Origin of the sequence: Micromonospora sp. NPDC000121 (assembly GCF_042899165.1) — a bacterium.
Taxonomy (GTDB): domain Bacteria; phylum Actinomycetota; class Actinomycetes; order Mycobacteriales; family Micromonosporaceae; genus Micromonospora.
Genome location: NZ_JBIAZP010000017.1, coordinates 1 through 57671, shown reverse-complemented (window position 1 = coordinate 57671; position 57671 = coordinate 1). Strand labels below are relative to the sequence as shown.

Annotated in this window: 36 protein-coding genes (1 of these 36 running past the window's edge); 17 read left to right on the top strand and 19 right to left on the bottom strand. The window is 68.8% G+C overall.

Features of this window, described 5'->3' with window-relative positions; translation table 11 throughout:
- On the bottom strand, nucleotides 1-5191 hold the beginning of the coding sequence (locus ACFY23_RS30765; protein ID WP_350819531.1) for an amino acid adenylation domain-containing protein. 8966 nt of this gene lie to the left of the window's left edge; 5191 of the gene's 14157 nt are visible here — the first part of the coding sequence; its start codon is at nucleotides 5189-5191; its stop codon lies off the left edge, out of view.
- 887 nt (nucleotides 5192-6078) lie between these two features.
- Here ACFY23_RS30765 and ACFY23_RS30760 point away from each other — a divergent pair.
- The 3 genes from ACFY23_RS30760 to ACFY23_RS30750 all read left to right on the top strand — a co-directional run bounded on the left by ACFY23_RS30760 (nucleotide 6079) and on the right by ACFY23_RS30750 (nucleotide 10069).
- Nucleotides 6079-7263, top strand: a complete 1185-nt coding sequence (locus ACFY23_RS30760) for a hypothetical protein (RefSeq protein WP_350678804.1) — start codon at nucleotides 6079-6081, stop codon at nucleotides 7261-7263.
- A gap of 39 nt (nucleotides 7264-7302) precedes the next feature.
- Entirely contained in the window at nucleotides 7303-9171 is a 1869-nt protein-coding gene (locus tag ACFY23_RS30755) for an AMP-dependent synthetase/ligase (protein WP_350678802.1), read from the top strand.
- A 418-nt stretch (nucleotides 9172-9589) separates the two neighbouring features.
- Nucleotides 9590-10069, top strand: a complete 480-nt coding sequence (locus ACFY23_RS30750; RefSeq protein WP_350678800.1) for a hypothetical protein — start codon at nucleotides 9590-9592, stop codon at nucleotides 10067-10069.
- A gap of 67 nt (nucleotides 10070-10136) precedes the next feature.
- Here ACFY23_RS30750 and ACFY23_RS30745 read toward each other — a convergent pair whose 3' ends face one another.
- Complete coding sequence (locus ACFY23_RS30745) at nucleotides 10137-10508, bottom strand: hypothetical protein (protein ID WP_350678798.1); 372 nt, start codon at nucleotides 10506-10508, stop codon at nucleotides 10137-10139.
- 275 nt (nucleotides 10509-10783) lie between these two features.
- Between ACFY23_RS30745 and ACFY23_RS30740 the strand changes: the two genes are divergently transcribed.
- The 6 genes from ACFY23_RS30740 (at nucleotide 10784) to ACFY23_RS30715 (ending at nucleotide 16078) form a co-directional block, all read left to right on the top strand.
- A complete protein-coding gene (locus ACFY23_RS30740) occupies nucleotides 10784-11719 on the top strand; it encodes a hypothetical protein (protein ID WP_350678796.1) in 936 nt (311 codons plus the stop codon).
- Nucleotides 11716-12159, top strand: coding sequence for an ABA4-like family protein (locus ACFY23_RS30735; RefSeq protein ID WP_350678794.1), 444 nt, complete (start codon nucleotides 11716-11718; stop codon nucleotides 12157-12159). The genes ACFY23_RS30740 and ACFY23_RS30735 overlap by 4 nt, the downstream gene beginning before the upstream one ends.
- Nucleotides 12160-12168: 9 nt before the next feature.
- Nucleotides 12169-13434, top strand: a complete 1266-nt coding sequence (locus tag ACFY23_RS30730; RefSeq protein ID WP_350678792.1) for a histidine kinase — start codon at nucleotides 12169-12171, stop codon at nucleotides 13432-13434.
- Complete coding sequence (locus ACFY23_RS30725; protein WP_350678790.1) at nucleotides 13431-14057, top strand: response regulator transcription factor; 627 nt, start codon at nucleotides 13431-13433, stop codon at nucleotides 14055-14057. Before ACFY23_RS30730 ends, ACFY23_RS30725 begins: the two co-directional genes overlap by 4 nt.
- A gap of 123 nt (nucleotides 14058-14180) precedes the next feature.
- Nucleotides 14181-14687 (top strand): SigE family RNA polymerase sigma factor, encoded by a 507-nt coding sequence (locus ACFY23_RS30720; RefSeq protein ID WP_350678788.1) that lies wholly within the window; start codon nucleotides 14181-14183, stop codon nucleotides 14685-14687.
- Nucleotides 14684-16078, top strand: a complete 1395-nt coding sequence (locus ACFY23_RS30715) for a hypothetical protein (RefSeq protein WP_350678786.1) — start codon at nucleotides 14684-14686, stop codon at nucleotides 16076-16078. Before ACFY23_RS30720 ends, ACFY23_RS30715 begins: the two co-directional genes overlap by 4 nt.
- An 87-nt stretch (nucleotides 16079-16165) precedes the next feature.
- On the opposite strand, the gene ACFY23_RS30710 is transcribed toward ACFY23_RS30715, so the two are convergent.
- Entirely contained in the window at nucleotides 16166-17089 is a 924-nt protein-coding gene (locus ACFY23_RS30710; RefSeq protein ID WP_350819533.1) for a hypothetical protein, read from the bottom strand.
- Between the two features lie 888 nt (nucleotides 17090-17977).
- Here ACFY23_RS30710 and ACFY23_RS30705 point away from each other — a divergent pair.
- Nucleotides 17978-18382 (top strand): G5 domain-containing protein, encoded by a 405-nt coding sequence (locus ACFY23_RS30705; RefSeq protein WP_350678782.1) that lies wholly within the window; start codon nucleotides 17978-17980, stop codon nucleotides 18380-18382.
- Between the two features lie 443 nt (nucleotides 18383-18825).
- Here ACFY23_RS30705 and ACFY23_RS30700 read toward each other — a convergent pair whose 3' ends face one another.
- The 5 genes from ACFY23_RS30700 to ACFY23_RS30680 all read right to left on the bottom strand — a co-directional run bounded on the left by ACFY23_RS30700 (nucleotide 18826) and on the right by ACFY23_RS30680 (nucleotide 26208).
- Entirely contained in the window at nucleotides 18826-19224 is a 399-nt protein-coding gene (locus ACFY23_RS30700) for a hypothetical protein (protein ID WP_350678780.1), read from the bottom strand.
- A gap of 80 nt (nucleotides 19225-19304) precedes the next feature.
- The gene (locus ACFY23_RS30695; RefSeq protein WP_350678778.1) at nucleotides 19305-19451 is read right to left on the bottom strand and encodes a hypothetical protein; all 147 of its coding nucleotides are present in this window, start codon (nucleotides 19449-19451) and stop codon (nucleotides 19305-19307) included.
- Between the two features lie 91 nt (nucleotides 19452-19542).
- A complete protein-coding gene (locus ACFY23_RS30690) occupies nucleotides 19543-20055 on the bottom strand; it encodes a hypothetical protein (RefSeq protein ID WP_350678776.1) in 513 nt (170 codons plus the stop codon).
- Entirely contained in the window at nucleotides 20045-21853 is a 1809-nt protein-coding gene (locus tag ACFY23_RS30685; protein WP_350678774.1) for a RyR domain-containing protein, read from the bottom strand. The genes ACFY23_RS30690 and ACFY23_RS30685 overlap by 11 nt, the downstream gene beginning before the upstream one ends.
- 140 nt (nucleotides 21854-21993) lie before the next feature.
- Complete coding sequence (locus ACFY23_RS30680) at nucleotides 21994-26208, bottom strand: HEAT repeat domain-containing protein (protein WP_350678772.1); 4215 nt, start codon at nucleotides 26206-26208, stop codon at nucleotides 21994-21996.
- A gap of 301 nt (nucleotides 26209-26509) precedes the next feature.
- Between ACFY23_RS30680 and ACFY23_RS30675 the strand changes: the two genes are divergently transcribed.
- Entirely contained in the window at nucleotides 26510-27466 is a 957-nt protein-coding gene (locus ACFY23_RS30675; protein WP_350678770.1) for an SCO2521 family protein, read from the top strand.
- Between the two features lie 6 nt (nucleotides 27467-27472).
- On the opposite strand, the gene ACFY23_RS30670 is transcribed toward ACFY23_RS30675, so the two are convergent.
- The 6 genes from ACFY23_RS30670 to ACFY23_RS30645 form a co-directional block, all read right to left on the bottom strand.
- Nucleotides 27473-28450, bottom strand: coding sequence for an SCO2522 family protein (locus tag ACFY23_RS30670; RefSeq protein ID WP_350678768.1), 978 nt, complete (start codon nucleotides 28448-28450; stop codon nucleotides 27473-27475).
- Complete coding sequence (locus ACFY23_RS30665; RefSeq protein WP_350678766.1) at nucleotides 28435-29364, bottom strand: SCO2523 family variant P-loop protein; 930 nt, start codon at nucleotides 29362-29364, stop codon at nucleotides 28435-28437. The genes ACFY23_RS30670 and ACFY23_RS30665 overlap by 16 nt, the downstream gene beginning before the upstream one ends.
- A complete protein-coding gene (locus tag ACFY23_RS30660; protein ID WP_350678764.1) occupies nucleotides 29365-31206 on the bottom strand; it encodes an SCO2524 family protein in 1842 nt (613 codons plus the stop codon). It lies immediately after the preceding gene.
- Nucleotides 31207-31445: 239 nt separating this feature from the next.
- Nucleotides 31446-32162 (bottom strand): SCO2525 family SAM-dependent methyltransferase, encoded by a 717-nt coding sequence (locus ACFY23_RS30655; protein WP_350819535.1) that lies wholly within the window; start codon nucleotides 32160-32162, stop codon nucleotides 31446-31448.
- Between the two features lie 506 nt (nucleotides 32163-32668).
- Nucleotides 32669-33313, bottom strand: coding sequence for a hypothetical protein (locus tag ACFY23_RS30650; RefSeq protein WP_350678760.1), 645 nt, complete (start codon nucleotides 33311-33313; stop codon nucleotides 32669-32671).
- Between the two features lie 684 nt (nucleotides 33314-33997).
- A complete protein-coding gene (locus ACFY23_RS30645; RefSeq protein ID WP_350678758.1) occupies nucleotides 33998-34378 on the bottom strand; it encodes a VOC family protein in 381 nt (126 codons plus the stop codon).
- 501 nt (nucleotides 34379-34879) lie between these two features.
- Between ACFY23_RS30645 and ACFY23_RS30640 the strand changes: the two genes are divergently transcribed.
- Nucleotides 34880-35251 carry a metalloregulator ArsR/SmtB family transcription factor gene (locus tag ACFY23_RS30640; RefSeq protein WP_350678756.1) on the top strand — a complete coding sequence of 124 codons (372 nt, stop codon included), beginning with the start codon at nucleotides 34880-34882 and terminating at the stop codon, nucleotides 35249-35251.
- Between the two features lie 25 nt (nucleotides 35252-35276).
- Here ACFY23_RS30640 and ACFY23_RS30635 read toward each other — a convergent pair whose 3' ends face one another.
- The 3 genes from ACFY23_RS30635 to ACFY23_RS30625 all read right to left on the bottom strand — a co-directional run bounded on the left by ACFY23_RS30635 (nucleotide 35277) and on the right by ACFY23_RS30625 (nucleotide 37792).
- Nucleotides 35277-35699, bottom strand: a complete 423-nt coding sequence (locus ACFY23_RS30635) for a hypothetical protein (protein WP_350678754.1) — start codon at nucleotides 35697-35699, stop codon at nucleotides 35277-35279.
- A gap of 122 nt (nucleotides 35700-35821) precedes the next feature.
- Complete coding sequence (locus tag ACFY23_RS30630; RefSeq protein WP_350678752.1) at nucleotides 35822-37483, bottom strand: alpha/beta hydrolase; 1662 nt, start codon at nucleotides 37481-37483, stop codon at nucleotides 35822-35824.
- A gap of 6 nt (nucleotides 37484-37489) precedes the next feature.
- Nucleotides 37490-37792 (bottom strand): type VII secretion target, encoded by a 303-nt coding sequence (locus tag ACFY23_RS30625; protein ID WP_350678750.1) that lies wholly within the window; start codon nucleotides 37790-37792, stop codon nucleotides 37490-37492.
- Between the two features lie 718 nt (nucleotides 37793-38510).
- Here ACFY23_RS30625 and ACFY23_RS30620 point away from each other — a divergent pair.
- Both ACFY23_RS30620 and ACFY23_RS30615 read left to right on the top strand, forming a co-directional pair.
- On the top strand, nucleotides 38511-41879 hold the full coding sequence (locus tag ACFY23_RS30620) for a helicase-related protein (protein WP_350678748.1): 3369 nt from the start codon (nucleotides 38511-38513) through the stop codon (nucleotides 41877-41879).
- A complete protein-coding gene (locus ACFY23_RS30615; RefSeq protein WP_350678746.1) occupies nucleotides 41880-44924 on the top strand; it encodes a UvrD-helicase domain-containing protein in 3045 nt (1014 codons plus the stop codon).
- A gap of 201 nt (nucleotides 44925-45125) precedes the next feature.
- On the opposite strand, the gene ACFY23_RS30610 is transcribed toward ACFY23_RS30615, so the two are convergent.
- A complete protein-coding gene (locus ACFY23_RS30610; protein WP_350678744.1) occupies nucleotides 45126-46145 on the bottom strand; it encodes an endonuclease NucS domain-containing protein in 1020 nt (339 codons plus the stop codon).
- 365 nt (nucleotides 46146-46510) lie between these two features.
- On the opposite strand from ACFY23_RS30610, the gene ACFY23_RS30605 reads away from it, so the two are divergent.
- The 3 genes from ACFY23_RS30605 to ACFY23_RS30595 all read left to right on the top strand — a co-directional run bounded on the left by ACFY23_RS30605 (nucleotide 46511) and on the right by ACFY23_RS30595 (nucleotide 56658).
- A complete protein-coding gene (locus ACFY23_RS30605) occupies nucleotides 46511-47269 on the top strand; it encodes a family 10 glycosylhydrolase (protein ID WP_350678742.1) in 759 nt (252 codons plus the stop codon).
- 1400 nt (nucleotides 47270-48669) lie between these two features.
- Nucleotides 48670-51531 carry a hypothetical protein gene (locus tag ACFY23_RS30600; protein WP_350678740.1) on the top strand — a complete coding sequence of 954 codons (2862 nt, stop codon included), beginning with the start codon at nucleotides 48670-48672 and terminating at the stop codon, nucleotides 51529-51531.
- Between the two features lie 21 nt (nucleotides 51532-51552).
- A complete protein-coding gene (locus ACFY23_RS30595) occupies nucleotides 51553-56658 on the top strand; it encodes a hypothetical protein (RefSeq protein WP_350678738.1) in 5106 nt (1701 codons plus the stop codon).
- 178 nt (nucleotides 56659-56836) lie between these two features.
- Here ACFY23_RS30595 and ACFY23_RS30590 read toward each other — a convergent pair whose 3' ends face one another.
- Nucleotides 56837-57232, bottom strand: coding sequence for a hypothetical protein (locus tag ACFY23_RS30590; protein ID WP_350819537.1), 396 nt, complete (start codon nucleotides 57230-57232; stop codon nucleotides 56837-56839).
- Nucleotides 57233-57671: the final 439 nt, after the last annotated feature.

Sequence of the window (57671 nt, the reverse complement as noted above, 5' to 3'; positions counted from 1 at the left end):
CCAGCGGCGCGAGCATCTGCCAGATCGAGATGTCGAAGGTGAGCGGGGCGTTCTGGACCACGATGTCGTGCGCGGTCAGCCCGAGCTCATCGACCTTCGCCTCCAGGTGGTTGGCCATGCCGGCCCGGTGCACCATCGCACCCTTCGGGCGGCCCGTGGAGCCGGAGGTGAACAGGACGTAGGCGAGACCGAGATCGTGTCGGGGTACCGCGTTCGCGGGGCCGCCGGCGGCCTGACCGACGAGGTTCAGCACCCGCACGTCGCATCCGGACAGCGCCACCACGCGCTCGGCGTACTCGTTCAGCGTCGGGTCGGCGAGCACGATTCCGGCGCCGGTGTCGGCGAGCAGCGCGGCGTTGCGGGCCTCGGGTGCGGCCGGGTCGAGCGGCACGTACGCGGCACCCGCGCCGAGCGCGCCGAGCAGCGCGGTGATCACGCCGGTGCCACGCGGCGCGAGGACCGCGACCCGCCCCTCCGCAGGGGTGCCGGCCGCGAGTAGCTGGCCGGTCACCGCGTCGGCCCGGCCTAGCAGGTCGCGGTAGGTGACCGGTCCCGCCGCGTCCTGCACCGCCACCGCGTCGGGCCTGCTCCGCGCGTGCGCACGCACCGCCTCGACGACGTCGGTGAGTTCGGTCGGGCAGCCGGTGTCGTTCCAGGCGTGCACCACGCGCTCGTGCTCGGCCGGCGCCAGAAGCGGCAGCGCGCCGATCGGGCGGTCCGGCGTGGCCGCCGCGGCGACGAGCAGCCGCACCAGCCGGTCGGCGAGTGCCTCGGCCGCGGCGGGTTCGAACCGGTCGAGGCTGTACTCGACGCCGATCGTGACCCCGCCCGCGGGCAGCTCCCGCGCGTTGAGGGACAGGTCGTACTTGGCCACGCCGGCGTCGATCACCGACACCTCGGCGGTGAGGTCCGGCAGGTCCGGCGGTGCCGCCGAGGAGCTGTCGAGGGCGAGCATGACCCGGAACAGCGGGTGCCCGCCGGCCACCCGGACCGGGTTGAGCAGGCTGACGAGCGTCTCGAACGGCAGCCGCTGGTGCGCCAGGGCGTCCCGGCCGGTGTCGCGGACCCGCCGGAGCAGCTCGCGGAACGTCGGGTTGCCCGCGGTGTCCGCCCGCAGCACCACGGTGTTGACGAAGAGCCCGACCAGACCGGCGACGGCGTCCTCCGTGCGCCCGGCGACCGGGATGCCGACGGGGATGTCGGTGCCGGAGCCGAGACGGGTCAGTAGCGCCGCGAGACCGGCCTGCAACACCATGAACAGGGTGGCGCCCTCGGCGCGACCCAGGACGAGCAGCTCGCCGTGCGCCGCCGGATCCAGGCAGACCATCGCGGTGGCGGCGCGGCCGGTGGGTTCGGCGGGCACCGTGCGGGCACCGGGCAGGTCGATCTGTTCGGGCAGCCCGGCGAGGGCCTTGCGCCAGTAGCCGGCGTCCCGGGCCGCGACGCTGGCCGGGTCGGCCACGTCGCCGAGGACCTCGTGTTGCCAGGCTGCGAAGTCGATGTAGCGCACCGGAAGCGGCGGCCACGACGGCAGCGCGCCGCTCACCCGCGCCCGGTAGGCGTACGCCAGATCGGTGACGAGGGGCCCGATCGACCCGGCGTCCGCGGCGATGTGGTGCAGCAGCACCAGCAGCACGTGGTCGTCGTCGGCGACCGTGAACAGGCGCGGTCGCAGCGGCGGCTCCGTCGCCAGGTCGAAGGGGTGGGCGGCGGCCTCGGCCAGGGTGGCGGTCAGCTCGTCGTCCGGCACGGCCACGGCCTCGGGCAGCGCGACCGCGGAGGCCGGCAGCACCCGCATCCACGGCTCACCGCCGTCGTCCGGGAAGACCGTCCGCAGCGGCTCGTGTCGCTCGGCCACGTCGGTGACCGCGGCGCGCAGGGCGGCGACGTCGAGCCGACCCCGAAACCGCACCAGCAGAGGGATGTTGTACGCGGCGCTCGGCCCGTCGAGCTGGTAGATGAACCACAGCCGCCGTTGGGCGGACGAGACGACGCCGGCACCGCGCAGCGCCGCGACCGGCTGTCGAGCGGGCCGGCCGTCCAGACGCGCGGCGAGTCCGCGTACGGTCGGCGCGTTGAACACCGCGTCGATGCCGACGTCGACGCCGAACTCCTCGCTGATCCGCCGGACGAGCTGCGCGGCGAGCAACGAGTGCCCGCCGAGCCGGAAGAAGTCGCTGTCGACGCCGACCTCGGGCACCTGCAGCACGTCGGCGAAAACCGCGCACAGGGCCGTCTCCCGTTCCGTGGCGGGGGTGGCCGCCGTCGAGGCCGGGCGGTCCGCGTAGGGCTCCGGGAGGGCCTTTCGATCAACCTTTCCGCTGGGCGTCAGCGGGAAGCTGTCCAGCTCCACGAGTACGGCCGGAACGAGGTGGGCGGGAAGTTCCTCGGCGAGCGCGGCGCGCAGCGCGTCGGTGTCCAGCGGGCGGCCGTCGGCCGCGCGCAGGTAGCCGACGAGGCGGGGGCCGGCGCTGCCCGGCCAGAGCGCGACGGCGGCCTGCCCGACTCCGTCCAGCCGGCTCAGGGCCGCCTCGATCTCGCCGAGCTCGATCCGGTGGCCGCGCACCTTGACCTGGTCGTCGACCCGGCCCAGGAATTCCAGCGTCCCGTCGGGGCGCCACTGCGCCAGGTCGCCGGTGCGGTACATCCGGCCGCCGCGTCCCGCCTCGCCCGCGAACGTCGACTGTTCCGCCGCACCCGCGAACGGGTCGGCGACGAAGCGCTCCGCGGTCAGGCCGTGGCGGCCCAGGTAGCCGCGGGCCAGGCCGATGCCGCTGACGTACAGCTCACCGGGGACGCCGTCGGGCACCGGCCGCAGCCGGGCGTCCAGGACGTACACCGCGGCGTTCCAGATCGGGGCGCCGATGGGCGCGTCGGCGCTCATCGGCTCGCTCATCGTGGCGCAGACGGTGGTCTCGGTCGGGCCGTACCCGTTGACCATGCGCCGGCCGGGTGCCCAGCGGGCGACCAGGTCCGGCGGGCACGCCTCCCCCGCCACCAGGATGGTGACGCGGCCGGGGACCTCCGCCGGGCGCATCACGGTCAGCGCCGACGGAGGCAGGATGACGTGCGTGATGCCACCGTCGGCGAGCAGGGACGTCAACGGTTCACCGGGCCGCAGCCGCTCCTGCGGTGCCAGGACGAACGTCGCCCCGCCCAGCAGGCCCATGCACATCTCGGGTACGACGGCGTCGAAGCTCGGCGAGGCGAACTGGAGCACCCGGTCGCCCGGCGTGACGACCAGGCGCTCGATGAACGCGCCGGCCAGGCTGGCCAGCCCGGCGTGCGAGACGACCACACCCTTGGGCAGGCCGGTCGAGCCGGAGGTGTAGATGACGTACGCCGGGTGCGCGACGCCGGGCGGCGTGGGCGCCGGTGCGCCGGGGGCGGCGGCGAGCAGGCCGTCGGTGAGCGCCACGTGCGGCACGCCGACCCGGTCGGCCAGGTCGCCCACGGGACCGGTGGTTGCCGCGGCGGTGATGACCGCGGCGGGTTTCGCGTCACGCAGCAGGTACTGGATCCGCGCCGTCGGGTACCGCGGGTCGATCGGCAGGTAGGCGGCGCCGGCCTTCATCACGCCGAGGACCGCGACGACGAACTCGGCTGACCGGGGCGTGACGACGGCGACGACGTCCTCGGCGCCGATGCCCTGGGCGGCCAGCAGGCCGGCGAGACGGTCGCTCCGCTCGGCCAGTTGCCGATAGGTCAGCCGCGTGCCCTCGTACTCGACCGCGGGCCGGTCACCGAACCTGTCCACCGCGTCCGCGAAGAGCTCCGGGAACGTCCGTGGTGGCGCGGGGCGGCGGGTGCGGTTACGACGTACCAGGATCTCGTGTCGATCGGCGTCGTCGAGCAGCGGCACGTCGCCGACGGCCGTGCCGTGCTGCTCCGGGTCGGCGACGGCGGTGGCGAACCGCTCCAGGAAACCGATCAGTTGCCGGTGCCGGACCGCGAGCGTCGCCTCGTCGTACAGCGCCGGGTTGGCGTCGCACTCGACCTCGATCGGGCGTCCGTCGTCGCGGTCGTAGACGGTGACGACCAGGTCCTCGATGAGCCGCCGGGACATGTTGTACGCCGTGCTGGTGGCCGTGCCGAAGCGCAGGTCCGGCCCGAGGGGGATGACGTTGACCATCGGCCCGAAGTACCGGTGGTGCCCGGTCGGCAGCGCCAGCTCGCGGCGCAGCTCCTCACCACGGAAGCGCTGGCGTTCGAGCACCTCGCGGATGCGGATCCGGGCCTGCGCGACGAGGTCCGCCACCCCCGTCGACGGAGTGATCTCCAGCCGTAGCGGCAGCACGTTGGCGAGCATGCCCGGCGTCGTACGGCCGGCGCCGCCACGCCGCACGGCCACCGGAAAACCCAGCACCACGCTACGGGCGCCGGTCAGCCGGTGCAGGTAGGCGCCGATGGCCGCGATCACGATGCGGGCCGCGCCGACCCCCGCCGTCTCCGCCGCCCGGTCCAGGGCGGCCTGTCCCGGCGAAGAGAGCCGGTCGCGGTGACGCACGAACTCCGCCGACCGGTGCAGCTTGCGCGTGGTCATCGCCAGCGGCGGCGGTGTGTCGGCGAGTTGCTCCAACCAGAACCTGCGATCGGCCAGGTAGGCGTCGGAGTCTTCGTACTCCCGCTGTTCACGGTGCAGGTCGAGCACCGAGCCGAACGGCGAGGGCGGCACCGGCCGTTCCTCGACGAGCGCGGTGTAGACCTCCGCGACCCGTCGTTCGAGCAGGGCGCCGCCGGCACCGTCGATGAGGATGTGGTGGTAGGCGTGGTACCAGAACCACCGGTCAGGCGCGACGGCGAACAGCGCCTGGGTGAACAGTGGCCCGCGGGTGAGGTCGACCGGCCGGGTCAGGTCGACCCGCATCCATTCCTCGGCCGCCGCGCGCGGATCGGCGGCGCCACTCACGTCGACCCGGTGCAGTGTCCACTGCGGACATTCGTGCACCGATTGTCTCGGCCCGTCGGCGGTCTCGGTGAAGCGCACGTGCAGCGCGTCCGCCTCGCCCACCACGGTACGCAGCGCCCGCTCGAAGACCTCGGGATCCACGGCGCCGTGTATCTCCAGGTACTCACTGGCCCGGTAGATTGCGCTCTCCGGCTCCAGCCGTTGGGCGAACCAGATCCCGGACTGGGCCGAGGACAGCGGAAGGCTGGTCGCCGGCCGGCTGGCTGCCGCCGAATCCTCCATACGAAGCACTAATCTACCCCCGTAAATCTTCTAACCGTGGGTAATTGCCATGCGGCAGGCAAGCAGGGCGCCAGCCTCACGACCTGCGAAGGTCGGGGTTACTCAGCAATTTCGTCGACGAGCGGAGAGCATTCCCGCGCCGCCATATAACCGGCCGTTAACGCTGGGTGAAGAATGCGGAAATCAGTGGCCGGAACCCGCTGGCAAAAAATCCGGCAGGCCGACGCGACCGATCAGACCAGGAGGGCCTGACGTCGGTTGCGGACGACGCCATGCACGGCCGGCAGCCGCGAGCGACTTCCCACAGGCTGCCTCGACGCAGAGTTTGCGCAGGCCAGCACGCTCAGCACGCATCCGTCTCGGGATCACACACAGGTCGCGCCGCTGACGGCGACGCGACATGAAAAGCCCGGCGCCAGCTCCCCTGGGGTGTGCGCCGGGCTGCCACAGCCATGTTGATCACGTACAACGTCCCCCGTTTCGCTTGCTGGCAGGCGGTCGGATGATCATGGTCATACGATGACCGCCAATGTTCTGGAGATCAGTACAACCGACGCCGCTGTGGAGCGTCAAGGCCTAATGACGCATCGGAACGCGTTTATTTCGAGCAACTCACTGAGACGTCCATCCATGCTTGACGCAGGCCCGAGGCGCACCTAGGGTTGTGCCCACACATCCTCCTGCGTCTATGGCGCCGTCGGCTGTTGCGGCTCGTTAAGCGTGGCGCCCCGCAGGATTACCGGGTGTTTCGGCCGCACTTCGTCACCCACGTCGGGTGATGCGACCGGCCGACCGGCGACCGCATTCTGTCCTGCCCGCCCGCCGCGGCCTGCGACACCGCCCCCCACATCACGACACCCTTCCGTACAGGGCTTTGAGGAGGATCAGTGCAGAACGAAACAGCATCCGATCTGCTTGCGCGGCACGGCGTGGACACCGAGCGCGGCTTCCTGCCGACCGAGGATCCCGTGCGGCGACTCCCGGAGGCCTATCAGGCATGGGAGGACATGGCCGTCGAGATTCCGAAGCTGCTCAGCGCCGGCCGGGTGCACGAGTGGATCGAACGGCTGCCCGAGCTCGACATCGCCGATCTCGACCGCAACGAGCTCAACCGGGCGATGCTCCTGCTCTCCTACCTCGGACACGCCTACGTCTTCGGCGGCGAGGAACCGCGCCACCGACTGCCGGCCTGCGTTGCCAAACCGTGGTACGAGACGGCGACGAAGCTGGGCCGCCCGCCCGTGCTGTCCTACGCCTCGCACGCGCTCTACAACTGGCGCCGGCTGGATCCGGACGGCCCGATCGCACTCGGCAACATCGTGCGGCTGGAGAACTTCCGCGGCGGGCTCGACGAGGACTGGTTCGTCCTCGTGCACGTGGCCATCGAGGCGTCGGCGGGCCCGGGCATCTGCGCGGCCGCGCTGGCGCAGGACGCCGCGGCGGCCGGTGACGTGGCAGCCGTTGCCACGCACCTCGACACCGTCGGCCAGACGCTGGAGAACATGATCGCCATCCTGCGGCGGATGCCGGAGAAGTGCGACCCGTACGTCTACTACCACCGCGTACGCCAGTTCATCTTCGGATGGATGGACAACCCCGCACTGCCCGACGGTGTGGTGTACGAGGGCGTCACCGCCTACGGCGACCAGGGACAGAAGTTCCGTGGCGAGACCGGCGCGCAGAGCTCCATCATCCCGGCGCTGGACGCCGTGCTGGGCATGGACTACAGCCAGGACACCCTCGGCGCGCACCTGATCCAGCTCCGCGACTACATGCCGCCGTCCCATCGTGCGCTGATCGAGGAGTTCGGCAAGCGGACGTCGGTGCGCACCTTCGTCCTGGAGCACGCCGACGACGCGGCGCTCGTGGCCGCCTACGACCGTTGCATCGAGGGGGCCACCGAGTTCCGCCGTCAGCACATGGAGTACGCGGGAACGTACATCCGTGGCCAGCAGCAGAACTCTTCGGCCAACCCGGTCGAGACCGGCACCGGAGGCACCCCGTTCATGCGTTACCTGGCCCAGCACGTCACCGATGCGCACCAGTACCTCGTCGGCACCCCGGCGAACTGATCTCCCTTCCATCGGACACTACTGACCGGAGCCCACCACATGGTCCCTGGAACCCGTGTCGACGTCCGGGCCACCCCGGACACGGCGGCGGTCGCTGCTCGATGCGCGGCCGCCGCCGATGGTCTGACCGTGCCGGCGCTGGTGCAGCGCAACGCCGACGCGTTCGGTGACCTCCCCGCACTCAGCTGCCTGGGGCAGGAGGAGACCCTCACCTGGGCCGAGCTGCACCAGCGGGTGACCGTACTGGCCCGGGGCTTCTCGGCCCTGGGCGTGCAACCAGGTGACCGGCTGCTACTCATGATGGGCAATCGGCCGGAGCACTGGCTGGCCGACCTCGCGGCCGTACACGCCGGCGCGGTGCCGTGCAGCGTCTACCCGACGTCGAGCCCGGAACAGCTGCGCCACGTCGCCCGGCACAGCAGGGCTCGCGCCCTCGTCGTCGAGAACGCCGCCATGCTCGACAAGTGGAGGGGCCTGCTGGGGGACCTGCCCGACCTGCGGCTAGTCGTCGTCGTGGACGCCCCTGCAGACGAGCCGGGGGTCGTCGCCCTCCATCAGGTCGCCGCGGCGGGGGACCAGGCGCACCGCGCCGACCCCGCCGCGTTCCGGCGCACGTGGAGCGCCATCCGGCCGGAGGACCCGGTGACCCTGCTCTACACCTCGGGAGCCACCGGTGACCCCAAGGGCGTGGTGCTGAGCCACCACAACGTCATCTACCAGGCCGCCGTCCTGGAGGAGGCGGTCAGCCTCACCCCACACCCGCACACCGTCGCCTACCTTCCGCTCGCGCACATCGCCGAGCGGATGCTGAGCATCTACCAACCCGTCTACCGCGCCGCTCACGTCACCGCCTGCCCCGACCAGTCGCAGCTCACCGCCGCGCTGCGCGCGGTCCGTCCGGTCCAGTTCTTCGGCGTACCGAGGGTGTGGGAGAAGATCGCCGCCGGAGTGCAGGCGCAACTGGCGGCCGCCGACGCCCCGGTCCGCGCGGCCTACGAAACCGCGAGCACGGCCGCCCGGACGGCCTTCGAGCATCGCGCCGCCGGCCGCCCCGTCCCGCCCGACCTGGCGGCGCAACTGGCGGCTCTCGACGCGAAGGTGCTCAACCCGATCCGCGCCAAGCTCGGCCTGGACCGACTGCAATGGGCCAGCAGCGGCGCCGCGCCCATCCCGGTCGACATCCTGTTCTCACTTGCCGGGCTGGGCATCGACGTCCTCGAGGTCTGGGGCATGACCGAGACGACCGCGACCGCGACGGTCAACGTCCCGGAGGCGTTCCGCCCCGGCACGGTCGGGCGTCCCAACCCCGGCATGGAGCTTCGACTGGCCGCCGACGGCGAAATCCTCGTGCGCGGTCCGCTGGTCTGCCTCGGCTACCTCGGCGACGATGGCGAGGTGGAGCCGCTGACGGACGCCGACGGCTGGTTCGCCACCGGCGACGTGGGCACCCTGGACGACGACGGCTACCTCGCCATCACCGACCGCAAGAAGGAACTCATCATCACCTCCACCGGCAAGAACGTCCCGCCGACCCGCGTGGAGAACCTGCTGCGCCTGCACCCGCTCATCGGGCACGCCATGGCCGTCGGCGACCGCCGCTCCCACATCACCGCCCTCGTCGCCCTCGACTCCGAAGCCCTCTCCGCCTGGGCCGTCCGGCACCACGCCGACCCGGCGGACGTCGCCGCGCTGTCCGAGGACGAGCGGGTCAGGTCGGAGATAGCGGCGGCGGTCGCGGCAGCGAACGCCAAGCTCGCCCGGCCCGAGCAGGTCAAGGCATTCAGAGTCCTCCCGTCCCCCTGGACCCCCGAGTCCGGCGAGCTCACCCCTACCCTCAAACTCCGCCGCCGCGTCATCACCGACCGCTACGCCAGCGACATCGAGGCGCTCTACGCCGACAGCCGGTGAAACGTACGAGACAGTCGTCCTCACCGGGACCAGGGGCGCCGCGGCATCTGGTCGTGTTGATCGGGCGCGAGTAGTCAATGCGGGCGCTCGGCTGGGTCTCCCAGCCGAGCGTTTGCGTGGGCGGCGGTCGAGTTGGTCGGCGACGGCGGCCGGATGCCGCTCCGAGAGGGGACGACGCACAAGATCCAACCGGTCGGATTGTGGGGCCAGCGGTTGAGTCGGCTGCCGTACTTCGGACTATGCGGCCCACCTGAACGGTCAGTCTGGTGAGGACGGTGTAACAGGCGCCCACGTTCACTGCGCTTGTGCTGGCAGGGGTGGAAGTCGCTCCGGCGACGCAGCCGGGGCCAGACCCGCGTACCCGGGCGGGATCTTCATCACGCGCCAGAGCGGCACGTCTGGGTGGAAGGGGCCAATTGTGCATGATCTTTCTGCGATCGCCCGAGAGCGGGAGGTGCTCTCCGCCGTCGCCGATGCGATCGCAGCCGCGGCGGTCGGCAGGGGTTTGCGTGTGGCCGTCACGTGCCCCGATTCCCACCTCACCTTCGTCGGGCAGCTCACGCGGGCGCTGCACGCTCGCGGTCTGGTATGCCGCTGCCTGGTGTCGAAGCCGAATCCATCCGTCGGCGGCTCGCCGTCCGAGCACGGAGAGCCCGAGCCGACGCTTGCCGTGATCACCAGCGAACCGTTCGCGCAGACCGACGCTGACGTGCAGCGTGTGAACATCGACGTGACCGCTGGCGCGTCGGCACCCCGAGGGGTCGGCAGTCACGGCAAGGCAGGTGATGGAAACACGGATGCCGACCAACAGCCCGACGTCGTACTCGAATATCCCGAGCCAGGTCGGCTGATCCTCCGCCATATGGCGCCCCACCTGTCTCGCGCCGTGGCCGCGTAGGTTCGCCGGATCAGGCAGAGCCCTGGCCGCCACCTACGTCCGACGCCGGGCGACGAGGTGGTGCCGGCTACCGGCCGTGCTCCTGCGCGAGTGCCTCGACCGTCGACTCGATCTGCGCCTCGGTGTGGGTCGCGTTGACGAAGAGGCGCAGCCGCGCTCCGGCGGCAGCCGCACGGGGGCGGGGTGGGCGGGCCCGTCCGCCAGCGCCGTGACCGGCACGGGTGTCGTCGACGTGCCGTCCGGCGCCACCCCGGCCGTCCCGGTCGGAGGGCGTCGAGGGTGTCCACCGGGCCGCACCGGCGCGGCGGCTCACCGCGTCGCGCAACTGGCCCCGGGTGAGGGTCACCGACGTCGCGTCGTCCCGTCGGTAGATGTGCGCGGGACGGTCGTCACCGGCGTACGAGTCGACGACGTCCGCCACCCAGCGCGGGCCCCGCATGACAGCTTCCCCCCAGTCCACCGGCACCCGCCCGGCTGGGGACGAGCAGCGCCAACCGGGTGCAACACGGTCAATCATGCGAACGGACGGCCCCAGAGGCTGGTCGGTTGCCGAGGGCAGATGGGCGCGCCCGCGTTCCGGCCACGCCGCGTTCATGCCCGCCGGGCGCGGGAGACGCGCCTCCTACCCAGGGAGGAGACGCGCTCCGACCGTCGGCCGCAACCCGGGCTCGAGGTCGGGCGAAGTCAGCCCGGCCCCGCAGCAGCATCTGCGGTATGACAACCACACTTCGTCGGGCCGCGCAGTGGAACCGCCCACTGATGATCTTCGTCTGGGCGATGGCCGCGCTCGCCGTCGTCTCCGCGGTCGGCATCATCGCCGATTCGCGAGTCCTCACCGGCGCGCCGGCCTGGCTCAAGCCGTTCAAGTTCTCGGTGTCCTTCGTGCTCTACGGCACCACCCTGGCCTGGATGCTCTCCCTGCTGCCGCGGCGCAGCCGGGTCGCGGAGTGGGCGGCCACCGTCGTCGTCGCCATGTCCGTAGTGGAGATGGCGATCATCGTCGGGCAGGTGCTGAGAGGCACGACCAGCCACTTCAACGAGACCAGTCCGCTGAACGCCACCCTGTGGCAGCTGATGGGTGCGGCGGTCATGGTGCTGTTCGCCGCACACGTCGTCATCGGGATCGCGGTGCTGCGGCAGCCGATCGCGAACCGGGCCGGCAAGACCGCGATCGGGTGGGGACTCGGCCTGACGCTGCTCGGCATGCTGGTGGCGATACCGATGGCGATGCCCGACCAGGCCCAGAGCATCGAAGGGATTGCCGGGGCGCACAGCGTGGGCGTACCGGACGGTGGGCCGGGGCTGCCGCTGGTCGGGTGGAGCACCACCGGCGGGGACCTGCGTATCGGGCACTTCGTGGGGCTGCACGCGCTGCAGGCGCTGCCGATCCTGGCCATGCTGCTGAGCCGGTTCCTCGGCAGGCGACTCGACGAGCGCACCCGGGCGCGGCTGCTGGTCGTCGCGGGCGGCGCGTACGGCGCGCTCACGCTCCTGCTCACCTGGCAGGCGCTGCGCGGGACGCCGCTGCTGCGGCCGGACGCGCTCACCCTGACCGCTGCGGCGGCCCTGGTGGTGGCCACCGCCGCGGCCAGCGCCGGCGTGGTGGCGGTGGCCCGTCGGCGCCGACCGGAACTGGTGCTGGCCGCGTGACCGCGACGCTGTTCACCCTGACGTTCGCGGTGGCCGCGCCGTTCTGGGCGCTGATGATCCTGCTGCCGCGCTGGTCCGTGACCGGCCGGGTCATCAGGTCGCCGCTGATCGTCGCGCCGATCCTGGCGATCTACGCGGTCCTGGTCGTCCCGGCGCTCGCCGAGGTGCTGCCGGCCGTCGCGTCCCCGGCCCTCCCCGGCGTACGCGACCTGCTGGGCACCGACGACGGCGCGGCGGCGGCCTGGGCGCACATGGTCGCGTTCGACCTGTTCGTCGGCCGGTGGGCGTGGCTCGACAGCCGGGAACGCGGCGTCCCGTCGCTGGTCATGGCGCCGCTGCTGGTGCTGACGATCCTGCTCGGGCCGCTCGGCCTGGCCGCCTACCTCGGCGTCCGGGCCAGGTGGACGACCACGGTTCCCGCCCCGAGCCGTAGCGCCTAGGCTGACGCCGTGGGGTGGGTGGGGCGGCTGTTCGACGCGCGCGACACGCTCGTGCGGATGGTGCTACTCGACCTGAGCGGCATCGGCTACCTGGTTTTCGGCCCGGCCGACGGGCACCCGCCGACTGCCATGCAGTGGGTCCTGGCCGTGGCCGCGTTCGCCGTCGCGCTGGTGCTGCACCGCCGGCCCCTGGTGAGCCTGGTGGCGCAGACCGCGCTGCTGGCGGTGGCGGTCCCTCTGCTCGAGGACGTGACGATCAACCAGGTGGGCGCCAGCTGGGCGTTGCTCGAGCTGACCATGCGGGCGCGCCGACCGCGCACCATCTGGCTGGCCGCCGGGCTGCTGACCATGGTCGACCTGACCGACTCGATCGGCGACCCGTTCCGACGGGTCCTCTCCGGTGTCTTCGGGCTGCTGGTGGAGGTCGGCGTCCCGCTCCTGCTCGGCCTGGTCATCCGGACCACCCGGGAACTCGCCGGGCAGGCGCAGGAGCGGGCGGCGGCGGAGCAGCGCCGGCGCGAGTCGGAGAGCCGCGCCGCCCGCGCCGACGAACGCAGCGCCATCGCCCGGGAACTGCACGACGTGGTCGCGCACCACGTGGCGTCGATGGTGCTGCGGGTCGGCGTGGCCCGGCACGTCCTGACCGACCTGGATCCGCGGGTGCACGAGGTGTTCGACGACGTGCACGGCACGGGGACCGCTGCCCTGACCGACCTGCGCCGGCTGGTCGCGGTCCTGCGCGACCCCGACGGCGTACGCGGCGACGCGGCCCTGACCGCGATCGAGCCGTCGGCGCTGCCGGCGGCCCTCGGGGCGGCCGTCGACCGGGCCCGCCAGGCTGGCGTGACCGTGGAGGCGGACATCGACCCGGCGATCGGTTCGCTCGACGCCGTGCGGGGTCTGGCGGTGTTGCGCCTGACCCAGGAGGCGTTGACCAACGTGGCCAAGCACGCGGGCACGTCCGCCCTGGCCCGGTTGTCGGTCAGCGTGGTCGACGGGGCCGTCCACTGGGAGGTGTCGGACGACGGTGGCGGGTGGGTGCCGACGTCGGTGCCGTCCACCGGAGGCCATGGCATCACCGGCATGCGCGAACGCGTCGAGGTCCTCGGCGGGCAACTGGAGGCCGGGCCGACGGGCGCGGGCTGGCGGGTGCGTACCGTCCTCCCGGCCACCGCGCCGGCGCCCGCCCCCCGCTCCCCCGCCGCCACGCCGGCCTCGTCGGCGCCGCACGACCGCGACACCCCGGTGGGGCCACGCCCGACGGAGCCGGCATGATCCGCGTCCTGCTGGTCGACGACCAGCACCTCATCCGCGCGGGCCTGCGTATGCTCTGTGACGCCCAGCCCGACATCGAGGTCGTCGGCGAGGTCGACAACGGCCGCGACGCGATCTCTCTCGCCGCGCGGCTCGTCCCCGACGTCGTCGTCATGGACCTGCGCATGCCCGGCGTCGACGGGATCACCGCGACCAGCCGCATCCTCGCCGACCGTCCCGGCACCCGCGTCGTGGTGCTGACCACGTTCGGTGACGACGACCACCTCTATCCGGCCCTGACCGCCGGCGCCTGCGGATTCCTGCTCAAGGACGCACCCCCCACCGACCTGCTGGACGGCATCCGCCGGGCCGCCGCCGGTGACAGCCCGTTCAGCCAGGAGGTGCTGCGGCGCCTCGTGCGACGCGCGGTGCACGCCCGCGCCGAGACGCGTCGCCCGGTCGAGGGGCTGACCGCCCGGGAGCAGGACGTGCTGCACCTGGTCGCCGAGGGGCTGTCCAACACGGAGATCGCCGAACGGCTCCACATCGGCGTCACCACGGTCAAGACCCACATCACCAGCCTGATGACCAAGACCAGCAGCCCCAACCGGGTACGCCTGGCCCTGTTCGCCCGCGACGCCTGAGCCGTCCACGACTCGGATCGGTTTGGCTGGATCAGCCCGCCTGCGACCACCATGCGACGTCGATGACAGTCCGCCACAACCGAAGTGGGTCCCGGGCCACTCATAGTGTGGTGGGAGGCCGGGTTGCGAAGTGAACGAGAGTACGTCGAGTACGTGCAGGCGCGCATGCCGTGGCTGCGACGGCTGGCGTACCGGCTGTGCGGGCAGTGGCCGGCCGCCGACGACCTGGTGCAGGAGTGCCTCGTCGCGCTGTACCGGCACTGGCGGAAGGCGTCGGCAGCGGACTCGCTCGACGCCTACGTCCGGTCGATGCTGGTCCACGCCTACCTGGCCGAGCGGGAGCGGTCGTGGGCCCGCCGGGTCCGGCCCGTGGCCGACGTGATCGAGCCCTCGACGGCGCCGCTGGCCGACGCCGAACACCGCGTCGACCTGCTGACCGCGCTCGCGAAGCTGTCCCGCGGGCAGCGCGCGGTGCTGGTCCTGCGCTACTGGGAGGACCTCGACGTCGCGCAGACCGCGGTGGCGCTGGGCTGCTCGACCGGGACCGTCAAGAGCCAGACCTCGTTTGCCATCGCGGCGCTGCGCCGCCTGCTGCCGAACTACGTGCCGGGAGGGGCGGACACGCCGTGAGAGAACTTTTCGCTACCCTGCCGGACGATCCGCCTCCGTTGCCGCCCGGCTACCTGGACACCGTGCTCACCCGGGGCCGCCGGTCGGTGCGCCGCCGGCGGGTCGGCGCCGCCGCCGTATGGACGGTCGTGGTGCTCCTCCTCGCCGTCCTGGTCGTGCCCGGCGTCCCGCTTCCCGTCCGGACAGCGGCCCCGTCGACGGCACCGAGCCTGCCTGAGAGCTTCGCCGGGTACTCGATGTTCACCAGCACCGTCACGAAGGCTCCGCCAGGCCGCGCGATCGCCCTCTACGGGTACGGCAACGGCGAGACGTTCAACATGTTCCAGTCGCTGGTCGTCGGGGCCGACGGGGACACCTACCGGCGCGTCGACGCCCTCGAGGAGCGGGGCCGCCCGACGGCGCTGCTCGCCCCGGACGGCACCCGCGTGCTGGCCGGCGACGATCGCGGCGCGACCGCCGACCTGGTCCTCGTCGAGCTGGCCACCGGCAAGCGCCGATCGATCCCCCTCGTCGACCCGGTCGGCGTGCGCCTGCTGGCCTGGTCCCCCGACGGCCGCCACGTCGCGTACAGCGCCGCGCCCCTCACCCGCTCCGGCGAGTTCGGCACCGTCAACGTGGTCGAGGCCGAGGTGGCCCGCACCGGCACGCTGCGGCTGCTCGACCTGTCGACCGGGCGCAGCACCGAGGTACCGGCGATCAGACCGGCGTGGACGGCGGCGTTCGCGCCGGACAGTCGCCGCCTTGCCGTGCAGGTCGGCCAAAAGGCCCACCTGATCGACCTCGACGGCCGCGAGACCGGCAGCGTCGACATCCCGGCCGGACGCGAGCTGGCCGCGGAGGTCGGCTGGTCGCCGGACGGCAGGTTCCTCGCCACCGTGCCCTGGATCTTGGAGGGGCCGTTCAACGGCAGCACCGGCGGCGACACCGGCCGCCACGGGACCTTCCTGCACAAGGTCGGCGACGTCGACTTCGTGCCCGTCACAGGGGCCGACACATCACCGTCACGGGTCCAGGATGTCGTGCAGCTGCTCGGTTGGCGCTCGGCGGGCAGTGTGGTCGTCGCGACCATCAACGCCGAGGGCCACGCGTCGATCGCGGAGGTGCAGCTCGGTACCGGCACCCGCCGGACGCTGTCCCGCTTCGACACCGGCAGCACCTGCGAGCTGGGCACGCAGACCTGTCAGGTCTTCGACCTGCACGTCGCCACCGGTCTGCTGCCCGAACTCACCGTCCGCAGCGCCGGTCGCCCGCAGCGCGGCCCCTGGCCGATGCTCGTGAACGCCGTGATCGGCGTCGTCGTCCTCGGCGCCGCGTTCCTGCTGTGGCGCCGGATACGCCGCTCGACTCGTCCCAGACGACCAGAAGTCGAAAGCCGCTCAGCTGAGACGTGATCAGAGACATCCGCGACAACGGCACCACGGTCTCCTCGCCACACGTACGGCGATCTTCATGAGTCGGCGTGCGACGGCACCTGCCGCCTACTGGACTCCAGCGAGTTCGGCGAGGTCGACGGCGCTGACGAGTGCGGCGAGTGCCGGCTCCGCGGCGAGGTCGAGGGGTTGCAGTTCGCCGGTGCGGGCTCGCTGGTTGAGCAGCAGTTCGCCGCCGGCGTCGTGGACGATGGCCACCGCGTCGGCCACCTCCCACCGCACTCCGGCCAGGGCTTGCCGGTCGAACCTGACAGCCAGGACGCAAGACGCTCGGGGCCGGCCGTAGCTGTCCACGCCGTCATGTCGCAGAACGGCGACCCGTGCGGACCGGAGGCCAGGTGCCACAGCGAATGCCTCCCGGATCGTGACGAGTACCTGGCCGCACACGAACTGCTGGTAGTAGCCGGCGCAATCGCGCTGCGGGAGCTTCCGCAGCGACAGATTGCCGGCCTGGGTGGTCGTGGGCATCCGTTCGGGCACAACCTGGTCGACGCCGGGCACGAGCACCGCGAGGGAGACCTCGCCGTCGACGACCCCGACGGCGGCGCTCGGAGCCTCGTTGTCGTCGAATGCCTCCTCCAGCGTCTCCAGCACCACCTCCGGGTCGTTGGCGCACAGTTGGCGCCAGCGCTGGTCGAGGTGCTGCTGCCAGGCTGCCTGCTGCTCGCACCTGGTGGTCCACTGCCGCCGCACCTCGGCCTCCGCCCACTGGGCCGCCTGCTGCTTGGCCTGGGACCGCCTGCTGCGCTCGAAAATCCCGACCCCGGCGAGGGCGTGCTGCTCATAGTGCTTGTAGATGGTGGCGCGATCGGGAGCGGCCGGCTGCGGCGCGATCGGCGGGGTGGCGGCGGGAAAATCCACGCGGTGCAGCTCGAGAATTCGCAGGAACGCCTGAGCCAACTGTCGCGCCTCCTCGGCGCGCTGCGCCTGCGCCGCCTGGCGCTGCTGGGCAGCGACCTGCCGCTGGTACACGGCAGCAGACGGAGACCGGCCACCGGAGCGACCGCCCCGCCGACCACCCCCGATGGAGGTGTAGAAGCCGACAGGCCCGACGCCGCTGGAGAATCCGGTGCGACCGGCGCCGACATGAACCCGGGCAACCCGCGGGCCGAGACTGGTACGGATACCTCGCGACGACGCGCGGATGCGTACGCCGGGTGCCAGCTTGATGGAGAAGCCCATCGACCGACCGTAGGCTCCGGTGCCCGGCCGTCCGTCAGCCTGTCGTCCGGAGCCGTCTCCCCAGGTAGCCAGCTTCTGGTCGTCCTTAATGAGCCGGATAGTCGGCCGCTCGCGGCCTGCGGCGTGCCGCAGGGCGATGATCGACGGATATCTCCACCTGGCGGGGCCAGACGGACGGACGAACGAATGGCGCTCCATCCCCGAGACTGATACGGAACGTGGCTGACCGGCCGGTGATGCGCGTTGGCCCTGTTCAGGACACTTTCAGCCGTGACGTACGAGCCTCCGCAGGACCCGTGGCGCGGGCAGCCCCCGCCTCCGCCCCCTCCCTACGTGCCACCGCCCGGATCCGACGGCAGGACCCCGCCGTACCCGACCGCTCAGTTCCCCGCGGCGCCCGGGGGCTGGGCCCTGCAGCCGTCACGAAAGCGCCCCAACACCGTGAAGGTCGTGCTGATCAGCGCCGTCACGTTGGTGCTCCTGTGCTGCGGAGGAGCCGCCATCACGGCGGCCGTCGCGCCCCCGCCCGACTCGCAGGGCCAGAAGCAGCCGGCCGCCGAGTCCATCCCAACCGTGGCGGCTTCCGACCATGCCTCCCCGGCCGCGACGGAGCAGACGTCCACCCCGCAGGCTACGCCAACCGAGGCAGCGGAACCGACGGCGTCCGCATCGCCGGTGGTGCAGACACGCACGGACACCGAGACGCAGAGGATCGCCTACCAGACCAGGACGATCCGCGACTCCTCCCTCCCGAAGGGGACCAGGAAGGTGACCACCCGGGGAGTCGTCGGCGTCAGGACGCTCACCTACCAGGTCACCGTCACCGACGGCGTGCAGACGGCAAAGAAGCTGATCAAGTCGGAGATCACCAAGGCGCCGGTCACGCAGGTGGTCAGGGTCGGCACCAAGGAGACCCGGACGTGCGACCCGAATTACAGCGGGGCGTGCGTGCCCGTCGCAAGTGACGTCGACTGCGCCGGCGGCAGCGGCAACGGTCCGGCCTACGTCGATGGACCGGTCCGGGTGGTGGGTCACGACATCTACGAGCTCGACAATGACGGGGACGGCATCGGCTGCGACTGAAGCCAGGGAGCTGAACCGGCGGCAGGGCAGGCATCGAGGACGGCCACGTCAGCGGCGCCGTCGGTGGGAGCAGGGGCCGTCGTGTTCGGCGCGGAGCAGGCGGCCACGACAGTTGCCGTCCGTTCTCCAGATCGCCTCGAGCCATCCGGATCTCGACGAGATCGAGCAGTGTGGCTGATGCCGTCGCTGCCTCCTTCACAGGCGGTGACGAGCAGGCGACGTACGACCAAGGGCTCCACGCGGTCACATCGGTGTCTGTCAGCGACGGGGCGTCCGACCTACGCGACCGGATCACCCGAATGATCCAGCAACGCCGGGACCAGGGGGCGCAGCACCTGACCGGCAACCTTCTGTTCGGAGGCGGTGGGGCGGCCTCCCAATTCAGGTCGGGAGGCCGCCGTCTCGACTGGAATGCAAAAGCGGGCTTTCTCGGGATCCGTCGATCAACGAACGAGGCGAATTTCCACCGGACCGGTGAAATCACCGCCGTCGAGATCCGAAGCTGTGGCCACGGCCTTGCCCGGGTGGTAGGGCATGCCGCTCCGCGACTGCACAAGGATCTGGGATGTCTGCGTGGGAGAGTTGCAAATGCTGAAGAGGAAGCCAAATCCCTCTACGAGTTGAGTCCCTCTGGCCTGCGCGACGTAGACCTCGATGTTCGCGGGTTCAGAGGGGGTGCACTGATAGGTGACCGAGACGGTTACGAAGGCCCCTTGGGAACTGACTTGTGCTGTCGGGGCAATCTCGATATCCGAGACAGCGGCTGAGGCAGGAGTGGGAAACATCAGGACCGCAACGAGGCATGCGACACCTGCCACCAGCGCCGACACTTGTCTTTTCATGCTCCAACTCACCTTCCTTACGACTACCTACCCCGTACAAATTTCGGGGCATCGGTCGGTGTCGTCAATCAGGACGCTACTCATGACGGTCTGTGATCGGCCTGCCCAAGCAGACGGTGATGGCTGACCGATCGGCCCGGCTTGTTTTTGATGATCAGCCGATTTCCGCTTGCCGTGATCCGCCGCAACCACACCGGCACCGCCAGCACCGTGACCAGCACGATCACCGACCCGAACTACGACGGTCGCCAAGGCCCTCTGCCGGCCCAACGCACCACCATTTAGCTTTCGTCGCAGGCGGCCGCCCGTTGCTGCCCGTCAGTCCCCGGGGGCCGTCCGGCGGGCGCCGACGGGCCAGACGATCGTGGTCGGAATGCCGTGGTGCCGCGCCCAGTCGACGGTCCGGTCCGTCGACGCCGCGTGGCAGCCAGGTTCGCCGTCCCACACCGCCACGAGTCGCTGTACCCGTCGCACCAGTTCCCGGTTGGCGGCCACATAGGCGGCGGTGTTCGAGCGGTCGTAGCCGGTGTGGACGACCGCCGCCGCCCGGGCAAGCAGCTCATCGAAGGCCGTCCGGTTGTCCGGGCCGATCGCGGCGGTCCGGTAGTCGCGGGCCGGGAGGATCACCTCGTACGTGCCGCCCATGTCGAGAATCGTGCGCACGAAGACCTGATCCGCACCGGCCGCCAGGCAGGTGACGCCGTGCACCGGCCGGTCGCTGATCCGGCGCAACTCGACGCGGAGCGCGTCAGCGACGAGCAACTCGGTGTCGCGGGTCAGGTTGATGTGCCCGGTGATGCCGACGCGCACCGGTGCGGGATCAGCCGGCATTCCCCGGTCCTCTCCGCTGCGCGGGCACCGCGGGTGCCAGCCGGATCAGCTCGAACCCGCTGTCGGACAGCACGTCGGGCAGCGCCCGGATCTCCTCGCGGTTCTGCTCCTGGACGTCGGGGGGCAGTTCGTCCCACGGCCGCAGGGCGGGATGCCGCCGCCGGACGTCGTCGCGGGGCTCGCCGTACGTCCAGCCCTCCCCCCGCCGTTCCCGGCACCACCGTTCGTGCTCGAGGCGGGCGAGTTCCTCGATCCGGTCGTCGATGACCTGCCCGGCGGCGAAGGCGTCGCCGGTGCCGCCGCGCCGGGGCGCCACGACGCACCCGAGATTCAACAACTTCGCGGCGATGTCCTGGACGTGGGCCCGGTTGGCCCGCCGCAGCGACTCGGGCAGCCGCGACCAGTCCACCATGGCCGGCGCGTCGTCGGGGCGTACCCCGGCACGCTGCTGGGCCTGGAGGTACCGCTCGTGGATCAGCCGGGCCAGCCGCTCGGTGAGGTCCTCGGCGATCAACCGGGCGTCGCAGGCGCGGGTCAGCACCGGATAGAGGCGGAGCTTGCCGTGCACCTCGTCGAGCAGGTCGTGGTGGGAGTCGCCGTGGAAGGCGGCGGCGAGCGCTGCCTGCTGGTAGACCGGCACGAAGACGGAGCTCTCGGCGCTCCGCCAGAGGGCGGGCGTGTCCAGCACGAACTGCAGGCCGCTGGTCTCGTCCGGCGCGCAGACGTAGATGCGGTCGTAGTGGTCGCGGTCGAGCTGGTCGAGCCCGACGAGGCCGTCGAGGTCCAGGTTGTACGCGGTGAGCTGGCAGACGGTGGTCAGGAACGGGTAGCGGGACGTCGCGACCGCGAGTTCGGTGCTGGCGTCCGGGGCCACGAGGTCCACCCGCAGGGGTGGCGCGACGTGGCCGGGAGGGGTGTCGGCCGGGCGCGCCCGCCAGTGCCGAGCGGTTTCCACCAGGAGGGCTCGGCGGAAGGCGCCGGTGCCGGCGATGAGGACCTTGGTGGGCCGGCCGGTCGCGTGTGGCAGCGGGTGGTGCCGGTGCAGTGCGCGGGCGGCGACGTCGTCGACGTGGAAGTAGTCCAGCCGCAGCCGGCTGGATCCGGCGGCACCGAGCCGTCGGGCTTGTAGTGACAGGCACATCTCGGAGTCGTGGACCAGGACGTAGACCCGAGGTGGTTGCCGTCGGTCCTGGACGAGTCGGCTGGCGGTGTTGGCGATCGCGTGGTTGCGGTCGTCGTCCTCGCTGCAGGCGTAGATGGTGTGGGCTCGGGGCAGGCCGGCGCCGCGCAACACCTGCGGGTTGGCCGGGTCGCCGATGACGCCAAGATACCGGCGTAAGCGGTACTCGAGCGGTCCGAACGGTTCGGATCGCACCACGACCACGCGTTCGCCGTCGGCGAAGAGCCGGTCGGCGAGCATGTGGGCGAACTGGGAGTCGCCGCAGACCAGGACGTGGCCACGGGCTCGCCGGGCCCGCAGGCGGCGGCTCTCGGCGGCCAGCAGCAGCCGGCTGGCCTCGGCCATGGCGAGGAGGGTGAACAGCGGGGCGGCGAACCGGGCGACCTGCAGTTGCCACGGATAGGGTCCGGCGTTCTGGAAGGGTTCGGCGCCGAAGACGAAGAGTTGCAGATCGTAGTAGAGCACGTCGTACGGGTCGTGCGCGGTGTCCGGCCGGGCCCGGAGCAGGCGCTCGAAGCCGATGTAGCCGAGTATGAAGGCGGCCAGTCCGATGACTCCGAACACGACTCGAAGCCACCATTCGACCAGGCGGTGCGAGCCGGCGGCCGGGTCTGTCATGACCGTCATGATATTTGACGAGGTCGATCAGGAACGTGCTCGGCGCGCACCCGCCTCCCCGCTGCCAGCTCGGTGCACCGTCCGGCTCGACCTGCTCACGGGCGACGGCACCGCCCGTCCGGGCGTCCGGTCCTGCCCGGTCACAGGAAGTCGTCGGGCTTGGTGTCGGGCAGCGCGGCGAGCAGTTGCCCGGCCAGCCGCCGTACGGTGCCGTCGTCCTCCTGGCAGGCGAGCCGCACGAGCACAGCCCGGGTCCGGGTGTCCCGACAGTAGTGGCGGGTCAGCCCGAGCAGCGCGGTGCGGCGGATCTCCCAGTCGTCGTCGTCTGCCAGCCGTAGCAGCAACTCCTGTATCCCCACCCGGCCGGCCAGCGTGGCTCCCAACTGTTCCACGGCCCGGCGCCGGACCTCGAGGTCCGGGTCGTCGCGGACCAGCCCCACCAGCAGCACCCGGACTTCCGGGTCGGCTCCGAAGTGCGCGCCGAGCGCGGCGGCGATGCGGGCGCGGATCGCCGGATCCTGGTCTGCCAGGCGGCGCAGGAGCCGCAGTGTCACCGCCATGGATGCCGAGCCCTGCTCGGTCAGGCAGCACACCGCCGCGTCGAAGACGGTGGGGTCGGTGTCCGATTCGACGCACTCCAGCAGCACGTCGGTCACCACGTCGGGGCTCCCGTACGCGCAGAGGGTCTGCACGGCGGCCAGCCGGATGCCGACGTAGCTGTCTCGGCGGGCCCGCCGGCACAGTGTCTCCACCAGGGCGTCGGCCTCGCCGTGGCGGGCGAGCGCCTGGGCGGCCGCGCGCAGCACGTTCGGGTCGGGGTCCCGGCTGACCTGCTCGGCCAGGCACTCCAGCACCTCGGGGTCGGGCGGGTCGGCGAGGCGGGTCAGGCGGAGGGTGACCCGCAACCGGACGATCGCGTCCCGCTCCTGGGTAGCGCGGCTGATGAGCAGATCACGAGTGGCGTGGCCGAGTAGCGGCCGGCCGGTGAGCAGGTCGACGGCGGCGAGCCGGACGCTCGCGGTCGGGTCGCGGTGAGCTTTCTCCCGCAGCAGTTCCCCGGTGCGGTGGTCCGGGTAGGCCTCAGCCAGCGCGCGCACCGCGGCGAGGCGCACCGTCGCGTCCTCGTCGGTTCGAGCCGCGTGCGCCACCACGGTCCATCCGGTGTCGTCGGCCCGGTCCCGGTCGATCAGCGCGGTCACGGCGGCGGCACGCACGGAGGCGTCCTCGTCCTGCTCGATCTGGTCGACCAGCCGGGCTCGGCAGCGCCCCTCCGGGTCGGACACGAGGGCCAGTTGCTGCACGGCGACCGCGCGGAGCCGCGCGGAGGTGTCCGAGCAAGCCAGCTTCAGCAGCAGTTCGGTGTTCTCCGGGCTGGACCGACCAGGCAGCAGCTCGGTCACCACGCAGCGCCGCACCTCGTCCGGGGAGTCGCCGGTCACCCGTTGCAGGGCCCGGGTGCGGGCGGTTTCGGCGTGCTCCGGCAGGGTCAGCAAGCCCTCCAGCGCGCACTGCACTACGCCGGGGTCGGTGTCGGTGGCCAGCAGTCGCTGCAGTGTCTCGGGTGCGTCCGGCAGGTCGGCGCAGCGCGTGGTGAGCACTCCGGCGGCGGCCCGCCGCACTGCGGTGGCGGGGTCTTCCGTGGCCCTGGCCAGCACCTGGCGGACGTCCTCGGACAGCTCGGTGCGGCCGCCGAGGGACTGCACGGCCAGCGCACGCACCGCGAGATCGGGTGAGTCGGCAAGGCCCCGCAGCACGTCGACGTGGTCGGGGTCGGCGCCGAAGTGCGCGACCAGAGCCCGTACGGCGGCCTGCCGCACCGCGGTGGAGACCTCGGCCCGTGCCTGGGCGAGCAGGAGGTCGCGGCATCGGCGGCGGCCGCGACTGGTGGTGTCCAGCCGGCCGGCGGTCTCGGCCAGCCCCGCGACCAGGGTGAGGTGGGCCTGCCGCTCGCGGCCCTGCCCGAGTTCCCGGACCAGCAGTTCCTCCAGTTGCTCCTCGGCGGTGGAGAGCGCCGCGGCGATCCGGGTGGCGAATACTGAGCCGGAGCGCCAGCTGGTCCGCACCCCGCGACGTCGGTACCAGTGCAGGAAGGCTTCCCGGCCGGGCCAGCCCGGTCCGAGCGCCCGGATCGAGGACAGCAGCTCCTGCTCGGTGAGCTCCACCAGGTTGGGGTCGTCGGCGGAGATGCCGTGTTCGACCAGCCGCACGACCTGGCACAGCACCGCGTCGCCGGCGCCGGCCAGCTCGGCGGGCTGCGGCGCCTCCGCCACGCACTGCGCGGCCAGCACCAGGTTCCATGGCGGGCCGGTCAGGTTCAGCGGCGGCCAGGGCTGGTTGGCCTCGGTGGCGAGCAGGATGACCAGGTCGTTGGCGGTCTGGGCGGGCAGCGCGCTGGCGACCAGCCGAAGCACCTCCCGCCAGGACGGGTCGGCCCAGTGCTCCCGGAACAGCGCGCGCAGTTGCTCGAGGCCCCAGGTGTCCGGATCGTGCTCGAACCTGTCCACGATCTCCTCGGCGCAGAAGAACTCCAGGAACGTGCGGTGCACGAACCCGAACAGTCGCAGTCCGTACCGTTCCAGGATGAAGCTTCGCTGACGCAATTTTTCGATCATCGAGTAGGCCATGGAGAGCGCCCGCTCGTTCTCGAAACCGTAGAACGCGACGAGGTGGTCCCGGAAGATGCGAGCCAGCTCGTCGGATTCGATGTAGTTTCCGGCCGGGCCGGACTCCCGGAACTGCATCCAGTACGCCAGGTGGCGCACCAACCGGCGCTTCGCCTGCAGGTCCAGCAGCGGCACGTCGCCGTGGTTTTCCCGTAGCTGTTTGGTCACGTCCCACTCGGAGATCAGTACGTCCGTGACGTGCGCGTAGAGCCGGTGCCGGTTGCGGGGCAGCGGGTGGCCCCGGCCGACGATCGCCATGAGCATCAGCAGCAGGGGGTTGCCGGCGATCTCGTGCATCGCTCGGGACCTGTGCACCACGTCAAGAATCTGTCGCCGCTGCCGGTCCGCTTCGGCCGCCGGTGTGGGCATCACGTAGCGGTACCAGTTGCCGAGGAACCGGGCGATTCGCTCGTCGTCGAGATCCTCGAGCGTGAAGTGGTCGAAGCCGGCGTTGGCGAAGGTGTGCCGCAGATATCCGGCGGCCCGCGAGGTGACCATCGTCCGCACCCCCGGGTACTCGCTGGCGAACGTGGCGATCTGCGCGGCCACCTCCTCCCGCTGCGCGGGGTCGAACACCTCGTCCAGGCCGTCGAACAGGAACAGCGCCTGGCCGCCCTGACGCAGGTACGCCTCCAGTACGCCCTGGTCGATTCCGGCGAGTCCCTGCTGGTGGCGGTGGCCCACGTAGTCCAGCAGGCCGTCGCACCGCCCGTCCCCGCAGTGGGCGGCGTAGGAGCGCAGCTCGATCAGGACGGGTAGGTACCGGTCCAGTGGCGCCAGCCGGGGCTCGGCGCAGACCCCGGCCAGCGCCAGCGCCAGGTACCGCGCTGCCGCCGACTTGCCGGAGCCGGGGTCGCCGAGCAGCACGATCGCTCGCCGGCCCGGATCGCACACCACGTCGAACAGGGCCAGCGCGTCTTTGGCCGCGTATTCTTCCCAGAGCCGCTCCACCTCCTCCGGGTTGATCACCCCGGGCAGCCCGCCGGCGTCACCGTCCGTCGTGGAACTGGCCCAACGCCACCAGGCCAGTGGCATCTCCGGCCGGGTGTCCTCGTGTACGCGCGGCTCCACGAACATCTTCGGCAACCCGACCGTGAGGTAGCCGATGGTGGGGCGTGGTGAGACCGCGTCCAGCGGAATGGCCTGGTACCTCAGCGCCAACTGTTTGTAGTACTGGCTGCGCACGGCGTCCGGCAGGTGGGTGTCCGGGTCGGCGGGCTCGCGCGCCGGGGATCGGCCGCTGCGCACCTCGGCCAGTGCCACGGTCACCTTGGCGGCGAGGTCGTCCACGCCGGAGAAGAAGGCACAGAGGTGGCGCTCCTTGAGTTCCCGGCGCAGCGCGACGATCTGCTGCCAGTCGGCGTCCCGGTCGATCATGTCGACCGGCCAGGGTGTGTCCTCGGCGAGCAGGAAGATCAGGCAGGGCTTTCCGGCCGCGAGTGCCTCGCGGTACTCCAGTTCGGTGATGGAGGAATCCTGGCCGGGCGGCCGGAACCCGTACCGCCAGGCGAACAGCCCTACGTAGAGATCGCACCGGCGCACGTCGGTCAGGCAGCGTTCCAGCGGTGGCCGGACGTCGGCGCCGTACGCCTCCATGGCCACGTCCTCGATCTCGAGACGACGCGCCACGACGTGTACGGCAGCTCGGTATTCCAGCAGGTCCTTTTGGGTGGCTGAAATGTAGACCTTCATGAACGGCAAACTCCAGGGGGTGGCTGGCGACCGCACCAATGAAAATATCAGCTGCCTTCACATCCCCCTGCCCCGCAAACACTCGCAACCCCCGCCATACGTGGGAATCCCGGCAACGGTGGGCCTATGATGACGACAGGACGGATACGGATCCGGGCGAGCCGAATCCCGCGCTGACGAGGAGTTTCGATAATCCCACACGGATCCGTGTCGGTGCGGGTCACGGCGGCGTACGTCAATCACCATGGGACCGCGTTCCGCGGGGCGACCGCGGACCGGTGCCGGCAATGCGGAGGAAGTCATGCTCACGGTGGGTGAGGTGCACACCAGCCTGCTGCAGCACAGCACGGCGCTGACCCAGGAGCAGAGCTCCGAGGTGCTCGGCCTGGTCGAGGGTGAGGTCGTGCTGACCTCGCGACGCCCTTCGCTCTACGCGGTGTCGCCCGACGTCCGCACCGGCGTGGACTGCTGGCTGCCCAGCGCCAGGAAGCGCCAGCTGCGCGGGGTGGGTGCGGTGGTCACCCGGGCCATCGTCACCGGTGGCCGAATCGTGCAGGCTTCCTCGGTCATCCAGGTCGTCGCTGGAGAGCGCCGCCAGCCATGGTCGCACTATCTGGCCAACCCCGGCGTCCTTGAGACGGTCGGCAAGCTGGACGCCGCGGACCTGACCGCGGGCTTCCTGCACGGCAACAACGGGGACGTGCTGAACCTGGAGGCGATCACCGGCCGGGTGCTCGACGGCGTGCAGATGTCCGACCTGCTGGACCGGCACCCGCCCCTGCGCGCGGCGCGCACCCGGCTGCGCTGGACCGCGCAGGTCGGCCAGCAGCCGGGCCGGGACGTCTCGGCGGTGGTCACCGTGGACTCCCCCACGCTGCGTACGGTCGAACTCGTGGTCGGCCCGCAGGACGTGCCGGCCGCCGTGGCCGGCCTCTGCGAAGACCTCGCGCTGCACGATTGGCTGCTGACCATGCTGTCCTCCCTGGTCGAGGCCGCGGTCACCCGGCCAGCCTCCGGGCAGGAGCACATCGAGCGGCTGCGGCCGGTGCTGGAGCACCTGCTGCACCTGTGGCTGCCTGGCGCTCGGGTGCACCCCCGGCTGCGGCCAATCTGGGACCGGCTGGAGCAGGTCCCCGGGTTCAGCCGGCAGTGGAAGTCGTCGGTCAACTGGATCCGGGATCAGATCAGCGTGAACAACATGGCCCTGCTGCGCGACCTGGCCGACCGGGTGGCGGTCAAGCAGCCGTGCGGCCGCTGACCGCGCTCACTCGCCGATGAACACGTAGCTCAACCGGTCGACCAGCTCGCTGGGCAGTTGCAGGCCCTCGCCGCCGGCCCGCTTGGCGACCTGCTGCGCGACTGCCGACGGTACGGCCACCTGGCCGAGGATGGTCCGTACGGCCAGTTCCACCGGCAGGTACTGGGTGTCCATGAGGGTCAGCGTGCGGTACGCGCAGAACGGCGCGGCGACCGGGTTCAGCTGGACGATCGCTGGCAGTTCGTCCCAGTCGGTGGGCAGCTCCCCGGTGAGCCGGCACGGCTGCCTGATCGTCTCACCCCGGTGCCGTAGCACGCCCAGCCGGGTCAACTGCCAGACCGAGGCGAGCAGCGCGCAAGCCCACACCCGGGTGTTCGGCTCGTCGGACCACAGCTCGATGTCGACGAAGATGGAGTGCTGTGGGTCGCCGGACTGCACCGGCGGGGACCACGGCCGTGGCAGGGTCATCGCCGGGGCGTCGACGTGCCCAGGCGACCGCTTACCGTTGGACAGCCAACCCGACTCGTTCAACGGTGGGCGACTCCCGGTGGTGTGCCGGGGCGGTTCCACCACCAGTGTGTCGACCACCAGCTGGGCCAGCTCGACACCGTCGTGCCGCGCGAAGCTGGATTCCCGGGCCACGTAGTCCACCATCAGGCCGTGCTCCGCCGCGGCGCTCTGCACCTGCGGGATCACCTCGCGGGGGGTACCGAAGCGGTGGAAGTAATCGTCCACCATGAAGCAGGTGCTGATCCGCGGTTGCCGGTGTGGGGGCAGGCCTCGTCGGGCCAGGGCCGGGATCGCGGCCGACCAGTCCGCGATCCGCTCGAACTTGCGCCGCAGCTCCTGACACCCGTCGCCGAAGTCCTCCGCGTAGAAGTGCCCCAACTCCACCGACAGGTGCGAGTACGCCACGCTCTCTGTACGTCGCACCGCAGCCGCCTCCTGGAACCTGACATCCACGCCAATCACACGGTCTCCCATGCCGTCTCGTCGAAGAGCTTCTCGGTCAAATCCACGAAGGCGTCCACGGTCTTGACGTTCGCGATCTTGGTTTGCACGTCGTGGTCCGAGATGAGCTGCTCCCGCCACTGCAACAGAGGGTCCAGCGGCACCGTGCCGAACAGCGTGGTGCGCCCGACGCCCCGCCGTCGGGCCAGCTCCGACAGCTCCGCGTCGCACTTGCGCAGGAATGCCTGCTGCGCGAGGTCGAGGTAGCCGACCTCGGGGCCGCGTGAATCGATCACCGCCGTGCGGATGAACCGCAGCGACTCTCGCAGCCGGTCCGGCTCGTGACCGTACTCCTTGCCCATGGCCACGATCCCACCTGCCTCGAAGGCCAGATCCGCAGCCGCGGTGACGTGCTGGGGAGTCCACCGGTGGAAGACCAACCAGCGAACGGTGACCTTGCGTAGGGTCGGGGTGGCGGTGGCTGCCAGGGCGATCTGGCTGGCGTACGACCGGCCGGCGCTGAGGTCCACCAGGGTCAGGTCGAACTCCTCCTCCAGACGAAGGAAGAGCTCGGCGCAGCGCTTGGCGATGTCGTTGGTGAAACCGAACTCGCTGCCGTTGCGCTGCCCGGGCAGGAGCACCAGCGGACCGGACCCGATGGGCCGCTGGCGCAGGCTGGCCCGCTCCGACGTGCCCCACACGTCCAACTGCTCCGGAGACGGGATCTCCCCACGCAGATACCGGTGCAGGCCGCCGCCGTTGGGCCCGGCGCCCTCCACCCCGTTGACGGCCTGCGGGATCTGGAACGTGATGCCGGCCGTCGGCGAGCCGAAATCGTAGTCCAGGTAGCAGGTGGGGCGGCCGGACAACGCGCTGCGGTAGGCGATGTTCGCCGCGGTCACCGAGCGCCCGGTGCCGCCCTTGTGCGACGTGACGAAGACCAGCATTCAGATCCCCTCGCTGGCTTTCTGCTGCCCGGTGGCGACGTCGTTGAGCAACAGCAGCAGGGCGTTTGCCAGGGCGGCCGCCGTGCCGGGGCGTTCGTCCACCAGCAGCTGTGCCCGGCGCAGGCTGGCCCGGATGCTACGCATGCTGCGCTGCATCGCCTCGCCGGCGAACGTGCCGCGCATCAGCTCCCGGTCGAAGAGGTACTCCGCTTCGTCGATGAGGTCCTGCGCGTACGAGGCGAGCCGGCCAGCCCGCGGGAACGGCCGCTCCCAGAGCAGTTGACCGGCGCTGACCAGCGCCTCCACCACCCGCTCGGTCAGGTACCAGGAGGGCGCGTCCGGCTTCGGCGCCAGCCCGGGGAAAGCACCGCCGGCGTGATCCCACAGGCCCCGGTGCTGACCGTCGGGGATACGCCGCAGCAGCAGGTGATCCCACACCTCGTCCGCCAGCTCGAGCAGCTCGCTGCGCCGCCGGGCGTTGCTCAGCAGACCGGCGACGGTGGCCGCCCGCTGGAGCAGCACCGTGGAGTACTCGTTCACGTTCCACGTCATGATCGGCTTTGACGTGTCGTCGTTCAGGGTCACCCGCTTGCCTGGCGCGTGCAGGAGCAGCGCCGGCTCGTCGGGCGAGGCGCGCCGGGTGATCCGCGCCCGCTGCGCCAGCTCGACAAGCACCGAGGCGATCCGGCCGAGCTCCTCGTCGGCGCCGCGCCCGCGGGCGATCAGTCCCTTCACCGCCAGCGACGTGGCCTGGAGGGTGTAGTAGTCGGTCCGGTCACCGTCGGTCGTCCGCCAGGGGATGTCCTCGATGGGCCACCGCCGCCGGTTGCCGAAGGTCGCCACCGTCGCCCAGTAGGTCCGGGTCAGCTCCCAGCGCAGCTGCAGTGCCCGAGACAGCCGCTGCTGCTCCTCGTTGAGCAACCCGAGCAGGCGGGTGCGTTCGGAGTTCAGGTCCTCGATGGCGTCCATCGCGATGACCGTGAAGTAGAGGTAGGGAGCGTTCTCCGCCGAGCCCTCGCGCTGCAGGCCGATCGGCTCCGTGGTCGGGACCTCCTCGGCCCCGGCGATGATCCCCCACGACCAGCCGCACTCGAACAGCATCTCGCTGTTGTCCAGGTCCTCGGTCACCCGGCCCGACCCGATGACCACGCTGCGCAGGCTGGCCATCGTTTCGCGCAGCTGTTCGCGCAGCGCGGCCACGACCTCGCGGCGCGGCAACTCGTCCTGGTTGATCATGTCGCACAGCCGGAGGCCGTACTCGTCGGTGGAGGTGAAGACGAAGGTACTGAAGCTGCGGAGCAGGCCGACCATGGCCGCGGTGAGCCGCGCGTTGGCCATCGCTTCCAGGGCGTCCAGTTGCGTCAGCAGGTCGCGTCGCTTGGTGGCGCCACGGTAGACCTTGACGAAGCCGATCGTCGCCAGGGTGAGCGTGACGGACACCGCGAACGAGTCGACGATGTCCAGGGAGCGTTGCTCGTCGGTGAGCTCCGAGCCGCCATCCAACGGGGTGAGGTAGCTTCCGCCGCTGAAGATAGGGGTGCCGGCGTCGTCGGTGTACCGCGTGAAGTAGTCGATCAACACGCTGACCAGCCGGCGGGGAATTTCGATCGCGCCGCCGATCGGGCTGAGCGCCTCGATCACCTCTTCGTCGGTGCGATCCGGGTCGTCGAGCGACAGCACGGGAACCCTGGCCGCCGGGAGCAGCAGGGTCAGTAGTTGCTCCGCGTCGCTGATCGAGTTGCTGCCACTTCGACCACCCCAGTGCCATTCACCGTTCTGCCAGCAACTACGCACCGTGGCCCGCCAGATGTCGAGGATCTCCTGGCGTGGCTGTATCCGCACGATTCACCGCCGTCTGGTGTAGTCGTCGACTCGAAACTGCTGGTGGTGCCGTTCACACGATGATCTACGGTGGTCCACAATGACGTGCACCAACATGGTAGCGGGCCCGTCGAGTGCCGCTTGAACAGCTTCGATGGCCGCGTGTCGGCAGCCCGATCCGTCTGGCACGGTGTGGATGCCCGTGCCGGTGAGCGGGGGCGATCTCACGGCGCCGGCGCCTCCCATGATCAGGCATCGCGCTAACCGCGGCTACGGCCGGTGGTCAGCAGCATGCTCACGTACCCGTCGCGCAGCGGCGGCGTGAGCCGCACCTCGTGGACGTCCAGGTCGTACGCGCCGGCCGCGATGCTGGCCACCACCTCGGCGCGCTGCAGCGCCACGGCCGGGAACAGGCGCTGGCCGACGCTGTAGCCGCGGGAGCCGAGCATCACCGCCACGGCAAAGGGCGAGCTGGGCCGCAGCGCTCGGAGGAATCGACCGATCGCGTGCTCGGCCTCCGCGCGGTCGGTCGATATGGAGCAGGCTACGAAGAACATTGTGCCGGCGTCCCAGGCGTGCCTCGGCACGTCGAAGACACTGACCCTCAGCGCTCGGCCCACCCGCGCCAGGCGGCCCCGCGGATCGGTCAGCGCCGAGTACGCCGGGTGCTCCGCGCACACCTGCCAGTACGGGTCCCAGATTTCGTCGTAGCTGTCGATTTGCGTCCGTAGCCAGTTCACATTCGATGTCGACCAGTCACACAGGTCGACAGTGCGCGCGAACGGCAGAAGCGACAGGGCCGGGTAGAGGTTCGCTCCCGATCCGACGTCGACACAGCGTGCGGCGGAGAGCTTCGCGTCGGCGAGGAAATCCCTGGTACGGCGGAGGATTTCACGGTCGTCGGCGCGCAGAACCGCGTAGTTGTGCCGGACGTACGCCTGGGGGTCGAAGCTGTCCCACTCGATGTCGGAATTCACCGGCGTCCGAGATCGGATGGGCGGGGGTGGCGCCGATGACTCGCCGCAACCGCCGCCAGCCGCCGGGGTCAACGCCATGGACGTGCCTCCATCGATGTCGGCGGATCGCATTGGTCGTCGTTCGGCGCACTCCTTCTCGTTGCCCATTGTGCATCGAAGGTGGTGTTGGTCCGCAAGCAGTGTCATGGGCTATTCAGATCGACTCTCACCAACTCGTTGAGAAGCCGCGCCAACGCGGTTACGGCGAGTAGTTACTGATCGTCGGCTGTTGTCCGACGTGTTGGTGGCGGAATTTGTCTCAGCTCGGCCGGATGGCGGTCGAGGGAGTCGCGGTGGTGAACGGCAAGGTGGTCGTCTCAGCGGGGGCCTGCGCGACGACGGCGGCCTGCCCGGACTGCGCGGCGGTGTCGAGCCGGGTGCATGGCTGTTGCCAGCGGTGCCCGGCAACGCCCTGTCGACGAGGCCCGCCATTCGCGACGTCTTCAGCCGCAGGCGGTGGTATGTCGTCACATGCGGACGAGATCGTGGGCACGCGCCAGGTCGTCACCCCAGGCCGTGGCGTGCTCACGTTCGAATGCCCGATACAGCCGGTCGCGGACCGTCTCGCGACACAGCCAGGCGGCAAGCATGGTCAGCCTGCGACTCGCGAAGTTGAGTCCGTTCACCGCGTCGGCCAGGTGACGGTCTGCCGCCGATCCGAGCGTGGCGTCCCAGGCGTCGAGAAATCGTTCGACGCCGTCGCCGCCGGCGACGACCGCGTCGAGGAAGACGGTCGTGTCGACAAACGAGCCGACCTGCGACGGGTACGTCGCCAGCAACGACCGCCAGACCGCATCCAGGTAGCCGTCCACGGCGCGCTGCTCAGCCTCGGGCCAGGTGCGCCACTGTTCGCGAGGCAGCTTGCCCAACACGATCGCTGGGTCGAGCTCTCTGGAGGTGACCATGCGCTCCAGCAGCAGGGGCAGCAGACCCTTCAGGTCGTCGCGGCCGCCGACCGTGTTGCCGAGGCTGATGCTCAAGGAGAACAGGTGGCGATCGTCGACCGGCATTGATCCCCGGCAATGCGGGCAGCCTTCGAGTACCGTCCTACGCGGGTACCGGATGAACGCCTCCTGGAGGCGCGCCACCGCCACAGACAGATCGCCGTCCACTGGTTCATCCTCGCATCCCGCACGTGGTCACGCCGGACACAGAACGTCGACCGTGCAGCCGTACGAAAGGCGCCGGACTCCGCCGCCGCGGTGCGCGTCCTACGGAGCACTGGTCCGTCCCGTGGCGGGGTGTGGTTCGGTGAGGCGCTCCCCTTGGCGGTGCTGGCTGCGGCGGTCGAGGCCGTTGCCGTGTGCGCGCCAGCCCCACTCGACCGGATCGTCGCCATCAGCCTGGGGCTGCACTGCGGCACAGGCCCTCCCGGCCCTGGCCCCAACGCACGGGAGGAACTGCGAGAGTTCGCGGCGCGGGCGATTACGGCTTACCTCCGCAGCCCCGGCGAGCGGGTGCCCGCCGGTGTGGCAGCGCCTGGTCGCCGTCGTCCTCGTACGCTCACCTGCCGTGCAGCCCCATGATGCTGACACACCCTCTAGGGCGTCCTAGGACATTGACTTCACAGCGGTGAGGAAAGCTGACCCGAATCTGTACAGGCCCGGTTCTTTCTCGCGGCCGAGCTGTCGGTTGGGTTCTTCAAGCCTGTCGGTGATCACCAGCCTGCTTGGACGTGTTTCAGGACCGGATTACTGATGATCCACTTCCGGTGCGCCGCGCAGCTATAGATGGCGGTTCCAGATCTTGTCGGCGGTTGTGGGGTGGCGGCGGCACCGATCGTTTCGGCAAGGCCGTCAGAGTGGGTCGAGGCGACGCTTGAGCAGGCAAAACTCGTTGCCTTCCGGATCGGCGAGGACGTGCCAGGACGCCTCGGCAGGCTGACCGATGTCGACGAGTTTGGCCCCGGCGGCCAGAAGGCGCTCGAGCTCGGCGTCCTGATCGCGGTCGGTGGGGTTGACGTCGATGTGCAGCCGGGCAAGCCCGTTCTTCGGCCCGTCGTCGCGGATGAGGAAGATCGTCGGCTGCGGGCCGCCGAACCCTTCGCGCGGGCCGATCTCGATGCAGCCCTCCGCTTCGCGATCGAGCTCTACGAAGTCCAGGACCTCGCACCAGAACCGCGCCAGCACCTCGGGGTCGTGACACTTGAGCACAAGCTCACTGATACGGCATGCCATTGACGAAGCCTACTTTCCGCGCGGGATCTGCCGGGGTGGCCGCACGAGGATCCCGTGGGGCTCCCGGCAGCAAGAACAGGCTCGCAACCTAACGGGCGAGGCGAGCGGGGTCGAACCAATTCCAGGCTCTTGCCCAGCCGGATCACCAGGCGAGGACCGTACGGTCGCGCAGTAGGGCAGGTGGCCTGCCTTGATCCATCCGAACCGTGAGCGCCATGCCGTCGAGTGCGGCGCCAACTGCCCCAAACGCCACCGCGCCGTGGCCACCAACGCACGACGCCCCGGCACCCGGCCAAGGCGACGCACACGACACCCCACCCCACCGCCGCCCACTGGGAGATCTCCTACGCCATGCCGGGCGAGGAACAGTGACCTTCCGTCCCGCGCCACACCGTCGGCCGCTGGCGCTCACCGGCCCAGCATCCCTCGCACCCATGCCTCGCGGTCTCCATCGGGGTACTGGTCGCGTTCCACGAGCCGATCGATGGTGTTCGTGGAACGATGGACGTCGTGGGAAATGGGAAGACCGCTCTGCCTGCTACCTCGCCGCTTGCTGGCGAGCCGCTCAAGCGTGCCGATGCCGAACGGCTGGCGGGAGCGCTGAAGGCATTTGCCGACCCGGCCCGGCTGCAACTGCTCAGTCTGATCCAGTCCGCTCCAGGGGGCGAAGCGTCCGTCAGTGACCTCATCGCGCCGCTTGGCCTCTCCCAGCCGACCGTGAGTCACCACCTTCGGATCCTCACCGAGGCCGGCCTGCTCGAGCGCGAGAAGCGCGGCGTCTGGGCGTACTACCGCCTCATGCCGGCCGCGATCACAGCGATCGCCGACCTGTTGACGCCGCCCCGCAAGCGGGCAACGAAGAAGGCCCGCTGAGGCTCAGTCGGTTGGCCGGTCTGGGTTACGCGTTGGCCGGGTCTTCGCCGGCAACGGGCATGTAGCAGCCGCTGGCCAGGATCAAGGCGATGCTGTCGCGCCTCTTGCTGGTGGTGAGGCTGATCGTGATCGCCGTTTCCTGGTCGCGCATGGAGACCGCGCCTCCGGTGCCGTCGTCGAAGGTCCGGTCCTCGGTGATTTCGTAGCCTCGCTGGCGCCACATGTCCCGAACCCGCTGCAGCGTGGTGAGCTGGTCGGCCGGGGCAACCGGCAGCCCGGCGAAGCCCTTGAGCGTCCAGCGTCCGTCTTCGGCGATCTCACCGCGGCGGCCCAGGCAGGGTGAGGTGTTGGTCTGCCAGTCACCCAACGAGCCCCCAACAGCGGCGGCGACGGCCTGAGCATGCTCCTCGGCCAGCGCGGTCACCTCGGCGATGGCCTTGGTCTGCAATGGGTCGTCCTTTCCGTGCGAGGAGCCGGGGCCGCTGTCGGTGCAGGCGGCGGCAAGGGCCAGTACGGCGGTGAGGGCGGCGGCAGCAGCCGCGTGCCGCCAAGGCGTCCGCCGGCGGGGGCTCATGGCGCTGCCCCATGCTCGAGTGCGGCGGCCTGGTAGTGGCCGATGATGACCGCCGCCTGGGATCGCAGCACTTGACTGTCTTCCGTCCAGTAGCCGCTGTGGCCGCTGGTGTCGACCTGCAGGACGTTGGCGCCGAATTCCGGGTTGTGGGGCCCTGGTCCGTGAATGCCTACCGCGGCGTCGGCCAGGAGCGGACCAACGATGGGTACGCCGGCGAGCCATTTGGCGGGCCCTTCGGGTCGGGCAACCACCCTGTCGTCGGCTGCAGCGCCGACCCACACATGCCGGGCGTCGACGTTGAACTCGCTGACGTTGTCGACGCGCATGCCGGGGCTACCGACGGCGATCATGTCGTCCACGGCGAGGCCGTCACCGGTGCTGGCCGCCTCTCCCAGGACGGTCGAGCCGTAGCTGTGCCCGACCGCGGTGACGTGGGAGGGCGTGCCGTCGTGAGACACGCGAAGGCCGTCAACGAAACCGTCGAGCGCGCGGGCACCGGCTTCGGACTTGCCGCCGAAAACTGCGGTGACGATGTCGATGCCCATCGAGGGTGTGTCGTAGCCGAGCCACGCCACGACGGCGACGCTCTCGGCGCGGTCGAGTTGGATTGCGGCGTCCTGCAGGTCGTTGGCGCGGCCGATCAGGCCACGGATGTCGTTCAGTTCGGTGCCGACGCCGGGAACGAGCACTGCGGTGTGGGCGGCGGTGTCGGGGTTGCCGATGGCCACGGCCGCCTTGCCGTCACCCGTGGGGTCGACCGACAGCAGGTACAGGCGTTTGTGCTCCGGGGCGTTCTCCGCCTGTTCGAGCTTCTTGAGCAGCATGAGGGCGGTGGCGTGCTGCGGATTGTCCTGCTCGCGGTGGTGGTTGACGTTGTCGCCGATGAAGGTACGCAACGCGAGCTGGTTCGCCGCGTCGCGGTCGGCGGCGGGCAGACCGTCGAGAGCGCCGATCCGTTCCGGGAAGGCGGTCAGGTAGATCTGCCGCTCGTCGTCGGACAGGCCGCGCCACCAGTCGCGTACCTCGGCGGGCTTGCTGCCCGGCGCCGGGATGCTGTCTTCGGTGAGACCGAGCGCTGCCGCGGCGGCCCGGGCGCCGTCCTGGGCCTTGTTGTACTCCCACTCGTGCTGCCCCGGCGCGCTTGCCTTGAGCTGGGTCAATGCTCGGGCGATCCGGTTGTCGGTCTCGGTGGCCTCGGCCACGATCTTCTCGATGAGCTCGGTGTAGATGGCGGCGTTCTGCACGTCCCGACGGCGGATGGGCTCCGCGTCCGGGTCGTTCCTGGCCTCCGTCGCCATCGGCGGGGCGGACACCCGGCCGGTGCCGTCAACGTTCAGGCCCAGAGAGCGGGCGGCACCGACGGCAGACTCCAGCCGCCGCTGCAAGTTCTCGAAGTCCTCTGCCGCTTCCCGCAGCACACTGGCGGCGGTGCGTGTCTGCAGACTCGCGACCTCGAACTCGTCGTCGAGTTCGTCGAGCCGGCCCAACGCGGCGTCGGCGGCCGGCCCCTGCCAGCCGGAGGTACGCAGCGGACGGGTCAGCTCGGCGCCGCACCGCTCCTCCAGCTTCGCGCAGGACCGCGCCAGATCCGTCCAGGCTCGTGCGGCCTGCCGAAGCGGGGCGAGGCGCGCATCACGCAAGTCTGCGTAGGTGACCATGGGGAATCATCGCCGAAGGATGTCGAAGTGGGCGGCGCTGGCTTCGTCGCTGTAGCGATAGTCCCTCGCGCAGTCGCCCAGAGCATCGCCAACGTTCGACAGGTAGCTGCTCAGTTTGGTCAGATCGTCCGACCACGACCAGCGCAGCTGCTCCAGCGCCGTCCGCGTCTGCCACCCGGACAGGCCGGCGAGAGCCGCCTGCGTCTCGTCCCCGATGTCTGCCGTACTGCGCCGGAGGTCGTCACGCAGCCCGTCGCAGACGTGTGAGGCCTTCTCCAACACGTCTGGTTCGACGCGAACTTCCGTCACCGGCGGCCTCCCCAAAATCGCCGCGAGCCTACAGCAGCGGCGTCAACGCGGTGGGCATCGGTAGCTGCGGCGTCGACCCCTGAAGCCAACAGTTCCTGCTCGCTGAGGTGGCCCCCGTCGGGGGAAAGTGACCTGACGTAGCAGCGAGTGTGATCATGTGCCGTACGGTTGTCCAGCGGCGCACGCCGCGTAGTGGAGCGACGCCAGAGTCACGCGCAGTCGGGCTGTGGCTTACAGGTCAGGCCATCTGACCAACAGAGCGATCCAGATGATCATCCTTTGGCCTACCAGATCGGTCAGTCGCACACACCTGAACGTCCTCTAACCCTCGTCGATCAAGCCCTTTCTTACTGCCCGGAGCGCGTCTAGATTGGTGCGGTGCCGGCCATGCCTCAATCTCTCGGCCACGGGCACACATGCGCCGTCGAACGGCCGGACCGCGGCGACGACGGACCCGTCCGGAGATCGGCAGCGTCAGGGCAGGCCGGACGGTGGCCCCCGGCGGACCGGGGGTCTGCACGCCAGGCCCGCCCCCGGCCCTTCGCCACGTCCGCCGGGGCCATCGGTCCCGTCCCGTGACACCTACCGTCGGAGACCGGGACACCCTTACGGTGGCTCCGCCCTCGCCAGCCTCCACGCTCGGAGGCGAACACATGACGGCGTTGCCAAAGGACGGGCAGGGCTATGGAACAGTCCGAGTCGACCACGGAGGATGACAGTGCGCGCGCTCGGCGGAGCAGGCCGGCGGATCTTTCCTGATCCGGGTGTCCTCGCGGTCACGCATGGATACCACCCGCTGGTGACGGATGCGACCGCCATGCTCGCTACCGGGCTCTTCACTGACGTACTGGCTCTTGGCGCCGACCTGCCCGATCCTGCGGGAGCGGTCGAGCGGGTGAGACAGGTGGTCGTCCCGACGGTCAGCCTGCCTGAAGGGGTCTACTGGTTCGGGGGCCTAAATCCGGCTCCGCTGCTCGTGGTCACCTCGGGTGCGATGCCTGGTGCGGGGATCCACGAGCCGGCTGCCGAGGTGGCCGAGGACTCGCCCGTGGCCTCTGCACTGGGCTGGTTCGACCACCTCTGGGACAGCGCCGACGAGGTGCCGCTGCCCCGGTTCGACGTCACCGATGAGGTGATCACCCGAGCCGGGCAGGACGGCATGATCAAGTCCCGTCTGTTCGCGCACGGCCGTTGGATCTACCAGGTCTTCGCCGGCAGCCGTGTTCAGCGTATCGAAGAGGGCGCCCTGCTGCCGAGGCCGACGGTCGACTCCCCCGACGCATGGGTGCGCACCGAGCCCGCCCCCGCCGCGCGCCTTGCGGCCACCCTGACCAGGGCGAAGCTGGAGAAGCAGTTCACCGACACGGTCTTCTCGTTCCGGGCGACGCGTACCATCTTCCGGCCGTACCAGTTCAAGCCGGTGATGAAGTTGCTGAGCACAGGGTCACTGCGGTTGCTCATCGCGGACGAGGTCGGTCTCGGCAAGACCATCGAGGCCGGACTGTTGTGGACTGAACTCGATGCCCGCAGGCACGCGAACCGGGTGCTCGTCGTGTGTCCCTCCGTACTGCTGACCAAATGGCAGCACGAGATGCGCGAAAGGTTCGGCTTCGAGTTGACCGAGCTCACCGGTACGGGGCTGGCCGACCTCAAGGACCGGCTTGAGTCGGATCGCCTGCCCAGGAGGATGGCCTGGATCTGCTCGGTGGAGCGGCTGCGGGCGTGGAAGGGGCTGGCCGACATCGAGCAGGTGGGTCTCCAGCTGGACCTGGTGATCGTGGACGAGGCCCACGTCTTCCGCAACTCGAACACCAAGAGCCACGCGTTGGGTGAGCTGTTGTCCCGCTGGGCGGATGCGTACGTCTTCCTCTCCGCTACCCCGGTGAACCTGCGCAACAACGATCTGTACAACCTCCTTGAGCTGTTGGTGCCCGGTGAGTTCCAGGACCTGGCGGACCTACAGGAGAGGATCGAACCCAACAGAGTCCTCAACCGGATCACGGGTTCGCTGCTCGACGCCTCGGTCAGCAACGCCACACGTAGGCGGTGGCTGTCGGACCTGTCCGACAGCACCTTCGGCCGAATCATCACAATGCGGCCCGATTTCGTTCTGCTGTGCGAGATCCTGGAGCGATCTCACCTGTCCTCGACCGACGTGGTCCAGGTGAAACGGATCTGCAGCGAGTTGGGCGGGCTCTCGGCCCAGGTCACGCGCACCCGCAAGATCGAGGTTCAGGAGGACAAGGCGGTGCGGGAGCCGCGCCCCGTCCCGGTGTGTTGGACCCAGCGCGAGCACGACTTCTATCAGGCATACCTGCAGTGGTGCGTCGAGCGGGCGAGGGTCAAGGACACGCCGCTGCACTTCGGCATGCAGATGCCGCTCCGCCTCGCGGGCAGCTGTCTCCCCGAGGCGGCGGCACTTGTTCTGACCTGGCAGACACCGGACGTGCAGGATGAGGTGAACGCTACGGCGAAGCCGTCGGCCGCTGTGCGCGGTCCGGATGTGCCGCCGTCGCCGCGGTTGCGGGAGCTGGCAGCCGGCATCGACGTGGACACAAAGCTTGAGCAGCTCCTCCACGTGATCGACGATCTGATCAGCCAGCGCAGGCAGGGACTCGTCTTCACGTTCTCCCGTAGGACGTTGTCCTACCTCGAGCGGCATCTTCGAGGCCGGTGCAGGACCGCGGTACTGCACGGTGGTGTGAGCAGAGACGACCGGGCCAAGGTCATGACCGATTTCCGGGCGGGTAGCTACGACATCGTGGTGGCCACCAAGGTCGCGAGTGAGGGCTTGGACTTCGAGTTCTGCTCCGTCCTGGTCAACTACGACCTGCCGTGGAATCCGATGGAAATCGAACAGCGTATCGGCCGGATCGACCGGATCGGCCAGACCGAGCAGAAGGTCGTGATCATCAACTTCACGACTCCCGGGACGATCGAGTCGGACATCCTTGAGCGGGTACTCACCCGGATCGGCATCTTCGAACACGCCATCGGGGCGCTGGAACCGATCATCGAGAGCATGTGGCCCGACGTCGAATCCTCCCTCCTCGACTTCACACTTACCCCCGCCCAACGGACGCAGCGCACCCAGGAGTTCCTGGCGGCGGTCGCAGAACAGAAACGGGCCGCCGACGAGATCGAGTCGGCGGCACCCCACCTCATCTCAAGTGACGGCGTCGACATCGAGGGCCTCGAGCCCGACCTGCTCGCATCCGGCCGGTATGTCGGGCAACAGGAACTGGCCCTGCTGGTGAGCGACTGGGTGAGTAGCTACGACGGACGCTGCCGGATCAGTGGCGACCACGTGACCGTGATCGGCAACAGCGAGCTCGCCGGTCACGTCCGTGACCTCGCGCAGCGTGGTGAGAAGACGAGGTCCGAGGTGGACCAGCTCCTCAGCGACCTGACACATCAACTGCCGATTCAACTGTCCCTGGACCAAGAGGCGTCCCGGACCACCGGGGTGCCGCTCCTGACGGCCAACCACCCGTTGGTACGGGCGGCGTTGGACGTACCGGGACACCGGCAGACCAGATTCTCAGCGATCACGATGCCGGCGCGCGATGCCGGGGTGGCCCCGGGCACCTATCTCGTCCATCTGTGCATCGCCAACTGGAACGGTGTCAGGCCACTGCACGAGGTATGGACCGTCACCGTTGACGCCCGGACCCTGCAGGTCTCCCCCGACCTGGGTGACCGGTTGATGGCGGCTGTGGCAGCCGGAAACCTGCGACCGGCGTGGTTTGACGGGTCGATCGACCTAGGGCCAGCGCTCGACGTGAGCAGTGACCTGCTGGTCCGAAGGCAGATCCGGAGCCAGAGCACGTTGGCCGCCGAGAACGAGGCGTTCCTCGCCTCACGACGACTCAGCGTCGAGCAGGTCCATCAACGGCGGACACAGGCGCTGGAGTCACGCATCGCCACCCTGCGGGCCCGCGGCAGGGAGCGCATGGTGCCGCTCTTCGAGGCCCAACAGCAGCGAGAGGACAACCGCTACGCGGGCCTCCTGCAGGACATAACGGCACGATCGACGGCCATGCTCAGTACCGAGGACCTGGCCGTCTGCGTAGTGGAGGTGCAGTAGGTGGCCAAGATCAGCGACGAGGAACTCGCCTACGAGATCGCCACCAACCGAAGCTACCTGCGGGCGCTGGAGCGACGGCTCGCCCGGAAGAACCCCGAAATCTCCGTCACCGCGAATGAGCGCTACGTAGACAACGTCCCTCGGGGTGAACGGGCAAGCGTCGGACCCCTCTACGGCCGAGTCGGCCTCGCCGGTCCGGACAGGGATCTCGGCGTCGCCTTCTACATCGGTACGCGGTACCTCAACAGCGCGGACTGGGACCATCCGGTCATCAACTGGGCCGCACGGACAGCGAAGGTGTTCTTCGACCCGCACGCCACCCACGAACTAGACACAGACGTGGTGGTACGCCGAACACTGACGGCGCGCGGTGCGGAGGTGGTACACGCCTCCGACGACTGGGCGGTCGCGGTGCCGGCCGACCAGTCGCCTTTCAAGGCAGGGAAGCTGCATGTCCCCCCGGCACCGCCGCGGCGGCAGGTCGGGCGCCCCACCGGCTCGACGTCGTCGTCTGCCCGCACCGCCGCGTCAACAGACCACCCCGCAGGGCAGGTGCCCAAAACCCGGTCGGCCACGCCACCCGGCCCGGTGCCCGGACCGAGGACACCGAGGAAGGAACCGTCACCGGCTGTCCCCGCAGCGCGTCCGGCCGCTGTGGCGGGAAAGAGCACCGCAGGCCGGCTGCCACTGCCGGGCAAACCGGCGGACCTGGCAACATGGCAACCGCACGCACCGCTCGTCGTCGCCTTCTCGGAGGACTCCCGAGCCGATCCCGACGGTATCGCGGCCGTGCGCGCGGTCGAGATGGTGCGGCACCTGGCCCGCAAACAACGGCGCGTGCTCGTCGTGTCAGCATGGACCACCCCGCTGCCGAAGATCGTCCGCAGGATCCACACCGCAGCAGCGCTCGTCGGACTGCCCGCTGCGGATATACCGAAGATCATAACCGTCGTTCAGGACACCGAGTGGCTGGTCAGAGTCGCCGGCTACACCCGCTTCACGAACACCCGAGAACCAGACGCCCTTGACGTGGGCCGGTACGTTAAGGACATCGTGGAGCAGGCCGTGCGGCTCTGTCGCCGACGCCTGGGGTGGGCGCAGCGCGACGTACACCTCTCGGCGAAGCTCGAGGTCACCTACGAGGTGATCCGAATGGGCGGAGTGCCCACCGAACCACTGAAGCTGGGTAGGTACTCCGCAGAATGGATCGCGACCCTACCGCCGTTTGGAGCCGCCTGGGGGCAGCTGCGCTATCTCGCACTGTTCGCCCAACTGGTCACCGCGATCCGAGGCCCCGACAGCCAGAGGCCCTACGGCCACGTCATCGTCCACGGCGAACATGAGCTGTCCAGCCTGTCCTGCGCTGTCCTACGAGCGAACAACCCCACCGCCCAGTGGACGATCTTCACCGAACTGACCAACCCCGGATCACCGACCATCGACAGACGTCGCACGCTTGACATCGTTGAACGCCTCGGCGTCCAGGACAACCGCAGAGAAGTCGACGCGATCACCGTCCACGGCGCCAGACTGACCAGACACACGGTCGCCCTGCCCGTACCGAAAGCCGCCCCTGCCACGCCGCCCGGAGTCCACGACCGAGCACCCGGCCGCCGGCCCCAATCGACCGAGCACCGACAGCGGTCCGCCTCAGTGGCGGTCGATCTCGAGAAGGGCATGCGTGCCGTCGACGCGGTACGTTACGCCCTGCACGCGCCTCGGACGGAGGCGATGACCTCCGTGCTCGCCACTCTCCAACCCGACCAGTACCGCCTGGTGACCCAACCGCCGACGATGCCCCTGATCATCCAGGGGCACCCGGGTACCGGGAAGACGATCATCGCGGTGCACCGCGCGGGCTATCTGGTCAACGAGGAGACGACGAAGAAGGGCTCCATCCCGCGGGTGCTCCTGCTTGGACCTACCGAACAGTATGTTCGTCATGTATCGCGGACAGTCAGGGAACTCGACCCGACCGGAGCCATAACGGTCAAGTCACTTCCCGAATGGCTCGCCGAACTCGCCGGTCTCGGCACCGCCACCGTACAGCCGGGCGAGGGGACAGCGGAGGACGTCGGCGGCTTCATCGTGGCCTTGGCGAAACACGCGGTGCTGGAGAGCCAGGACCGACCGGGATGGAAAACGAGCCGTCTGACCGACATGGTCAAGGTGACCTACGAGGCCATCCGCAGCAGCAACGACCCACACGGACGGCCGCCGACCAGCCAGACGGAGCAGCGGTGGATCGAGGCGCTCCCACCGTTCCCGAAGGCCTGGGGGAAACGTCGCTACCTTCCTCTCTTCGCGCAACTGGGCATGCTGCTCAGCGACAAACGGTCCAGGTACGAACACATCGTCGTAGACGAGGCCCAGGATGTCTCGGAACTCGAATGGGAGATCATCCAGGCCCACAACGCCGGCGGACGATGGACGATTGTCGGAGACCTGAACCAACGCCGCCGGTTGGACATCAACCACCTCGACTGGCACGAACTGGCGAAGCGGCTTCACATACTTCCCGATGCCCAGCTGTTCCAACCTGAGGTCGTGGAACGGGGATACCGCTCCACCCAGCCGATTCTCGACTTCGCCAACCGTCTTCTGCCACCCAGCGAGAATCAACCCTGTTCGCTGCAGACGGATGGGCCGGAACCGTCCGTCATCCGAGCCAGCACACCCGGCAAGCGCGACCTTCGGGCCGTCGGTGAGGCGAGCAGACTGTTGGACTCGTACCCTGGCGGAACGGCAGCGATCATCACCACCGATCCGGACGCCATCGACAAACTGCTTCTCGGCGACGGGTGGCGACGAACAGACACGGCAGCGGGTGCGGGCGACTGGACCAGGGAGGGACGCCGGCTGGCCGTCCGCACCCCCGACTCGGCAAGGGGTGTTGAGTTCGACGGGGTCGTGGTTGTGGAGCCGCGCTACTTCGTGCGACAGGAGGAATTCGCCGGGACCCTGTATACGAGCCTGACTCGGGCGAACCGGGAACTTGTCGTGGTGCACAGCAAGCCCCTGCCTGAACCGCTCACACAACGCTGACCGCCAACTTGCTGGTCTCCAGCAAGCGGAGTCTCTACGCGAGTTTGTACAGCGCAAACTCCTCTGATCTTGATGGTTTGGGCTGTCTGTCTGGGCACCGCACCCGACTTCGGCTGCGCGCCCGCAGGCTGAACGGGGAACCCTTCGAGGAAGTTCACCAGACGACGGTCGGCCGTCCTACATGCGGATCAGTGTCTTGCGCTACGGCAGCGGCTCGGCAAGCTGGTGCAGGGTGCGTTCGTTCTGGTCGCGAAACCAGCCTTGGGCCCAGACCTGGGCTTTAGGCGGCTGCCCGGTTGCGGTTTCGATGATGTAGCTGATGAGCCGGATCAGCCGCCACCGTGCGCCGTCGTGCGCCCATTCGGCAGGGCCGGAAATGTCGTTGTACCAGTGCACACGTGCGTGGTCGGGGTGTGATGCCAGCCAGGTTCGGATGGTTTCGCGGTCTTGGCTGACCTGGTCGGGTACGACGATGGTCAGTTCGGTGCCATCGGGGATGGTTGCGTGGGCGATCAGCCGCTCCACGGCGGAGGCCCGGCGGGCTTTGGCGGCCTGCGCGGCGACCAGTGTGCCACTACTCGAGCGCGGTCGAACCATGTATTCCTCCGCGTCGGGGACCGGTAGCAGTTGCGCCACCGACAGAACGATCTCTCCACCGTTGGTGCGGTAGAGCTGGTAGCGGACGAGTCGGATGTCGATGCCGGACTCGTACAGGTAGAGGGCGGCGTTGGTAACTGTTGGCCCGAAGTCACCCGCCATGAGGATGATCCGTGGCGTTCGCAGTGTCTCGTCGGAGACGCCTTCGGCCCATTCCTTCAACTGTGCCAACGCCTCGTCGGTGGTCGTATCGCCGCCGAGGTGCGCCGCGTGGACTTCGGCGAGACTGTCGAGGCTGAACAGGCGGGCCATGGCCGCGTAGTTGATCGCCTGCATCGTAACGGTGTCTGGGGCGCGGTCCCGCTTGAGTTCGACGACGACGAGCCGTCCCGCCCGGTCCAGACCCAATACGTCGAGCCGGTCGGCGGCCGGCGTGCCGCTGGCTGTGATCCATCGTCCGTATTCGAAGGTGACGACCTTCATATCGTTGTCGATGAGTTCTGGGTGGTCGACGACCCATTGCTGCAGGTGTTGACGTTCCAGTAGGCCGGCTTCCACCAGCGAGATCCGCTGTGCTGGTACCGCGTTGACGCCGTTCACCGTGAACACGATCTCGTCCGGCATGGGCGGTGCCTCCTTGCGCTCTGCCTGTGGACTGGAACTGCCGGGGCGCAGGTCGATGAGTTGAGTTATTCAGGGGTGGACAGCGTGGCAGCTCATTGTCACGCTACCGGTTGGGCTGGCGTGGACGCAGTGAGCGATTCAGGCACGCGGGACGACATCGGCACCGGTGGGTGCCGCACAACCGGTGACAGATGCGGATCAGCCTTGCCCTTTCCCAGCTGTTGCACGTGTAGCAGCTGTCTACCGCCGCTGCGGCCAGACCGATGTCCAGGTACCGCAGGTGTCTTCTGAATAGGTGCGGTCCGGATTGCGTTCGGCCCACGCAGACGCGGAATTCGGCGGTGGCGTCAGGGGCAAGGGGGACGGTGACGCGTTTGGGAGGATTCGTCGTCACGGCGATCCAGAGCATCGTGCGCGAGTACGACGTCGACGGCATCAACCTCGACTACGTGCGCTACCCCGACTTCAACTCCACCACCACGCACAGCGACTGGGGCTACAGCGAGACCTCGCTGGCCCGCTTCCGCGCCGCCACCGGCCGCACCGACACACCGGTCCCCTCCGACCCGCAGTTCTCGGACTGGCGGCGCACCCAAATGACCAACCTGGTCCGCAAGATCTACCTCGGCATGTGGGAGGTGGACCCGCAGGCGCGCCTGTCGATGGACGGCATCACCTACAGCTACGGGCCGCAGACCATGGGCGGCTGGGAGAAGACCCGACCCTACGCCGAGGTGTTGCAGGACTGGAAGGGCTGGCTGGCCGAGGGAATCATGGACACGGTCGTCGCCATGAACTACAAGCGCAACTGGATGCCCGACCAGAAGCAGATGTACGACGAGTGGACCGAGGTGCTCGCCGACTGGCAGGGCGACCGACAGGCGGTGATCGGGCCAGCCCTCTACCTCAACGACATCCCCGACAGCGTCGAGCAGGTGCGCCGAGCGCTCGCCCCCACCGCCGCGGGCAACACCGCCGCCGGCTGGAGCGGCTACTCGTACGCCAACCCGACCCGCGCCGGGGTCGGGGTGACCGAGTTCCACATCGTGTTGATGTTGACCCAGGCGTGCACCTCCAGGCCCGCCGCGTGCCCCTGCGCGATGACCTCGTCGAGCGGGTCGTAGGGCGCTGGTGCGATCGCCGCGTCGGTGCGCGGGTAGAGCGCCCGGTTGCAGAAGCAGTCGTAGCGCCGGGCGATCTGGACGATCAGTGCGTTGGCGTTAATCTTCTTGGCGTCCTGCACGAGCCTGGCGACCTGCACGGGGGTGTAGGCGCCCTCGTTGAACGCGTCGACCCAGTAGCTGCGCCACTGCTGGGCGGGTTCGGTTTCCGGGTCCGCTTTCGCGGCGGTCGCCATGTTTAGCGCGAGGACGGTGGCGGTCAGGACGGCGGCCACTCCATCGCGGTCCCGTTTGACGATGAAAGACGCTCCGGAGTAGCCGACGAGATGAATAGGCCCCGTTACGCGAGTCGAGATCCAGTTGAGGACGGTCCAAAGTTCGGCTATCTCGCTGCTCGAGTCGGTCAGATGACGCGGATACATATACGGCCGGACGGAAAGAGGTAGCGCGGTTATGGGCCTTCCATACAGCTTCGGCATATCATTTCTGTCCGCATTGAATACGTCATCCACTACGGTGGGTCGCGTCGAGTCGCCGAGCCCTTGAAAGTCCATGTAAAACACACGGACGCCCCGAGTTCGCCAAGTACTCGGCCCACCCCTTGCGACCTGCCCATCCACCGAACACCGGGGCAGCTGGCACGCTCCTGCCAGCCACCATAAGGGCGACCGGAGCCTCTGTTGCTCCCGGCCCGGGGTCATACTCCACCACGGAAAGTTGAATCCGTTGACCCCGGTTCGCGTCAAGGGTCGAAGTGTGATCCACAGACCAGGATGTAACCGCCATAGCAATCCAATCAAGATAGCTGACGCTTTGACACGATCTTGAATGACCGATCCAGCCAGCGGCGAACCATCGGACCACCGGTCACCCAGCTGAGCGATTGACACAGGCTGCCGGGCCCTTGGCCCTCATCCGGCTCGCTCGTCCGGGCAGGGTCGTTGCGTTCTGAAGTTACTGCTGGTCACGGCGGTGATGATGCCGTGTGGCCGGCGGGTGGCGCGTCGGGTGGCGCGGGCGATGTTGGTCTCGCCTGAGGGTGTGGCGGTAGCCGATCGCGGTGTTACGCAGGGTGGCCAGGACGGCGGGTCCGGTACCGGTCCGGCTTGGTGCAGGTCTGGTGGTGGTGACGGTGACGGTGACGGCCTGACGGTGCGGCTCTCGCGGCGGCCGTGGCCGCCGTCGCGGGATTGGTTGCCGATCGGGATCTGCGCCCAGGGCAGGGTCTTGAGTTGGGTGAACAAGGTCGGCACTGAGGTGATCACTGCACCGCCCGGGTTGGGTGAGACAGCCGAAACTGCGTGCACCTTTCGACCCTTTTGCGGACCTATCTGGCATTATTGGGTATGCTGATCGCGAGCCGTTTCCTCCCTCTGTTGAGGATGATCCGCTGAGGGGTTCCAGTGGTAGAGCTGTTCCGCTTCATTCAGAAGGCGGTCGTCGTTCCGGTGGATGGAGGGTCTATCGATCTCACGACGACATCGACCTTCCAAGATCAACTGCGTGATTTGATCACTAGCGGTCAGCCGCACAGCGCGGTCCGAACCAAGGCCGAGCAGTTCCTGAACACGCTCACCAGCAGTGGGTTGTCCCGGGCGGCGAACTACCGGACGCTGCGGAAGAAGCTGCTCGACATGCTCCCCACCTCGCCCACACCCGCCAAGATTGATCAAGCCGTCAAGGACGTGCTCGGCGTGAACAACGCACAGAGCCTGGTCGGCTCGCAGGCGTTCGCGAACGAGAAACAGTTGTCCAGCGACGTGCTCGTCGCGGTGAAGATCACGACGCGGTTCGACAGGGTCGACACTCCGACGATCGCCACCATGCGAGTGGTGATCGCGTTCCTGGAGGACTTCGTGGCCGGCCGGGTCACCCCGCTGACTGCCGACACCATTGTCAAGCTGCTGGAGCGGCCGCTGCGCTTCCCGGAGGCCTTCCTGCCGCCCGAGCCGACCCCCGCCGCGTCGCTCACCGTGACATCGCCTCCCGATGACGAGGCCGCGAGGACCGCCTCACTGGTCGTCGAGCAGGAAGCGTTGCAGCGCGCCTACGACCTGCTGATGACCGTACGCCCGGGCCAGCTCGCGGTCACGGGAGGCACCGCGGAGGAGACCGGAAATGAGACCGCCTATCCGGGAGACACGAGTGACGGTCACGCCACCAGCAATCAGGCCGTCGCGGCGCCAAGCGTGCTCGGGGTGTCCCAGCACACCCTGGAAGCCTTGGATCCCACGGTTCTGGAGCACCTGCGTGCCGAGCTGTTCGATGTCGGGTCCGCCGCCCTGACCGACATCCTCGAGGTGGTGAAACGCCGGTGGTTCGAGGTCTCGCGCGAGGTGGAGCCGGGCAAGGTGCCCGCGCCCGCGAGAACCTACCGCCTCGGCGCCCACGTCTTCGCGGTGCAGGAGCCCGCGCCGTCGGCGGAAGCGGCACCGGAGGAGGAACCGACGCCCGACTTCAGCCATGCGGTCACTCGCCCGGTCGGGGTCGGTGATCTGCAGGTGGTGCGCCAGGAACTGATTGGCTATGTGCCCGCCGAGATCTCCCACATCGAGAACGTGCTACCCAGGGAGCTGGTACGCCGCACCACGAAACGCGAGGAGACCAGCGAGCTGGTCGTCACCGAGGAAATTGGGACCACGCAAAGCCAGGAACGCGATACCCAGACCACGCAGCGTAACGAACTGGCGGTCGAAGCTCAGAATGAGGCGGGCCAGGAAAGCTTCTCCACCCAAGAGCAGACCTCGACCTCCAATTACGGCAGGCTCGTGGAGAACAGCAAGACCAACTACGCGCGCAGCGTGACCGACCGCGCCGTCAACAAGGTGACGCAGAGCGTTCAGCAGCAACGGATCCAGCGCGAGAAGCGGGTCTACACCGACGAGGTCATGCACGAGATCAACAACACGCAGGGTCCGGGGCAGCATCCGATTCGTGGTCTGTATCAATGGGTCGACAAGAAGTACAAGGCGAAGGTCCTCAACTACGGCAAGCGGTTGCTCTACGACGTAGTCGTGCCTGAACCGGCCGCTTTCCTGATCAAATCGCTGAAGACGGCCGCGCAGCCGGAGAACTTCCAGCTCGTCCGGCCGGCTGAGCCGGCCATCTCACCCTCGGCGCTCAATGCCGCGAACTACATGTACTGGGCGGCCCAGTACGGGGTGACGGGGGCGGTCACGCCTCCCCCGCCCGACCTCATCACGACCGTCGCGCACAGCGACGCCGGCAAGGTGACCGAGAAGACCAATCCCTACGAGGGATTCTTCACCCAGCACTTCAGCCAGTTCAGGATCCGGATACCGGACGGCTATCGCGCCATCGGCGGCTACGTCCAGCGCACCAACCACAACCGCGCGAACGAGACCGAGCACAAGAAGTTGTTCGAGTTCTTCATTGGTGAGAACACCTTTCTACGGTTCGGGGCCAACGACATCGACCGCCTCAACAAGTCGTTCACCCTCAACGATGAGAGCGGCGAGATCCCGGTCACCGTGCGCACCTTCGAGGAGATCGTCCAGTTCAACTACGCGGTCGGGATCAACTGCCGCCTGTCCCCTGACGCCTACGGGCAATGGCAGCTGAAGACCCACGCGCAGATCGTCGCGGGCTACCACCGCCAGCGTGCCGAGTACCTCGACCAGCTTTCCCGCCACCAGGCGGCGGTGCGCACCCAGATGGCCCTGGCGCACGGATTCTCCCGCGACACTGGCATGGAGCGCCAGGAGCTCAAGAAGGCCTTCATCCATCTGCTGATGAGCGAGCACTTCGGGGCCGTTTACTACCCGACACCGAATCCGGAGAGCTTCCCGCCGGATCCCCACTACATCAAGGCTTGGGGTGCGGTGGTGGCGTTCTTCGAGCGCGCCTTCGAGTGGGAACACCTGATGTACGTCTACTACCCGTACTTCTGGGGCCGCAGCGCGAAGTGGGGTGAGCTGATCCTCATCCAGGACCTCGACCCGGGGTTCGAAGCGTTCCTGAAGGCAGGTGCGGCCCGCATCGTGGTGCCGGTCAGGCCGGGTTACGAGGCCACGCTGGCGCACTTCCACGAGACCGGGGACGTGTGGATGGGCGAGGAAATCCCGGACATGTTCAGCGAACGCTATGTGTCGATCATCGCCGAGATCAAGGCCCGCAACGCCAACGCGGATCAGGAAGTCTGCGTGGAGGAATGGGAGGTCCGGCTTCCGACGACGCTGGTCATGCTGCGCGAGGACGACACTCTGCCGGTATGGACTCCCACGCCTTGCAATCCGGCTGTCTGACCCGGATCGCGGTGACCCGCCATGGCTGATGATCTGCAGGCCGGGCTGGCGAAACGCCGGAGGTGGTTCTTCGAGACGCAGCTTCGTCGGCTCAACCTCGGCACCTTCCGTGACCTCGTCAGGGAGACGGCGGACCCGGACGAGAAGCAGCTGCTCGACCTGATCAGCGAACCCTTCGTGACGCCGGCGATACCTCGCCTGCAGGTGGGAAGCTCGAAGTCCCCGCTCGGCGACGTGTACCTGGACAGCAGGCAACCGGTTTGGACGTTCGACGAACAGGCACGGCGGGGCGCCTTCGCCACCTTCATCGGGCCGCGCTGCGACTGGCTTGAGTTTAAGGAGCCCCGCCGGCTGGCCGAGGTGCTGGCCGGTTATGCCGCGCAGTTCGAGACCGACAGGTTCACCTCGGTACTGGAGAAGTCGCCCATCGGCTTGTTCCGGCGCAAGGCCGCCACGGCCGACAACGACCCGAACACCCCGTGGGACGAGCGGGTCCTCACCGACCAGAAAGGGCCGGCGATCTGCCGGGCGATGATTGCCGCGGCGAAGCCCTGGCTGCTGCCCGAGCTCTACCATCCGGTTCACAGCGACAGCACGGAGATGTCGAGGTGGCTCGAAAATCTCGAACGCTTGGTCGCTGACTTTGAGCGCGAGTTGATCAACAGCACGGGCGGGTTCGGCTGGAGCAAGCTACCTTTCGATCGCCTCGCCCCGGATGCATACCGCGACTGGGTAGAGCACTTCTTGACGGAGTCGTTGAAGAACGACCCCAAGGTGAAGGTGCAGTTCCTGGCTCAGAATCCCAAAGAGAAGGGCGGGCTTACCTACTCCTACAGCATCAGCGTCGAGACCAATGGGTACCCGCTCCGCGACGCGGACGCGTACCCGTTCTCGCACAAGGTGAAGTACTGGAAGCGGGTCATCGACTCGACCGTCAAAGAGGTCTACGTCAACAAGGAAAACTCCGACATGGGCCTGTGCTTACTCATCCGGATGCTGTACCTGTTCGGGACCGTCAGTCAGGACGTGACCACCGTCGACAAGCTGCGGTGGCGCACCCGCGCGGCGCCCGGACCGGAGTTCGAGGAGTTCTTCGCCAACCGCGCCGCCGATGAGTACTTCAAGAAACACCCCGACGACATCACTAGGCTCTCCGATGCTCGCACGAAACTGCGGAAGATCTTGGAGGCGAGCGCCGCGCTGCCCCACACCGCCGCTGTCACGTTCTCACCAGTCGTCGAGGAGGTCTTGCGGCAGGCCATCCACAGCTACAAGTTCTGGCTCGACGAGCCGTTGCACGCCAACCGCAACACCAAGCTGCAGCAGGCGCGGACCGACCTCGGTTTCGGCGACATCGCCATGGGTGAGATGGAGTACTGGTCAGAGAACCACTACATCATGTTTGCGTCCTCAGAGTATCTGGCTGGACAGCTGTGGCCGGGGGACGAGTTCCAGCCGGGCAAGGAGTTTCTCGATGCGGGCAGCAAGACGGGCGTGCGGACCGGGGCCGAGCGCAGGGAGCGCGGCAGGGCGCGGGTGTTGCGTTGGCTCAACCACCGCCTCATGTTCGGCTGGACCGAGTTCAACTCGTCGGGCTACTACCGCGAGCATCTGTGGGCGTTGCTGAACCTTGTCGATTTCGCGCTGGACGATGAGGTACGCAAGAAGGCCACCCTTGTCACCGATCTTCTGATGTTCGATGTGGCGCGGTTCCAGCACAAGGGTGCGATGGGCGCGGTGGGCGGGCGCAGCCAGTTCAAGTCGAAGTGCAGCGGATGGGATAACGCGCTCGGCGACGTGGTGGAGATGGCTTTCGGGACCCGGGGCCTGTTCACCGACGGGGATTCGCTTGTGGGCGCGAGCTTTGCGACATCGACCTACAAAGTCCCCGACGTGCTGCTTGAGATCGGCGTGAACCCGCCGAAGACGGGGTTCGTGGACCGCTCACGGGTATCGATAACTTTCGACGAGGCCCCCAAGTACGGCATCCTCCAATCGCAGGAGTCGGACGAAATCGACTCGCTCCGCAAGGGTTACGCGCCGAAGCTGGCCAAACACTTCCCTTTTATCGGGGACGTGAACGACAAGATCGCCAAGTGCCACAGCGGCTACGGTCAGTTCGAGGACAGCATCGTCTTCTGGTGGGGCACGTCGGCACTCTTCAACAAGCAGATGGCTGTCGGTTCCCTCGACTGCATAGAGGCGTTCGGCCTCAACGAAAACAAGGCATTCAAGACTCTCGCCTTGATCATGGGGGTCCTCACTTCGGTCAAGGAGGTGACCGACACCGTGGTCGGGGCGGCGATCGGTGCGGCCGTCGGCGGCGGGGTGGGTGCCGTTGCCGGTACCGTAATCGGGTTCCTCACGCGCGACAACGTCGAGGACATCGCCGATGACGTCTCGGTGCTTCTCGAGGGCTCTACGCGGACGCGCGCCAACATCTACACCTACAGCAACGGCGACATCATGCTGTCCAGCATCCAGAACTTCCGTGCCGGCCAACTGAACTACCAGTCCAACGTCAATCAGGCGACAGTGAACAGCGCCCTCAACGTGTTCACCACGGCCGGGTACGCGGGGATCGACATCTCGTTTCTCGTCGCCGCGGGCGTTGGGGCCGTTGTTGGCGGCACCGTCGGCGGCATCCCCGGCGCGATCGTCGGCACGGCGGGCGCTGTCGCCGGGAACGAATTCGGTCTCGAAGGCGAGAACCTGTTCGGTGACGAGACCGACGGGCCGGCGTGGTGGACCGGGTATTGGGCGCTGCCGATGGTGGTCCAGGACCGCGGAGCCTCGATCATCGCCTACAACTTCCACGACATCCAGAGCCTGCTCGCCGAGACCGGATCGCATGCCTGGTTTCCCAAGTACGGTTTCGAGCGCACTGACGAGGTTCGTTGCTCCGCCTACGACGACGACAACCTCTTCCTGCAAGACGTCTTCGACATCGGGCCCAAGGGATTCTGGCTGTTCGGCAAGGTGACCCACCAGGTCGAGGGCGTCGCGGTCGCGGATCGGCCGGAGGCCTACATCGGGCTGTTCTCCAACCGGCGCCCCGACTGGCTCAGCCGGGAAGAGCACGCCGATGTCTACGATCGCGTGTTTGAGGACGCGAGCGAGAAGCCGATCGAGGAGCTGGAAGACAAAATCGACGACACCGAGAACCCGGACGAGAAACGCAAACTCGAACACGACAAGGTGAAACTGGAGCGAGTCTGGGACGAGCCTTTGCCCAAGGACTACTTCGCGGACCGGGATTGGTATGTCAACGGCAAGAACGTCTGGATCATCCAGGTTGGCAGCAAGGCCGAGTTCGGGGACTACGAGACGTTCAAGTCCTCTGTGAGCCGCGCGAAGGTGACCCTCGACGACGCGGGCGACCTGGAGTGCACCTATCACATGCCGCTGCCCGACGGCACCAGTACGGCGCTGTCCCTCAAGTACGAGGACGGCGGCGAATTCGGCCTCGGCGGAAGTCCGCTGGCGACCAACCTCTATCCGCGGTTCGAGAACCCCTACCTACGCGGTCGCCGTGTGGAGTGGGGGCAACGCGCCTACGTCATCGAGTACAACGGCAAGACGCTGCTCCATGACTTCCACGACTTCACCGATCCTGTTCGCACCGAAGATTTTACGGTCACCGACGCCGATCGGGACACGGTCCGCGCCCTGGTCATGTTCGCCCACACAGGCAACGAGGAGATGGAGGAGCTTACGATCGGCACGGCGACGGTTCGGATCGGATGCGCGACCGTGGCCGACAACGAGATCGTCGCCGTTGGGCCCGCGGCGGAGAACTCCGCACACGACGCGGAATGGATCTTCTTCGACATACCCACCCGCTTGTCGCCGGACTGCACCATCGAGCTGGCGCACCGGGCGATCGACGACGGTGACGACGAGGCCGAATGGGTAATGAGCTTCAGCCTCAAGGCGTTGATGGGCGACCACACGCTCCGCGACTGCGCGCTGTCGTTCAACGCGGCTCAGTTCGACGAGGATCGCCGAGCCGCCGGTCCGTTGCCGTTCGCGGTCGGCACCGATCGGTGGCGGCCCTGGGAATCGGTGCCGGACAGCCGAATGTGGGAAATCATTGTCCTGGCGCAACTTCCGTCGCCGGATCGCTTCTACTACGACCACGCCGATCTGCTTGTCGCGGCGCCGCGGCTGCAGATGCAGCATCGTGGGCTGGAGCCGTGCCTGGAAAAGCCGGTCCGCTGGGCCGCGATCCCCACCCCGCCGGGCGGACCCGAGTTCACGCCAGGATGCTCGGTCCGGGCGTTCTCCCGGTTTCCCGGGGACCTGGTGGCGGTGGTGCTTGAGTCGGGACATCTGTTCCGTTCCTCCCCCGACAGCACCGGACGGTGGGACGCCTGGACGCGGGACGAGCCACTGCTGCCGGGTTCCCCGCCGCAACCGGTTCCGCTCGCCTCGCCGGGCACGGTTTACGTCGGACCCTCGCACCTGTCGAACCAGGGCATCGAGTTGGTGGTCACCGGCGCGGACGGGCACATCTACGCCAATTTCGACTGGTGGGTCCTGGGATCGCTGCCGTGGCGCAAGGTCGAGGTCTCCGGCTTCACCCTCAAGCGCGACGGTGACTGCGAACTTGTGGACGACAGGCTATTCGTCCTCGACACCGGCGGCGCGATGTGGTCCACGTCCATCGAACGAGCACCGCTTCTCCCGGCGGATCCGGAGTGGGTGCGGATCAGCCCAGCCGAGGTCGCCGTGACGACCTTCACCGTTGTCGCCGGCTCATCCCCGGTGCGGCTGCTCGTGACCACCGCGGCCGGGCACGTGTGGGACGTGACCATCTCAGAAGGAGAATCCCCGCGGTGGATGCCGCTCGGCTTCCCCGCCGCCGGCACCGTGCCGCCGGGCGTCCGTGTCGCCTGCGCGACAACACATCCGGATCGGTTGGACATCTTCGTAGTCGCCGGTACCGCCCCCTACACGGCGACCTGGACCGAATCCGGCTGGGGCGGATGGGTTCCGGCGGGCCCGAACCCGCCGGACTTCCGTGCCGCCAGCCGCACCCCGCTGCTCGTGCACCGCGTCAACAGGCAACTGGAGCTTTACGTCGAGAAGGTGAACGGCGACCTCGTGCGCACCTGGTGGTCGTAAACGGTGCCACGTTCACAGCAATCGCCGGACCGGTGCTCGCGACGGCCGAGGCGAGTCCGCGACCCAGATTTATCCGTTCAAGGCTGCCGACTGGGCACTAGCATTGGCGCTGCAGGCGCGGGCAAAGGCGAACTTCTGTTACCTCGGGCAACTCCAGCAGGTGTCGTCTGAGTCGATCCTACTCCTCGCTGGACAGGTCCGTTCGGAAGCTGACGTAAAGGATCGGGCCCGTACCGTCACCGCTGCCTGTGTAGCTTACGTTGTCCGCGCCGAACCCGATTCCGCTACCGTCGCCCTCGATGATGCTTCTGAAGGACGGCTCCATCACCTTGAACTCAAGGCTGGTATGGACCGTGAACGTGTCTGGCGGAGCCAGTGCCATGTGGTAAATGCCCGCGGCCCAACCCACAGTCGCGACCATTGACAACGTCGCGCCGACGGCGACGGCCACACGCGATAGCCTCGGCCTCCGCTGCGGGTCGGCCAGAGCAGCGACGAAGAGAATCAGCGCGGCCGGGAGGTGTAGGAACCACCCGAGGATCCAGAGTACGACCGACAAGACAGATAGCAACATCGCATTGGTAAGGAGGCGATCCGAAACGGGTTACGACCCGGAACGCAAAGGGGGATCGCGGCGATAACGGCTGGGAGCCACCAAACCAACGCCGAGTCCGCATCCTTCACGGTCAACCAGGTCACGGGGATGATCGAGGTCCAGAGCGCGACCGCCGCCAACACCCGAGACCACACATGCGCCTTCTCTCCGCCGCGAGGCTTGGCTCTTCACATCGATCATTGCCCTCGCGCGTCCGTAACCCAAGGTCGGCCATGGTCCGTCGGTTGCCTGCCATCCACGTGGCAGTAACGAGTGCCCGGCGGTCACGAGGGGGCACGAACGGCATGCGCTTCCTGCTCTGAACTAAGGGACGTCTCGTAACTCGGTGACCGGTCCATGGTGGATCATGGCGGGGTGCAGGTGATCTCGGCGGCCCGCCAGGAGTGGATCTTTCCGT

What these genes read in the sequence shown, in the direction of transcription:
- ACFY23_RS30690 (WP_350678776.1), bottom strand. Translation starts at nt 20,055, where the DNA reads ATGCCGGCTGATCCCGCACCGGTGCGCGTCGGCATCACCGGGCACATC.
- ACFY23_RS30675 (WP_350678770.1), top strand. Translation starts at nt 26,510, where the DNA reads ATGCTCACGGTGGGTGAGGTGCACACCAGCCTGCTGCAGCACAGCACG.
- ACFY23_RS30630 (WP_350678752.1), bottom strand. Translation starts at nt 37,483, where the DNA reads ATGGTCACCTACGCAGACTTGCGTGATGCGCGCCTCGCCCCGCTTCGG.
- ACFY23_RS30610 (WP_350678744.1), bottom strand. Translation starts at nt 46,145, where the DNA reads ATGCCGGACGAGATCGTGTTCACGGTGAACGGCGTCAACGCGGTACCA.
- ACFY23_RS30595 (WP_350678738.1), top strand. Translation starts at nt 51,553, where the DNA reads ATGGCTGATGATCTGCAGGCCGGGCTGGCGAAACGCCGGAGGTGGTTC.
- ACFY23_RS30755 (WP_350678802.1), top strand. Translation starts at nt 7,303, where the DNA reads ATGGTCCCTGGAACCCGTGTCGACGTCCGGGCCACCCCGGACACGGCG.
- ACFY23_RS30670 (WP_350678768.1), bottom strand. Translation starts at nt 28,450, where the DNA reads ATGGGAGACCGTGTGATTGGCGTGGATGTCAGGTTCCAGGAGGCGGCT.
- ACFY23_RS30665 (WP_350678766.1), bottom strand. Translation starts at nt 29,364, where the DNA reads ATGCTGGTCTTCGTCACGTCGCACAAGGGCGGCACCGGGCGCTCGGTG.
- ACFY23_RS30685 (WP_350678774.1), bottom strand. Translation starts at nt 21,853, where the DNA reads ATGACAGACCCGGCCGCCGGCTCGCACCGCCTGGTCGAATGGTGGCTT.
- ACFY23_RS30640 (WP_350678756.1), top strand. Translation starts at nt 34,880, where the DNA reads ATGGACGTCGTGGGAAATGGGAAGACCGCTCTGCCTGCTACCTCGCCG.
- ACFY23_RS30700 (WP_350678780.1), bottom strand. Translation starts at nt 19,224, where the DNA reads ATGAAAAGACAAGTGTCGGCGCTGGTGGCAGGTGTCGCATGCCTCGTT.
- ACFY23_RS30645 (WP_350678758.1), bottom strand. Translation starts at nt 34,378, where the DNA reads ATGGCATGCCGTATCAGTGAGCTTGTGCTCAAGTGTCACGACCCCGAG.
- ACFY23_RS30745 (WP_350678798.1), bottom strand. Translation starts at nt 10,508, where the DNA reads ATGCGGGGCCCGCGCTGGGTGGCGGACGTCGTCGACTCGTACGCCGGT.
- ACFY23_RS30740 (WP_350678796.1), top strand. Translation starts at nt 10,784, where the DNA reads ATGACAACCACACTTCGTCGGGCCGCGCAGTGGAACCGCCCACTGATG.
- ACFY23_RS30680 (WP_350678772.1), bottom strand. Translation starts at nt 26,208, where the DNA reads ATGAAGGTCTACATTTCAGCCACCCAAAAGGACCTGCTGGAATACCGA.
- ACFY23_RS30590 (WP_350819537.1), bottom strand. Translation starts at nt 57,232, where the DNA reads ATGTTGCTATCTGTCTTGTCGGTCGTACTCTGGATCCTCGGGTGGTTC.
- ACFY23_RS30725 (WP_350678790.1), top strand. Translation starts at nt 13,431, where the DNA reads ATGATCCGCGTCCTGCTGGTCGACGACCAGCACCTCATCCGCGCGGGC.